Below are 43,921 nucleotides of genomic sequence, written 5' to 3'. Positions count from 1 at the left end.
CGGCGGAGCCGATCAGTTCCAGCGACACCTGCAGTCGCTCCAGGCTGACGTTCTTCTTGATGGTGTCCTCGGGTGTGTGGTAGATCGGCAGCTCGCTGGGCGCTCCCTCGCCCCGCCAGCTGAAGTTGCCCGACGCTATGCCGCGTTCGAAGAACGGCACGTGGTCACTCGACCCGCGCGCGGTCGGCGCGCTGATCTGGCCGGTGTAACCGAGGCGCCCGGCGGCGGCCGACACCGCGGCCGTGGTCGCGTTGTCGGCGCCGTCGACCGACAGCAGCCAATAACGGGTGGCGGGGGAGTGGCTGGTCGCGACCATGTCGTTCTGGAAGCAGCCGGCGATGTTGCCCGCCTCGGCGTCGGTCAACCCGGCGACATAGTGGGTGGAGCCGATCAGCCCGTACTCCTCCGACCCCGACAGCGCGAATCGCAGGGCCTTCTGGGTCGGCAGGCGGCGCAGCGCCCGCGCCAGTTCCAGGCACAGGACGGTGCCGCTGCCGTCGTCGTTGGCGCCGGGCGAGCCCGGGACGCTGTCGTAGTGGGCGCTCACCATCACGACGTCGCCGTCGGGATTGGGGAAGGTGGCCTTCCGCTCGGCGAGGACGTTGTAGGACGTGAGCGAGGCGTGGTGCGTCACGGTCAGGGACAGCTTCGAGACGCCCGCGCGGATGCGCTCACCGTGGTACTGGGCGATGCCGATCACAGGGACGGCCACCGGCTCGGCCAGCGCCGGGGCGAACGCGGCGGCCTTGCGCTCCGGGAAGGCGGCCGTGGGCACGTTCGCGATGAGGACCGCCGCCGCGCCCTTGGCGGCGGCCGCCTCGGCCTGGACGAGTTCGCTGCCGGCGACGCGGGTGAACAGGGCGATCCGGCCGCTCAGGTCACCGGTGACCTCGGTCGCCGTGCCCAGGTCGACGATGTTCCCCTTGGCAGAGGCGACGGCGCCCTGAGCGGCGGCGCTGGCCTGCCAGCGCTCGCCGTGCGACACCTTCATCTCGGCGAGGTACCTGTCCGGCACCGAGAAGGGCTGGAGCACGACCTTGTAGTCGAGGTCCTTGAGCACCTTGGCGATGTACTTGGCCGCACGGTGCTCCGACTCGGTCCGCCGTAGTGCTAGCGCTGAGTCAGGTCGCCAGGTCGACGATGTACTCGGCGATGGCCAGCGACGACGTCGCCGCCGGAGAGGGCGCGTTGCGCACCGTCACGACCCGGCCGACCCGGCCGAGCCGGAAGTCGTCCACCAGTGATCCGTCGGCATCGACGGTCTGGGCCCGCACCCCAGCGGGGGCGCGCACCACGTCGGCCGCGGTCAACTCCGGCACGAAGGTGCGGGCCCGCGCGATGAACGCGCGCCGCGAGACCGAGCCGTACATCTCCATCAGCCCGGTGCGCCAGTTCCGCCGGGCCATCCGCCGGGAGCCCGGCCACCGCAGCGTCTCCCAGAGGTCGGCCCCGCTCAGGTCCCGGCGCCGGTAACCCTCGCGGGCCAGCGCCGGCACCGCGTTCGGGCCCACGTCGACGCCGCCGTCCACCCGCCGGGTGAAGTGCACGCCGAGGAACGGGTAGCGCGGGTCGGGGACCGGGTAGATCAGCCCGCGCACCAGATCCGTACGGGACGGCACGAGGCGGTAGTACTCGCCGCGGAACGGCACGATCGCCGGGCCGGGGGAGTCACCGGCCAGCCGCGCGACCCGGTCGGCCTGAAGGCCTGCGCACACGATCAGCCGGTCGAAGACGAACTCCTCCCGCGCCGTGATCACCCGTACCCGCTCGCCGTCCCGCCGGATGCCGATGACCTCGCAGCCGAGGCGTACGGCCCCGCCGGCGCCGAGCACGTCGCCCGCGAACGCGCGGGCCACGGCGGGGAAGTCGACGATGGCGGTGTGCGGCGAGTGCAGCGCCGCGACACCGGCGGCGTGCGGCTCGACCTCCCGGAGCCCGGACCCGTCGAGCCACCGCAGCCCGGGAACACCGTTCTCGGCGGCGCGCCGCTCGATCTCACGCAGCGGTGCCACCTCGGCGTCGGTGCGCGCGACGATGACCTTGCCGCACTCGTCGTACGGCAGATCGCGCTCGGCGCAGAACTCCTGGAGCAGGCCGATGCCGCGGCGGCAGAGCCGGGCCTTCAGCGACCCGGGAGCGTAGTAGACGCCCGCATGGGCGACGCCGCTGTTGTGGCCGGTCTGGTGCGCGGCCACCCGGTCCTCCTTGTCGAGGACGGTGACCGACTCCTCCGGCCGCAGCTCGAGAATTCTCCTGGCCACGGCCAGCCCGAGGATGCCGGCCCCCACCACCCCGACCTTGGTCACAGGCCGACGCTAGCGCAGGGGCCGGTACGGCGCGCGACCGCACAGGTCGTGTGCGACCCCGAGTGGGAATGATGAGGATCAGGGCACGTGAACTGGGGGTGAGGTGACCCGGAGAATGACGACCGGCCGGGAGCGCGAGGCGGCCGGGGAGGGCTGCGACGGTGGCTCGTCGGGGACCTGCGCGATCTCGCGGGCTCGGGCGAGATCCGCCTTCCACTGGGCGGAGGGCAACCCGATCGTGGCCATGATCCGCTACCTGCTCTTCGGCGGTGGAGACGTGCCGCCGCTCACGCGTGAGGTGGTGCGGCAGGCCGAACCCGACGTCTCCCGGCGTCCCAGGTCCATGTCGGGTAGCGCGGCTCGCCGGCCCGTACCCGGGCCGCAGGCCGCGCCGTATGTCGCCGTGGAGAAGGCCCGCCTACGACCCGATGCGCTTACGGCCCTGAGAGCGCACCCGCCGCCGCTGCGAGGGGTCCAGCATCAGGTACGCCACGACGGGCGCGCCGATCACGCCGAGAATGATCAGGGCTGAGATCCACCAGGGCAGGATCCACAGGGTCAGCAGCCCGACGGCGACCCCTCCGATGACGAACTTGGTTCGTGTCGACATTCCCGAACACCTCCGGCCGCTAATGCACTACCAGGAAAACGGCCGCTCGGCCGGTGGGGTTCCGGTGGAGCGGAGTTTCCACGATATATCTCGTGACGCGCGACGGCACTAAACGCGATGCGTCAGCCTGCCGCCACCGAGAGTGCGGAGAACCTCGTTGTGCAGATGGCCGTTGCTGCACACCACACTTCCCCCGTCGGGACGGGGTGTGCCGGTGAGATCGGTGAAGACCCCGCCGGCCTCCTCGACGATGACCTGCAGCGCGGCGAGGTCCCAGAGGCTCACTTCGGGCTCGGTGGAGATGTCGACCGCTCCCTCGGCCACCATCATGTGCGACCAGAAATCGCCGTAGGCGCGGGTGCGCCAGACCGACCGGGTGAGATCCATGAAGCTGTCCAGCCGGTCGTGCTCCTCCCAGCCGCTCAGGCTGGAGAACGACAGTGAGGCGTCGGCCAGTCGCGTCACCGACGAGACCTGGAGTCGGCTCGCCTTCGCCAGGCTGCGCCCGGTCCAGGCGCCGCCGTCGCGGGCGGCCCACCACCGGCGGCTGAGGGACGGGGCGGAGACCAGCCCCACGACGACCTCGTCGCCCTCCATGAGCGCGATCAGAGTCGCCCACACCGGTACGCCCCGGACGAAGTTCTTGGTGGCGTCGATCGGGTCGATGACCCAGCATCGCGGCCCGTATCCGGTCTTGCCGTACTCCTCGCCGATCACGGCGTCGCGCGGGCGAGCCCGTTTGAGCGTGCCGCGGATCTGGTCCTCGACCGCGCGGTCGGCGTCACTCACCGGGGTGAGGTCCGGTTTGGTCTCGATGCGCAGGTCGAGCGCCCGGAATCGCCGCGTCGTGATGTCGTCGGCCGCGTCCGCCAGCACATGGGCCAGACGCAGGTCATCGGAATAGCCTGCCACGACGTGCAACGCTACCGCGATCACGGCATGTGCTGACAGACTTACTCGGGTGAAGGCGCTGTCGTATCCGGAGCCGGCCTGGTCGGCGGGGGCGGCGGAGCTCCCCTACTTGCCAGTAGCATGCGGTATGGCCACTGTTGATCTAGCAACGGTACGCAACGCGCTCACCGGGCTGGTGCCCTTCGTACGGTTGATCGGCCCGGAATTCCTCGAGCACGAAGAGGGGCGCGCCCTGCTGCGCCAGCCGGATCGCGAAGAACTGCACAACCACGTCGGCGGTCCGCACGCGGGGGTGCTGTTCTCGCTGGCCGAGACGGCCTCGGGCGCCGTGGTGATCGGCGCCTTCATGGACCAGCTCCCCATCGCGACCCCGCTGGCCGTCAGCGCGGACATCCGCTATCTGAAGCTCGCCCGTGGAGAGGTGACCGCCGAGGCGCTGCTGAGCCGTCCCGCGGCGGACGTGCGTGCCGAACTCGCCGACGGCGGGCGGCCGGAGTTCGACGTCGCGGTGACGATCCGGCGCGCCGATGGCGAGATGGTCGCCGAGATGACCGTCCGCTGGACACTGCGTCCCAATGACTGATGCCGACGGCTCCGGGTGTTACGGCGGCGACGCGCCGTCCCCGGATGGGAGCATTGAGCGCATGGCCCACGACCTTCCCGCCTGGGTGTCCGAGCTGACCGACCCCCGGCGGGCGACCACGCTCGACGAGCTCGCCGACCGCCTGGTGCCGCTCGCAGAGCACGCCATCGATGTGTCGCGGCGGCTGCAGGCCCTGCTCTCCGAGTTGAACGAGCCGTTCAAACGCGAGGCGCTGTACGGGCGGGTGGAGCGGCTCAAGACCCGGTCCACCGAAGCGCTGGGCGAGGTCTCCGGGGAGATCTCCGCTTCCGGCAGACAGCGCATCGAGCGGGTCTGGGCGGCCTGGCACGAGCGCCGCGCTGACGGCGAGCTCGGCGCGGAGCTGCGGCAGCGGCTCGACAGCGATGTGATCCCGGCTCTCACCACTCAGGAGCGCGCCGTCGCGGAACAGGTCGCCGAGCACGTCGCCGGAGCCCTGGAGACGGTGAACCGGACCCTGCTCGGCCAGGTGGAGGAACTCGCCACCGCGGTCACCGACATGATCCATGACGTGCTGCCGCTGGCCCACGAGGGGCTGAACCTGGCGAGCCGCATCTCCACGCTCTCGAGCCGGGCGCGGCAGGCCGGCCGGAGCGAGGTGCCCGCCGAGCTCAGGGCCGAGGCCATCGAGCTTGCGGCCGCCTCTGAGAGCACGATCGCCCGGCTGGAGCTGGAGTGGGCGGCGCTCGGCGCGCGCACGGCGACCGTGCGTGCGGCCCTGCGGGCCGCGGAGGAGACCGCCTTCAGCGAGGTCACGGCCCAGATGACCCGGTGCGTCGAAGAACTCGCACCCGCCCACATCAACGTGCTCAACGAGGCAGAGGCCCGTGCCATGGCCCTCGTCGACGAGCTCGGCCCGGGCGCCCCTTCCTGATGATCACGGGGCCTAATGATCACACCAGCCTAGCGATCACACCGGCCTGATCACCGATCACAGCCGTCAGTCCGGCTCGCCTTCGCGGCTCTCCAGGAGGCGGCGCAGCGAGTAGAGGCGGGCCGCGTCGGCATGCCCGCCGGCGACCCACGCGTCGAGGGCGCAGTCGGGCTGCAGGTGGGTGCAGGCCCGAGGGCACTCGGCGGCGCCCTCGGCGAGATCTGGAAAGGCGCCGAGCAGGCTCGACGGGGCCACATGGGCCAGCCCGAAGCTCCGGACACCGGGGGTGTCGATGATCCAGCCGCCGTCCGGGAGCGCCAGCGCGATCGCCGACGACGAGGTGTGACGGCCCCGGCCGGTGACCGGGTTGACGTGGCTGACGGCTCGGAAGGCGTCCGGCACCAGCGCGTTGACCAGCGTCGACTTGCCTACGCCGGAGTGGCCGACGAGCACGCTCATCCGTCCGGCCAGTCTCTCGTTCAGCTCGTCGACCCGGCCGCCGCGGGTGGTCACCACATAGGGCACGCCGAGCGGGTCGTAGGCCGCCACCAGCTCGTCCGGCGAGGCCAGATCGGCCTTGGTGAGGCACAGCAGCGGGTCCAGCCCCGCGTCATAGGCCGCCACCAGGCAACGGTCGATCATCCGCGGCCGTGGCTCCGGGTCGGCGAGCGCCGTGACGATGACCAGTTGCTCGGCATTGGCGACGATGATCCGCTCGAAGGGGTCGGTGTCGTCGGCCGTACGGCGCAACGCCGACGAGCGGGGCTGGACCCGGACGATGCGGGCCAGCGTGTCGGGCTCGCCGGAGACGTCGCCGACCACCGAGACCCGGTCGCCGACCACCACGCTCTTACGGCCCAGCTCCCGTGCGCGCATGGCGGTCACCATGTGGTCGTCGATCAGGCAGTGGTAGCGGCCACGGTCGACGCCGAGCACCAGGGCCGTGACGGCCTCCCCGTGCGCGGGCCTGCGGCGCGTGCGCGGGCGGGTACCACGGCGGCCGGGCCGGACCCGTACGTCGTCCTCGCTGAAGTCGTCCAGGCGGCGTGCCAGCGTCACCCCTCCAGCATTCGGGTCCACAGTGCGGTGAACTCGGGAAGGGTCTTGGCCACGGTGTCCACGTTCTCGATCTCGACGCCCGGAACGGCGAGGCCGAGCAGGGCCGCAGCCATCACCATCCGGTGGTCGTCATAGGTGTGGAACACGCCGCCGTGCAGCGGGCGCGGGCGGATCTCCAGTCCGTCGGCGAGTTCCCGGACGTCACCGCCCAGCCCGTTGATCTCGGCGACCAGCGCGGCCAGCCGGTCGGTCTCGTGCCCGCGCAGGTGCGCGATGCCCGTGAGCCGCGAGGGGGAGGCGGCCAGCGCGGCCAGAGCCGCCATGACCGGGGTGAGCTCGCCGACGTCGTGCAGGTCGGCCTCGATGCCCTCGACCGTGCCGCCGCCGCGCACGGTCAGCCCGTCGTCGTCATGTGACACGGTCGCGCCCATGCGCTCCAGCAGCCCGCGGAGCGCGTCGCCTGGCTGAGTGGTGTCGGCCGGCCAGTCCCGCACCGTCACCCGGCCCCCGGTCACCAGCGCGGCGCCGAGGAACTGCGCGGCGTTGGACAGGTCGGGCTCGATGTGGCATTCGCCGCCCCCGACGGCCCCGGGCGCGACCCGCCACACGCTCTCGTCGGCCTCGACGGCCACACCGGCGGCGCGGAGCATTCGTACGGTCATCTCCAGGTGCGGCGCGGACGGTACCGGTGGCCCCTCATGGCGCACCTCGGCGCCCTTGTCGAACCGGGGGGCGGCCAGCAGCAGCCCGGAGACCAGCTGGGAGGAGCTCGAGGCGTCGATCGTGACGGCGCCGCCGGGCACGCGGCCACGCCCGAGGACGGTGAAGGGCAGGGCGCCGCGGCCGGCATCGTCGATCTCGGCCCCCAACGCGCGCAGCGCCATGATCAGTGGGCCCATGGGCCGATCCCTCGCCCGCGGGTCGCCGTCGACGATCACCTCGCCGTCGGCCAGCGCGGCGACCGGCGGCACGAACCGCATGACCGTGCCCGCGAGTCCCGCGTCCACCCGGGCCGGGCCGCTCAGCTCGCTCGGTGTGACGGTCCAGTCCGCCTCACCGGTGACACCGGCGCCCAGGGCGCGCAACGCATCTGCCATGAGCAGCGTGTCGCGGCTGCGCAGGGGACGCCGGACGACCGTGGGCGCGGATGCCAGCGCCGCCAGGATGAGCGCACGGTTGGTCATCGACTTCGAGCCCGGCAGGGCGAGCGTCGCGTTCACCGGGCCGTCGGCCGAGGGAGCGGTCCAGTCAGGCATGTACGTGAGGTTACCGGTTCGCGGCGGGGCGGGATCTTTGTGCTCCGGCGGGCAACGGCTCGGCAACGGCATCGCCAGCCTTGCGGAATGTACCGGGAGATCGCGCGGTGCCGAAGGCGGGCGCGGGTCTAGGTTCGACGCGATCCACCTGATGTCTCCCCACCGCGGACGCGGGTTCCGGAGACGTCGTCAACTCGGGGGAGGCGACCGTGGACGAGGTGCCGACCGCGCGCCCGCGGTGCTCGATCAGCGGATGGATCAGGGGCCGGACCAGCGGATGGATCACCGGCGGGGTCAGAAGCCGGATCAGCGGCCGGGCCACGGGCGGGATCAGGGGCCGGATCAGCGGCCGGGTCGCCACCGTCTTCGACATCCGGCTGGCCCGGCATGCTCCGGCCACCACGCGCTGCCTCGTCGTCTGCATGGTGCTCGCGTCGGGCACCGCGGCATGTGTGATCGCGCAGGCGGCCCTGCTCGCCCACGCGCTCTCGGCCCTGGCCGTCCCACCTGCTCTCGCCGCGGTGGTGGCCGTACGGGCGGTGCTGGCATGGGCAGGGGAGTTCGCGGCGCACCGCACCGCCGCCGAGGTCGCGTCGCGGCTGCGAACCCGTCTGCTGGCGCGGGCCGTGCGGAACGGCCCGTGCCCGCGGCCGACCGAGCCCGCCGCCCTGGTGGCCCGGGTCGACGCGCTCGCACCGTACTTCTCTCGCTGCCTGCCGCGGCTCAGCGTGGCGGTGGTCGTTCCCGCGGCGATGCTGGCCGCCCTGGCCGTGGCCGACCTTCTCTCGGCCGGCATCGTGCTCGCGACGCTGGCGCTGTTCGCGCTCTGCGGCCGACTCGTCGGTGGCCCCGCGGCTGCCCGCGCCGTGCGGCAGCGGCGGACGGCGGACGCCCTCGCGGCCCATTTCACCGACCTGGTCGCGGGCCTGCCGACGTTGACGGTGTACGGCCGGGCTCGAGCGCAGGGGTGGCACATCGCGAGAGCCACCGAGCAGTACCGGATGGCGGCGCTCGTGACCTCGCGCCTCTCGTTCCGCTCCGCCCTGGTGCTGGAGGCGGCTGCCACGTTCTCCGTGGCACTCGTCGTGCTGTCGGCCGGCCTCCGCCTGGCCTCGGGGGCGCTGACCTTGCAGTCGGCGCTCTTCGCGGCGCTCCTGACGGTCGAGGCGGGCCTACCACTGCACCGGCTGACGGGGCATCTGCGCGCGGGCCGGGGGAGTCTGGCCGCCGTCGGCGGCATCCTCGACTTCCTCGAAACGCCGGCCCGCCCGGCCGAGCGCGGGTCCGCCAGGTCATGGGAAGGGAACGGCGGCTCTCGGGGAGGCGAGGACTGCTCACGCGGAGGCCAGGGCGGCCCAGGGGGAGGAGAGCGCGGCGACCTCGCGGACCCGCGCTCACTGACGATCCGGGTCGAGGACGTGGTGATCGCCCGCAGCCCCGGGCCCTCGCAGGGTGCGGTCTCGCTGACGCTGACGCCGGGGACCACGACGGCACTGGCCGGACCTCCCGGAGCGGGGAAGTCCGATCTGATCGCGGCACTGCTCGGCTTCGAGACCCCCATCGCGGGCCGCATCATGGTCGGTGACCGCCGGCTGGTGGCCGGCGAGAGCTGGCGAAACCGGATCGCATGGGTTCCGCAGCGGCCGGCGCTCTTCGCGGGAACGGTGGCCGACAACATCGCCGTCGCGGTGCCCGGGGCCCGCGCCGATGCCGTGGCCAAGGCCGCGGCGGCGGCCGGAGTGACCTCGTCCACCCACCTGGACGCCAGGCTCGGCCCGGGCGGGTCCGGCCTGTCCACGGCCGGGCGGCGGCAGGTCGCGCTGGCCCGCGCCGTGCTGCGCTGCGACCTCCTCGACCCGCCGCTGCTGCTGTTCGACGAGCCGACGGCCGACCTCGGCGTGCTCGCCGAGATCGAAATGGCCGAGGCCATCGGCGCCCTGCTTCCAGGTCGTACGGCGCTGATCGTGACCCGGCGGCGGACGCTGCTCGGCCGGGCCGACCATGTCGTCGCGCTCGGACGGCCGGGCGCGGCGCCCATGCCGGTGCCGGCATGAGCGGCCGGTCGGCCGGCCGGGGCGTCGAGGTGCGGAGCGCGGCGGCGGTCGCGGCCGGCACCGGAGCGTTCGCCTGTGCCGTCGCTCTGCTCGCCACGTCGGGATGGCTGCTGGCCTGGGCGCCGTCGCGGCCGCCCGCGGCGCATCTCGTGGGTGCGATCGTGGCCGTACAGGCCCTTGGTCTCGGCCGCTGCGCGATGCGGTACGCCGAGCGGGTGATGGCCTGCGACGCGGCGTTGCGGATGCTGGCGAGGTCGCGGGTGCGGCTCTACGAGCGCCTCGCGGCCCTCGCCCCCGCCGGACTGCACGGCCGGGTGTACGGGCGGCTGCTGGGGATGCTCGCCGCTGCGGCCGACGGCGTCGTGGGCCGGGGCAGGCACGGCCTGATGCCGGCGGCGGCCGCCATGGCGGGCGGGACCGCCGCCGTCATCGCGGAGTGGTGGTTGCTGCCGCCCGCGGGCGTGGCTCTGCTGGGGGCCCTGCTGCTCGGCGGGATCGGTGCGCCGTGGGCGGCACACCGGGCGGCCGTACGGGCGCGGCGTCGCTCGACCGCCGCGCGCACGGAACTGTCCAGGCTCACCAGGGAGACCCTGAGCGGCCTGCCCGAGCTGATCGCCTACGGCGCCGCGGCGCGGCGACTCCACGGGCTGCGCCGGATCGACACGACGGTCACGCGGGCCGAGCGCGGGTCGGCGTGGATCGAGGGAGCGGCCGCGGGCCTCACCACGCTGGTCGGCGGAGCGGCCATGTTCTGCGCCCTGCTGTTCGGCGTGGCCGCGGTGCGAGAGGGCCGTCTCGACCCGGCACTGCTCGTCGTCGCCGTACTGATCCCGCCGGCCGCCGCCGAGGCCGTCGCCGTGCTGTCGGCGGCGGTGCGGCACCACCTGCGCTCCCGCCGGGAGGTGGCCTTGATCAAGGCCGTGGCGGAGGCGCCCGACGGCGTCGCCGATCCGGCCCGACCGCTGCCGCTGCCCCTGCCCCGGCTCGGCGGATACGCGCTGCGCCTGCGGGGCGTGCGGGCCGGTGAGACGGGTGGTGACGCGGCACCCCTCACCGGGCTGGACCTGGACCTGCCGCCCGGCCGCAGAGTGGCGATGATCGGTCACGGCGACGCCGGCCGGTCCGGTTTGGCGGCGGTCCTGCTGCGGCTCGTGGACTACGAGGGCTCGGTGACGCTGAACGGCGTCGAACTGCGCGACCTCTCCAGTGCCGACGTCCGCAGGATCGTGGGCCTGTGCGCCCGGGACGCGCACGTCTTCACCGCGACGGTCGCCGAGAACATCCGGGTCGCCCGCCCCGGCGCGAGTGACGCCGAGGTGGCCCAGGCCGCCAGGCGTGCCGGGCTCGGGTCATGGTGCGCGGAGCTCCCCGACGGTCTCGCGACCCCGCTGGGCGAGCGCGGCGTGCTCGTCTCGGGCGCAGAGCGCCTGCGCATCGCCATGGCCAGGGCGCTGCTGGCCGATTTCCCGGTCCTCATCGTGGACGAGCCGAATCCGGCCGACGAGACCGACCACGCCGCCGTCCTCGCCGGGCTGCTCGTGGCGGCGGCGGGCCGGACGGTGCTGCTGATGACGCGCCGGCGGCCCATGCCGGGCGCCGACGCGGTGCTGCTGGAGATCGACGAGGTCGTCGCTCTGGACGACGCGCCACACCGTGAGCGCGTGGTGATCTGAGGGCGGCGCACCTAGCGTCTGGCGAGCTTCTTGGCCTCGCCGGCGGCGTGCTTGCGCAGATGCTTGGTCTCTACGCCGGCCTTGACCCGGGCGTCGCGGGCTCGGCGGGCGAGGCCGGAGCGGCGGCGCGGTTCAGTGGTGATCATCACCAGGGCGCCGAACAGGCTCAGGTTCTTCAGCAGGTGCGATCGTTCGCTCGCTCGGCGCTCCGGGTCGTCCTCGGTCCAGTAGCGGTGCTCGGTGAGCAGGGTCGGCACCATCTGGGCCGTGAGCAGCAGGCTGGTGAGGCGTTTGAACTTGCCGAGCGTGAGCAGGGCTCCGGTGCCCAGGCTGAGGGCGCCTTCGAGCCGTACGAGCGCCACCGGATCGTCGGTCGGCAGCCAGTCGACGCGATCGGCGATGGTCTTGACCTTGGGCGCGACGTATTCGGCGCGTTGCTGGGGGTCGCGAAGTGTCTCGAGGCCGGTGACCACGAACGGCAGCGCGACAAGGGGTCTGGCCAGGCTTCTGATGAGTCGCATGCACGCTTCATGCCCAACCGTTCGCGGGTCACGCTTACTCGCCGGATTCGGCAGGATGAGAGCATGTGCGGTCGCTATGCCACAGCGCGCAAGCGCCAAGAGTTGCTCGACGAGTTCCAAGTCCGGCTCGACGCCACCGACGACGATCTCGAGGCCGACTACAACGTCGCGCCCACCAAGCAGGTGCCCGCGATCATCGAGCGCCGTCCTCGCCCCGAGCCCGAGGCGGCCGCCGACGCCGACGGCGAGGCGGTGCGGCAGCTGCGCACGGTGCGATGGGGACTGGTGCCCTTCTGGGCCAAGGACCTCTCGATCGGCAGTCGTCTGATCAACGCGCGGGTGGAGACCGCGCACGAGAAACCGTCCTTTCGCAAGGCGTTCGCCCAGCGCCGCTGCCTGTTGCCCGCCGACGGCTACTTCGAGTGGTACACGTCGGAGACGACCGGAGCAAAGCCCAGTAAGCAACCTTTCTTCATCCGTCCGAAGGACGGGACGATCATGGCGATGGCGGGCTTGTACGAACGGTGGCGCTCGCCGGACGGAGAATGGGTCTGGAGTTGCACTGTGATCACTACGGAGGCCAGTGACGATCTCGGTCGCATTCACGATCGCATGCCCATGATCGTGCCGGCGGAACGGTGGGACGCCTGGCTGGATCCGGGCCTCACCCGGCCCGATGAGGTCAGGGGGCTGCTGGTGCCCGCGATGACCGGCACGATGGACGCCTATCCCGTCTCGAAGGCCGTCAACAACGTCAAGAACAACGGTTCCCATCTCATCCAACCATTGCCAGACGGAGACATTTCCGGGGAATATTCGGGCACGTTGTTTTAATCGCATGCTTGTTAGGTCGTGCCCCTGGCTCGGGGTGGACGGAGAGGAGTGCGCACCACCGTGGACACCTCGGCCGCACGCAACCGCCTCGAGGCGATGCTCACCGACCTCGACAGATCCATCGCGATCCTGAAGGGAGAGCATCCTGATCCGGGGGCGTCGAGTTACGACCAGCACCCGGCGGACGCGGGCACGAACCTCTCCGACGCCGACCGGGCCGAGGCGTCCCTCGAAGCGATGCAGCGGCAGCGCCACACCGTGGTGGAGGCGTTGACGCGGATCTCGGGCGGCACCTACGGAGAGTGCGTCGACTGCGCCAAGCCAGTGCCGGAAGGCCGGTTGGAGGCACGCCCCGACGCCGCCCGCTGCGTGGCATGCCAGGCCAAGCACGACCGAGCCCGCAGATAGCGCCGAGCCGCACGCGACCGTCAGGCGCTGATCCTCCTGGCGCTCGCCACGAGATGGATGCCGACGGATTCGTCACCGAGCGGCGCGGTGAGTTCGGTCTGGACGAGCTGTGCCAGGGCATCGGGGTTCACGGACACCACATGGTCGACGGCCGAGGGGGACAGCACAGTGCGGGGTCTTATCCACTCCACCTCGAGGCCCGCGTCGGTGAGGAGCTCGCGCAGCTGGTCCGCCCAGAAGCAGCGGGTGATGGTGCCGTCCGGCCACGGTACGAGCACGACCTCGGCGCTCGGCACGTCCGACAGCTGGGCCCAGTGGTTCTGCTCGGCCAGGATCGCCATCCCCAGCATCAGCGAGTCGACCGACAGCAGCAGCCGGCCGCCGGGCGCGAGCACCCTGGCGATCTCGCCCACCGTCGACTCGGTGACCAGATGCCGGGAGAGCATCCGGTTCTCCGCGATCACGGCGTCGACCGAGCCGTCGGCGAGGAAGCCGAGCGTGTGGGCCTCCGCGATGACCCGGTGGTGGTCGCCGGTGAGGTCGTCGTGGTCGGCGGGGCCATGGGCGTCGACCACCTCGACCACCCTGTGGCCGGCGGCGGCGGCCTGTTGCGCGCATCGGGCGCGCGGCCCCGAGACGTCGAGGATGAGGGCCGGGCGTCGTGGCAACCAGCGGGTCAGCTGGGCGGCCGCGACCGCTCGGTAGAAGGTCCAGTACTTCGCCAGGGAGTCGGCGTCATCAGGATCTTGGCGCGCTCCGACGACCGAGGGCATGGGGGGTCTTGCCGGCAGCGGCACCAACGGTGGCTCCTGTTTCTCGCCGTGTAAGGAACGTCTTTCCCCGTTAGGCCTCTCAGATCACACTCCGTACAGGTTGGGATGAACTGACCTGGACTCGCCCAGGCCCTTTCCTCTCCGGGTAGGGAATCGTACGGGGGGTGCCGGTGTTGCACTGCGCTGTAACCGTCTGCGACATGGAGTGAAGACAGGCCCAGCGCGGGGCGAGAGAGACAACGAGGTGTGACCGATGCCCGTAGTCGAGGACATCAGGGTGGCGGGGGGCGCTGTCGTGATCCGCCAGCGCGGACCGATATCGTCAAGGCCAAGAGGCGCACGCTCCGGCGGCGCCGAAGTCATCGAGGGGGTGGGTCAGGTCCCTGGCAGGGCGGAGACCGTAGAGCAGCGGGGCGAACGCTTCCAGCGCGACGTACTCCCGTTCCTGGACCAGTTGTACTCGGCCGCGCTGCGGATGACGCGCAATCCCGCCGATGCTGAGGATCTTGTCCAGGAGACCTTCGCGAAGGCGTTCGGGTCCTTCCATCAGTTCAAGGAGGGCACGAATCTCAAGGCGTGGCTGTATCGGATCCTGACCAACACCTTCATCAACTCCTATCGCAAGAAGCAGCGGGAGCCCAAGCGCTCGGCGGCCGAGGAGATCGAGGACTGGCAGCTCGCGCGGGCTGAGTCGCATACCTCCAGTGGGCTGAAGTCGGCTGAGGCCGAGGCACTGGAGCATCTGCCGGACTCGGATGTGAAGCGGGCGTTGCAGGATCTGCCGGAGGACTTCCGGATCGCGGTGTACCTGGCCGATGTCGAGGGGTTCGCCTATAAGGAGATCGCCGACATCATGGGGACTCCCATCGGTACGGTGATGTCCCGGCTGCATCGCGGTCGCCGCCAGCTCCGGATCATGCTGGAGGACTACGCCAGCGACCGAGGGCTGTCCCGCACCGGCGCGAACAGGGAGGACTCGGCATGAGCTGCGGAAACCCCCACGAGACGCCGTGTGACGAAGTGCTCGCCCAGGTCTACGAATATCTCGACGGGGAGCTCGGACAGGGTGGCTGCGCCGAAGTGCGGCAGCACCTCGACGAGTGTAGCCCTTGCCTACGCGAGTACGGCCTCGAAGAGGTGGTCAAGAAACTCGTCGGCAAGTCCTGCGGATGCGACCCGGTCCCGGCCGATCTGCGGGAAAAGGTGCTCGGCCGCATTCAGCAGGTGCGAGCCGAGATCGCCGAGGCGGATTGACGCCGGGCCGCCCCACGAAGGCCGCGCGGCGCGTCGGCGCCCATCTGAGCACGCCGGGCTGAGCACGGCGCGGACCAGGCCCGTGGACCGGCCCGGAAGTATCCGCAGGCGTACCCGCCCGGAAGTATCCTTCGCCGGGTGCGCGTACTCGTCACCGGCGCGGCCGGGTTCATCGGTTCCCATCTCGCAGATCGCCTGGCGGCGGACGGCCACGAGGTCATGGGCGTCGACGACTTCTCCTCCGGCGGCAACCGTCCGGAACACGCCCAGATGCACCGGCTCGACGTGGCGGACCCGGCGCTCGTCGCGTTCGCCGAGCACCGCCGTCCGGAGGTGATCTGCCATCTGGCGGCACAGGTCAGTGTGCGCAAGAGTGTCGCCGACCCGCTGCGCGACGCCCAGGTGAACGTCCTCGGCATGGTCAACGCGCTGGAGGCCGCGCGCGTCTCGTCGGCACGCAAGGTCGTGTTCGCCTCTTCGTGTGCCGTGTACGGGGTGCCCGCGGAGCTGCCGGTGCCGGCCGACGCGGCCCTGCGGCCGGCGTCGCCCTACGCGGCCTCCAAGGCGTGCGCCGAGACCTATCTGGGGATGTACCGCACCTTGTACGGCATCGACCACACCATCCTGACACTCGCCAACGTCTACGGGCCCCGGCAGAGTCCCGAGGGCGAGGCGGGCGTCATCTCGATCTTCTCCGACGCCCTGCTCACCGGGAAGCCGACCCGGCTCTACGGGGACGGCCGGAACACCCGCGACTACGTGTACGTCCACGACGTGGTGGACGCCTTCTCCCGGGCGTGCGGAGACCTGGGCGGGGGCCGGCGGTTCGACATCGGCACCGGGATGCAGACCACCGACCGGGACCTGCACACGCTGGTCGCCGAGGTCGCCGGAGCACCCGACGAGCCCGCGTTCGCGCCGCCCCGGCCCGGCGATCTGCCCGCCATGGCGGTCGATCCGGGGCCCGCCCGTACGGGCCTCGGATGGTCGCCGCGCACGAGCCTGCGCGAAGGTCTGAAGGCCACCGTGGAGTGGGCCAGGCGCGCTTGACCCCCGCACCGCCAGGCGGTGATCGCTCAGAGTGAAGATATATTCACACTTTGCTCACGATTCCCCGCTTACCCGTGTGGCGACAGGAGCGCGGGCTAGGCTTTGGTGCGGAAATGGAATCCGGCGGCGGGAAGTGGAAGGCCTGGGTGAGGACCTCGGAAGAGGGCCCGCTCACCGCCGTCGTCCCGGTTCGTCACGGCGGGCCCGGACGACCCGACCTCGGGCTGGAGGAGACAGGAAATGCTGGAACGCGTGGTGACGGCGCTCGCGTTAGCCGCCGTCATGACCGTAGTGTTGCTGACCGTGACCAAGGGCGTGTCCTGGGTCTAGGCGACTAGACCCCGGCGGCGGCCCGCTCATCGTCGACCTCCGGAGGGGGCGGCAATGCGTGGACTACCCCTCGCTGCCTGGGCGTACGTCTGCGGGGTCGCCGCGCTCGCGGCGGTCCTCGTGGGCACGGCGTCCTTCGAGGGCCGATGGCCGACACTGGCCGTGCTGGCGTTGCTCTTCATCCTGTGCGACTCGGTGCCCGCCGTGCTCAACATCGAGCGCGCCCGCGTCTCGCTCGGGTTCACGGTGGGTCTGGCGTCGGTCGTGCTGCTCGGACCCGTCGGGGCCGCGCTGGTATGCCTGTCCGCGATCGCCACCGGGCAGCTCCGGTTCGCGCCGGTCAAGCGGCTGTTCAACGGCGCGCAGTTCGCGTTGTGCGGCTACGCCGCCGGGCAGGTCTACCTGGCGTTCGGCGGGCGCGCCGGCATGCCCGAGGCGGAGTACTTCCCGAACATCATCGGTCCCTTCGTCGCCGCGGTCGTGACGTACGTCGCCGTGAACCTGGCGCTCATCGGCGGCATCCTCGTGCTCAGCAGGCAGGTGTCGGTCCGCGACTTCCGGTGGGAGCCGATCGCGCAGCTGTCCGCCGGCTACCTCGGCTACGGCATGCTCGGACTGCTCGTCGCGGGGCTCTGGCGGGTGCCCTATCTGGCGGTGCTGGCGTTCATCCCGCTGTTCATCGCGCGGTGGGCGTTCGCGCAGACCCGCGCCCAGCAGCAGGCCCACGAGGCCACCCTCGCCGCCCTCTGCCAGGCGGTCGAGACCAAGGACTACTACACGCGCGGGCACAGTGAGCGGGTCTCCCGCGGCTCGGTGATGATCGCTCAAGAGATCGGGATGCGGCCCGAGCGGGTCGAGGCGATCCGCTACGCGGGCATGCTGCACGACGTCGGCAAGCTCGGCGTCCCGACCAAGGTCCTGCAGAAGTCGGGAGATCTCAGCGAGGAGGAGTTCGCCGCCATCCAGCTCCACCCCATGCGCGGCCTCGAGATCGTCAAGGAGATCGGCTTTCTCGACGAGGCACTGGCGGGCATCATGCACCACCACGAGAAGATGAACGGCCGCGGCTACCCCATGGGGCTCGCCGGGGACGAGATCCCCGAGTTCGCGCGCGTGATCTCGGTGGCCGACGCCTTCGACTCCATGACGTCCACCCGCTCCTACCGCGACGCCCGATCAATCGACGAAGCGGTCGCCGAGCTGCGCAGGTGCGCCGGCAGCCACTTCGATCCGGCGATGGTCGACGCGTTCTTGAGGGCTCTCGGCGCCAAGGGCTGGGAGCCGCCCAAGCCCGTCACGCTGCCCGAGGACGACACCGTCGAGACCACTCTGCAGGACCACGACGACCCCAGCGTGCCGCTACGGGTCGCCGGCGAGGGAACCCGCTGGTGAGGGCCGGGGGCACGCGGGCCACGCGATCCGGGGCCGGTGCGGCGCCGGTCGCCGTGACCATGGCGTCTCGTCACCGGAGCGCCGGCACGGCGTCTCATCGCCGGAGTCTCGGCACGGCGCTCCATCGCCGGAGCCCCGCGTCATGAGCGCCACGGGAGGGCGGGCCGAGCGGGCCCCCTGGCAGACGATCGACTCGGGTCAGCTGCTGCTGATCGCGATCGCGGGCCTGATGGTGCTGATCGCGATCACTCAGGTGTCCGCCGTGGGGCTGGAGCGGCCCCAGACCGCGGTGATCTTCGGTGTGCTCATCGCGATCGGCGAACTGCTGCGCATGGTCATGCCGGGCAACCGTGAGGTCGCCCCGATCGCCACGGCCGGAGTGCTGGGCTACGGCATGCTGCTCAGCGTGGGTGCCGAACGCGCGACCCACTCGGCCCTGCAGGTGGTGGCGGTCGCCGCGGTCGGGATGCTCGTCGGCTCGCTTCCGCATGTCGCCGTGGGGCGGTCGCCGCGGCTGGACGCGATGGCCAGACGGCTGCTGTCCACGGGCCTCGTGGCGCTGCTGTTCCGGCCGGTCTCCGACGCGTCGCTGCGTGACGTGTGGTGGGCCGTCCTCGCGCTCATGGCCACGTTCGTGATGCTCTCGTGCCTCGTCGACATCTCGCTCGCCGCGATGATCCGGGCCGAGGCCGTCCGGGCCAGGTTCGGCATCGCGGTCCGTGACGAGATCGGGGCCAAGCTCGCGCTGTGCGCGGCGACGGGGGCCACCGGCATGCTGATCGCGGTGGCCACGTCGGTGATGGGGCTGGCCGCGCTCATCGTGTTCACCGCCCCCATCCTCGTGACGCAGTTCGCCTTCCGCCGCTACGCCGGCATCCGGGCGACCTACCTGCAGACCGTACGCGCCCTGTCCCGGGTCACCGAGGTCGGCGGCTACGTCGAGACCGGGCATTCGCGCCGGGTGTCGCAGCTGTCGGTGGCCACGGGCCGCGAACTGGGCATGGCCGAACCGGAACTGCTCGAACTCGAGTACGCGGCCCTCATGCACGACATCGGCCAGTTGTCGCTCGGCGACCCGATCCCGGGCGGCGCCACCGTACTGGCCTCACCGGCCGACCAGCGGCGCATCGCCGAGCTCGGCGCCGAGGTGATCAAGCAGACGGGGGTGCTCGACCGGGTCGCCGAGATCGTGCGCAGGCAATCCGACTCCTACCTTGCCGTCCGGGTGGAGCCGGTGCGGGATGAGCGCGCGGCGACAGGTGGGCCGGCCGGCCACGGGCCGGACGGTTCGGGACGAGACTCGGCCCAGCCGCTCGCGAGCCGCGTCATCAAGGTCGCCAACGCCTACGACGACCTGGTCGGAGACTCCTCCGACCGGGACCGTTCGGCGGCCGTGCTCGAGCGGCTGCGGCTGGACTCCATCTCGGAGTACGACCCCACCGTGGTCGAGGCGCTGGGCCGGGTGGTCGAGCGGCGCACGGCGATCCGCTACTAGCCGGTCACCGCACGTCTCCGCCAGCTGCCCGACCGTGTCGACAAAGTCCGGCCTGTAGTTTTGTCGAGCGGCGGAGTCGGTTTCCGGAGGGCTCTCGCACTAGTCTCAGCACGTTCGGTCCTCCGGCGAAGGCGAGCCCCTTGCGGGGGAACACAGATCGGCGCGTTCAGCGAAGGGGGTCCGTCAGGTGTTCGAGTCGGTGCTCGTGGCCAACCGTGGCGAGATCGCCAGCCGGGTGATACACACCGTACGGAAGATGGGTCTCAAGGCCATCGCCGTGTACTCCGAGGCCGACGCCGACCTTCCGTTCGTTGGCCAGGCCGACGAGGCGATCCTCATCGGCCCGCCGGATCCGCGCAGGAGCTACCTCGACATCGACGCGGTGCTCGAAGCGGCGAAGCGCACGAACGCCCGCGCGATCCACCCCGGCTACGGTTTCCTGGCCGAGAACGCCGACTTCGCCCAGCGGGTCGTGGACGAGAACCTGGCCTGGATCGGTCCGCCGCCGCTGGCCATCGCCCGGATGGGCGACAAGATCAATGCTCGCAACCTCATGATGGACGCGGGCGTCCCGGTCGCCTCCGGTACGTGGGAGCCGGTGCCCGATGTGGAGACCGCCGTCGAGGAGGCCCAGCGCATCGGTTACCCCGTCATGGTCAAGGCGGCCGGCGGTGGCGGCATCGGCATGGGCGCCGCGTTCGACGAGGCGGCCTTGCGCAAGGCCTACGACACCGCTCGCCGGGCCGCGGAGCGGTTCGCCGGCGGCGGTGGCGCCCCCGGCCGGTCCGGTAGGGACCCCGGCATCCTGCTGGAGCGTTACATCGAGCACGCCCGCCATGTCGAGGTCCAGATCCTCGGCCTGGCGGACGGCACCGTGGTGGCGCTCGGTGAACGCGACTGCTCGGTGCAGCGGCGGCACCAGAAGATCGTTGAGGAGACCCCGTCGCCGGGCGTGCGACCGGAGCTGCGGGCCCGCATGCTCGAAGCGGCCGTACGGGCCGGCGAGGCGGTCGGCTATCGCGGCGCCGGAACGGTCGAGTGCCTGGTGGACCCGGTCGCCCAGGACTTCGTGTTCCTGGAGATGAACACCCGTCTGCAGGTCGAGCACCCGATCACCGAGATGGTCACCGGCGTCGACCTGGTCGAACAGCAGTTGCTCATCGCCGCGGGCGAGGACGCGTCCTACGGCTCCGGGCCATCGGGGCACGCGATCGAGTTCCGCGTGTACGCCGAGGACCCCAAGTGCTTCCTGCCGAGCCCCGGCGAGATCAAGGTCTGGGAGGAACCGATCGGCGAGGGCATCCGCATCGACGCGGGCTACGCCGAGGGCAACCTCGTCACGCCGTTCTACGATCCGCTCCTGGCCAAACTGTGCGTGTTCGGCACCGACCGCGCCGCGGCGCTGGAACACGCCCGTGAGGCCGTCCAGGTCTTCCGGATCGACGGGCTGAAGACGAATCTTCCGTTCTTCACCGAGTTGCTGGACAACGCCGAGTTCGCACGGGGGACTTACGACACGGGGCTCGTCGCGCGGATGCGCGCATCCTGACCGAGAGATCTGCACTGGCGCCGGACGCGGGGTCGGACGGCCTTCAGAGAGAGGTACCGTGGTGGCCGAGGTCCGCGCAGAGATGGTCGCGAACGTGTGGAAGGTCGTCATCTCGGAAGGCGACGCGATCGAGGAGGGCGACACACTCGTCATCCTCGAGTCGATGAAGATGGAGATCCCCGTGCTCGCCGAGGACGAGGGCGTCATCGCCACGCTCAAGGTGGCCGAAGGCGACGTCGTTCAGGAAGGCGACCTCATCGCCGTCATCCAGTAGGCCCGAGGCCGCCGGTGCGACGACGATCGGCACCGGGCCGGCCGGTCATCCGCTGCCGTTACAGCAGACTGAAGCGGTCACGGAACGCGGCGGCGTCGAAGGTCCCGCCGAACGCCGGGGAGAGGCCACCCTGGGCCGCGCGCAGGAACCCGGTGGGGTCGAGGGCGCCCGCGCCGGCGGGCAGCGCTCCGCCGAGCGGCCGTGCCGAGATCGTCTCGAGGTCGCGGACATTGGCGCGCATGGCCAGGTCGGGCTCGTCCGGCCAGCTGCCGATCACTATGCCGCCGAGCTCGACGCCGCGGCCGGCCATCGCCTCGAGCGTCAGCGCCGTGTGATTGAGCGTGCCCAGGTCGGGCCGGACGACGACCACCATCGGCGCACCGAGCCGATGGGCGAGATCGGCGATCGTGCCGCCCTCCTCGTCGTAGCGGACCAGCAGCCCGCCGGCGCCCTCCACCAGCACGAGCCGGTGGGTCTTCGCGAGGTCGCCGATCCGCTCGGCCGCCTCCGCCAGATCCACCGGGGGAAGGCCGGAGCGCCGGGCCGCCGCGGCGGGCGAGAGCGGATCGGGATAGCGCCCGTACTCGTGGAGTTCCCCGATGCCCGCCAGCCGGCCCACGTCATCCAGGTCGCCTGGCTCGTGCGGACCTGCCCCGGTCTGGCCGGGTTTCACCACGGCGATCGACGCACCTCGGGCGCGAGCGAGCGCCGCGAGCGCCGCCGTGACGACCGTCTTGCCGACGCCTGTGCAGGTACCGGTCACCACGAGCACGCTCACGCACCGCAGACTAGCGCGCGCCGCCGAGTGGGCCCGCGCCGGAACACCATTCGCCGCCCGGACGGCATCTCCACCACGCGGAACCCGCCGGGTCGGCGGCGGGTCCATGAGAGGTGAACGTCCTGCGACTAATATCACTCAACGTGACCACATTCGCACTGATCGCAGCCGCACTGGTCATGGGCTGCGGTGCGGCTCCGCAGCCTGCGGGGCGCTCCGCCACGTCCGCGCCACCGGTGCCCTCGTCTCGTACCTCGTCGCCGGCCGGCGCGCCTGCGGCCGACGGCGCGGCACCGCGGTTCGCCGACCAGCTGGTCCTGAGGTGGCGGCTGACGGGTGGCCTGGCCGGCCGGGGCGCGCCATCGACGCCTCCGGACTTCTCTCTGTACGGTGACGGGCGCGCCATCGCGGCCGACCGTGAGACGGCCCCGGCGCTTCGGGAGTACCGGCTCACACCGGTCGCGCACGAGCGTCTGCTCCAAGACGCCCGGGCCATCGGCCTCGACCGCCCGCGCAGGCTCGACCAGCCCGGGGTCGCCGACGCCTTCACGCTCTCGATCTCATTCGGGCGAGCGGAGACCCACGTCGTCGTGGCGGGCTCCGGGGAGTCAGATCCGGCCGTACGGTTCGCGCGGGAGCGGCTCGACCCTCGGCGGTGGGCCGAGGGCGATCAGCGCGGCGCGGCGCGACCGTACGAACCCGAGCGGCTCGCACTCCTGGCGAGTGAGGTGCATCCGGCGGACGGGCAACGGTCGGCCGCACGCTGGCCGCTGGGTCCGATCGGTCGGGGCGTCCCGGCCGCCGGGGCCAGGTGTGCCGTCGTGAGCGGACCGGACGTGGCGGCGGCGACCCGGCTCTCCCGGACGGCTCGGCCGGGCACCCGGTGGCTCAGCGGCGGCAGGACGTACGTCATCCGGCTCCGCCCGCTGCTGCCGGACGAGAGGACCTGCGCCGACCTCGCACGTTCATGAACGTGGGCCGGCTCGGGACGGCCGCCTGCGGGCGCCGTCCCGGCCCGCCCAGGTCCGCCCAGGTCCGGTGGGCGCCGCCTGCGGCAGACATTTAGTCGGGGTGACGGCGCAGCCGGGTGATGAACTTGTACCGGTCGCCGCGGTAGAGCGACTGTGCCCACTCGACCGGCCCGCCCGTCGCGTCGAAGGCGTGCCGGGACAGCAGCAGCATCGGCAGGCCGACGTCGACGCAGAGCAACTGCGCGTCGTGTGGTGTGGCCAGCACCGTCTCGATCGTCTCCTCCGCCTCCGCGAGATGGACGTCGTAGGCGGTCGCGAGCGTCTCGTACAGAGACCGATGCCGGGAGAGCTCCTTGCGCAGCCCGGGGAAGCGCCGGGCGGGCAGATGTGAGGTGTCGATGGACATCGGCTCGCCATCGGCCAGCCTGAGCCGGTGGATCCGCAGCACCCGGCCGCCCGGCCGGATGCCCAGCAGGGCCGCCAGACGCTCGTCGGCGCTGACGTAGCCGATGTCGAGGATGCGGGTCTCGGGATGCAGGCCGTGATGCCGCATGTCCTCCGTATAGCTGACGAGCTGCAGTTCCTGCGAGACCTTCGGCTTGGAGACGAACGTGCCCTTGCCCTGAATGCGTTGCAGCCGGCCCTCGACGACCAGCTCGGCCAGCGCCTGACGCACTGTCGTACGGGACGTCCCGTAGCGCTCCGCCAGCGTCCGCTCGGGCGGCAACGGGCTGCCGGGCGCGAGCGACTGGGTCAGATCGATCAGGAGTTCCTTCAGCCTGTAGTACTTCGGGATCCTGGGGCCCTGCAAGGGGGCAGCCTGCCCGAAGTCCCCCATAGGTGCCCGCTCAGCCGTCACCAAGTCTCCTCATGTTCACCGCCGGTTGACCCCGATGTTAAGCAGAGTACGGGTCAAGCTCGTCTCTGACCTCCCCCAAAGCCCGCCTGATCACTGTGAGTTCCACCTCCAAGGAAAAGGCATGAGTGGTGAGGCACGGCGCTCGGGCGCGGAGAGGGGGTGAAACGCCCCACTCTGCGCCATTCGTACGCATACCTCCGTGGCCACGTGGCTCGGCCACCACCGTCCCAAGCGTCATTGCCGAATCATCGCAGGGAAGGCGTCCTGCGATGATGGACGTGTGCCCACGTTGACGGATCTGGTCCGGAACCAAACCGATCTCGACGACACCGACCTGGAATGGCTGCACGCCTTGGTGTCCGATTGGCAGCTACTCGCCGATCTGTCCTTCGCCGACCTCGTGCTCTGGGTACCGATGCAGGGGACGGCCGCCGACACGGTGCCGAGCTGGCTGTGCGTCGCGCAGATGCGGCCGACCACCGGCCCGACGGCCTATCCCCAGGACCTGGTGGGAAAGATCGTGCGCAACGGGCGGCGCGGGCTGATCGACGTCGCGTGGCGAGAGCGGCGCATCGTGCGCGAAGGCGATCCCGAGTGGGGCAGCGGAATCCCCGTGCGCGAGGAGTCCATCCCCGTCCGCCGCGGCGACAAGATCCTCGGCATCATCCAGCGCAGCACCAACCTCAGCTCGGCCCGCACGCCGTCCCGGCTGGAACTGACCTATCTGCAGAGCGCCAGTGACCTCGCCCAGATGATCAGTGACGGCCGGTTCCCGATACCCGACGCCGAGGCCAACCTCGTACGGTCGCCACGGGTCGGCGACGGCCTGCTGCGGCTCGACGAGTCCGGGGTCGTCGTCTACGCCAGCCCCAACGCGCAGTCGGCGTTCCGGCGGCTCGGGCTCGCGACCGATCTGGTCGGCACGTCCCTCGGCGACACGACCGCGGAGCTGTGCCACACCGGGGAGCCGCTCGAGGAGACCCTGGTGGTCTCACTCAGCGGTCGCGCGCCGCGCGAGGCCGAGGTCGAGTCCAACGGTTCGGTGGTGCAGCTGCGGATCATCCCGCTGCTGGTCAACGGCACGAGGATCGCGGCGATCGCGCTGCTCCGCGATGTCACCGAACTGCGCTGGCGGGACCGGGAGCTGATGTCCAAGGACGCCACGATCCGCGAGATCCACCACCGGGTGAAGAACAACCTGCAGACCGTGGCCGCGCTGCTGCGGTTGCAGGCCCGGCGGTTGCAGATCCCCGAGGCCCGGGCCGCGCTCGACGAGGCCGTACGGCGCGTGGGCTCGATCGCGATAGTGCACGAGACGCTGTCGCACACCCCCGAGGAGCTCGTCGACTTCGACGACATCGCCGACCGAGTGATCACCATGGCCGGGGAGGTGTCGTCCCCGGAGGCCCAGGTCACGCCCAAGCGGACCGGCAGTTTCGGGGTGCTGCCCTCGGTGATCGCGACTCCGCTGGCCATGGTGCTGACCGAGCTGCTGCAGAACGCCCTGGAGCACGGGCTTCCCGAGCGCGACGGCGTACTGGAGGTGGTGGCGAGCCGGGGCGAGGAACGGTTGTCGGTGGTCGTGGCCGACGACGGCCGGGGTTTTCCCGCCGACTTCGACGTGGAGTCAGCGACCAGCCTGGGCCTTCAGATCGTCCGGACCCTCATCGTTGGGGAACTGGGCGGCAGCCTGGAGTTCCAGCCCCGACCGGGCGGCGGCACCGAGGTCGTCCTGGACCTCCCCCTGGACCACGCCCTACGCAAATCCTGATCAACGATCCGATGGCGAGGTACGTGGGCGTACGAGAGGTGAGAACGCCTTAGGCCTGGATAGGGTCCCCGAGCGGGCCCGGTGGCGTCTGGACTGAGGAGCAGCCGGTCGCGAGGTACGAGCGACCGGCTGCGACGAGGGAAGACACCACCGTCAAAGGCCCGTGAGGCGCCGCGCCGGAGGCGCGGCCATGAACAGAGTGCGGCCGTACGTCACGCGTTGGCTCGTGCCCTGGCCCTGGCGTTGCGGCGCTTGAGCGCGCGTCGCTCGTCTTCGCTCAGGCCGCCCCAGACGCCGGCGTCCTGGCCGGACTCGAGAGCCCACTGAAGGCAGGACTCGGTGACGGTGCAGCGTCGGCATACCTGCTTGGCTTCTTCGATCTGCAGTAGCGCCGGACCGGTGTTGCCGATCGGAAAGAACAGCTCGGGGTCCACGTCACGGCAGGCTGCGCGGTGGCGCCAGTCCATGCGGCCACTCCTTCTTCAGCGTGGAGCGGTAACTCCACTTGTGAACGGTTTCACGATCTTATGAACACCCAGGATGTGCATATGTGATCCCAGGAAGGTTTTGGTGTCTGGCGCTATCGATCAAGAGGCGGCAGATCCTGTCCCCTGTTCGCTCAGCGCACTTTGAGCGTGTCAGGGCCGCCCATGACGACGCAAGACCTTTGAGAAAACTTTCTCAAAGTATGGGTGTCGCATGTGTCACACGGTCGGGTCGAACCTGTTGCGCTTCGGTAAAGCGGCCTCGCTCGCCCTGCCTCACACCACTACGCGTAGCGCATTGGGCACGGAGCGGAACACGACCTCCTCGCGTTCGCCAAGATAGTCGCCGTCGAGCTGGAAGGCGACGGGGCGCGACGAGTGCAGGGTGACTTCTGCCGCATCGTGCAGGCTGACGCCGCCTCCGCCCCGCCGGGGCGTCGTGGCGGGAAGCAGCATCTGGCCGATCACGTGCAGCACAGGCCGGACATCCAGGCTTCTCGCGCCGAAGACCGCCAGGCCGGAGTCGAAGTCCGACAGCGGGCTGGGATTGATCGGGAAGGGGCCGAGATAGGTCCACGGTGCCGTGTTGGACACGACCGCGAGGAACAGGCCGGTCACGGGCGGCCGGCCGGGACGTTCGACCGTCACCGCCGGACGGCGCCGGTCGGTGACCGCGAAGAACTGCCGCAACAAGGTCCGCAGGTAGAGCGTTGGGTACGCGCGTGCGCCCGAATCGCGCAGCGCCTCCACCGTACGTACGACCTCGGCGTCCAGCCCCACTCCGCCCGAGAAGGTGAAGTAGCGATCATCGGCCAGGCCCAGGCCGACATCGCGGTAGCGGCCGGCCCGCAGGGCGCCGAGGATGAGCTTCGCTGAGCGATGGGGATCGTTCGGCAGTCCGAGCGCGCGGGCGAAGACATTGGCGCTGCCGGACGGCAGCACCGCGAGTGCGGGCAGGTCGGGGGAGGGGCCGTGCGTCAGCAGGCCGTTGACGGCCTCGTTGACCGTGCCGTCGCCTCCCAGGGTGATGACGAGGTCGTACTGCTCGTCGAGTGCCTTCCGGGCGAGCTGGGTCGCGTGACCGCGGTGACCCGTGGTGGCGATCTCCAGATTGAGCTCACCGGAGAAGGCTCGGACGAAGAGGTCACGGGCCCGCCGGGAGGCGGAGGTCGCCTTGGGGTTGGCGATGAGCATGGCGCGCACGGCGCCAGCGTATCCGTGGTTCCGGGTCGGGGCGTCGGCGAGCGGGCAGTAGGGTTCCGGTGTGACCGGACGTCCCATCACCCTGACCGCCGCAGCCGCCATCGAGGCGGCCCAAGGGCTCATCGCGCTCGGCTTCGGGCTGTACGTGGGCTGGGAGGCGATCGTCGGCAAGCCGCTCGACCCGGCCAGTGCGATCGGGGTGACCCTGTTCGCCTTCCTGGCCGCCGGTGGGATGCTCGCCGTCGCCCGAGGGCTTCTGCGAGCGGACCGGTGGAGCCGTTCGCCGGCGGTGTTGACCCAGCTCTTCGCGCTGCCGGTATCGGTGTCGATGCTCCAGGGCGACCAGTACGCGCTCGGCGTTCCGCTGATCGTGCTCGCCGTCGCGGCCCTCGTTCTCGTGCTCTGCAAGCCGAGCAATGACGCCTTGGTGCACGAGGAAGAGCCGCACGGAGAGTGACGGAACTCACGGTCCGCGACGGGCGCGGACCGTGATCACTCGTCGGCGGTCAGACCCTCGCGGAGCTGGGCGAGCGTGCGGGCGAGCAGCCGAGACACGTGCATCTGGGAGATGCCCAGTTCGGAAGCGATCTGCGACTGCGTCATGTTCCCGAAGAAGCGCAGCAACAGGATCTTCTTCTCCCGGGCCGGAAGCTTCTCCAGCAGCGGCTTGAGCGACTCGCGGTACTCGACGCCCTCGAGCGAGTCGTCGATGATGCCGAGCGAGTCGGCGACCGCCGGGGCATCCTCGTCACCGGAGTCGGGCGCGTCGAGCGACACGGTGGAGTAGGCGTTGGCCGACTCCAGGCCCTCGAGCACCTCCTCCTCGCTCATCTGCAGGTGCTCGGCCAGCTCGCTGACGGTGGGTGCGCGTCCTTCGCGCTGGGCCAGCTCACTGATCGCCTTGGTCAGGGAGAGCTTGAGCTCCTGGAGCCGGCGGGGCACGCGTACGGCCCAGCCCTTGTCCCGGAAGTGCCGTTTGATCTCGCCGACGATGGTGGGAGTGGCATAGGTCGAGAACTCGACGCCGCGCTCCAGGTCGAAGCGATCGATCGACTTGATCAGCCCGATCGTGGCCACCTGGATGAGGTCGTCCAGCCACTCGCCGCGGTTGCGGAACCGGCGGGCGAGGTACTCGACCAGCGGTAGATGCAGCTCGACCAGCTGATCACGGATGCGCTGACGCTCCGGATCGCCCTCGGGAAGCTGGTTCAGGCGTTCGAACAGCGTGCGCGCACGGGTTCGGTCCGGAACCGCGGTCTCGGCCCGCTCGTTGCCGGAACTGTTGCCTGCCAGGGTGGTCTTCTCCGTCACGGGGCTCCCGCCGCACCGCGGCGCTTCTGCAGCATCACGGTCACTCGGTCGTCGGCGCCGACCCGGGCATCGACGTCCCCCGCGAGGGACGACAGCACGGTCCAGGCGAAGGTCTCTCGGCTGGGCACCTGCCCGTCGACGGTCAGGACGGAGACGGCGATCCGCATGGCGTCCCCCGTCAGCTCGAACTCGCACTCCAGATCGGTTCCCGGAACCGCCTGGGCGAGGAGCATCGCGCACGCCTCATCCACCGCGATGCGGAGGTCCTCGATCTCGTCGAGGGTGAAGTCGAGCCGTGCGGCGAGTCCCGCGGTGGCGGTCCGCAGGACGGATAGATAAGCACTCGCGGCCGGCAACCGGACGGTCACCAGGTCACGCAGCGTCAACTTCGTACTGGCTGGCATGGCAGCGGTTTCCTCTGTCACGTCACTCCCTATGGGGGCTGGTCCGCTGCTTCGAAACTACCGTCTTACCGGTCCGATGCGTATGTTCGGCACGCTCAGTCTTGCAGGTCCGGCACGTCGTGTCACACACGGCGGGCCGGTTCCGCCACCGCGGAACCGGCCCCGCAGAGGGTTTTCAGGCCTGCTTGGTCTCCCAGAAGATCTTATCGATCTCCGCGATCTTTCCGAGGAGTTTGTCGGCCACGTCGACGTCCACACTGCCCTTGGTGCCACTCGCGCCTGCGAGCTTGGTGGCCTCGTTGAACAGCTCGTGGAGTTGGGGGTACTTCTCGAAGTGCGGCGGCTTGAAATAGTCGGTCCACAGCACCCAGAGGTGCTCCTTCACGAGGTTGGAGCGCTCCTCTTTGATCTTGAGGGCCCTGGCCCGGAAGATCGGGTCCTCGTTCCCTGCGTACTTCTCACAGATCGCCTTGACCGACTCGGCCTCGATCCGGGCCTGCGCCGGGTCGTATACGCCACACGGCAGGTCACAGTGAGCGGAAACGGTGGTCTTCGGACGTAGAAGGTTTGCGAGCACCTGCACGGTCCCTTCGCTGGTGTCGGATCATGCTCTACGCACTGACACTACTCTGGTGCTCTTTCCCGCCGAGCACAGAGTCATGGCATGAGGTCCGCCGTTGAGGAGCTTCGAGGTCACAGGCGATTCGATGCTGCCGGCCCTGCGGCCGGGGGATCGGCTGCTGGTGCGCACCGGGGCGCGGGCGCGGCTGAGGGTGCGGGTCGGCGACGTCGTCGTGGCATGGCATCCGGGGCGGCCGGGCCAGTTGATCGTCAAACGGGCCGTACACCGGACAGAGCGTGGCTGGTGGCTCGAGAGCGACAACCAGCGGGCACCCGGGCGACAGGACAGCTGGGACTTCGACGCCGTGCCGGATCGCTTGATCGTCGGCCGCGCGGTGGTGCGTTACCGGCCGCGTTCCCGGCTGCCGATCTCGGCGTCGGCGTTCTCGCGGCGGCGCGCCCGGTAGGCCGCCACGTTGGCGCGGTCGGCGCAACGGTCGGAGCAGTGCCGCCGCGACCGGTTGGCGGTGGTGTCGAAGTAGATCTTGCCGCACAACGGGGCCTGGCAGACGCCCAGCCGCTCGATGCCGTGCGTGCTGACATAGACGGCCAGTCCCATCGACGCTCCGGCGGCGTAGCGATCCGGCACCGAACCGCTCTCGGTCAGGTGAAGGTGCCAGTCCTGGCCGTCGTGGCCAGAGACCTGTGGATGGATGGGGTGCTGGATCAGCAGCGAATTCAGCCGGTCGACGGCGTCCTCGTGGTGGCCCGCGACCGCCGAGGTGAAGATCGCTCGCAGCTCTGAGCGCAGGTCCCGCATCGCGTCGAGGTCACGCCGGGTCACCCGGCCACTGAGATGTGGACGGATCTTGAGCAGCTCCTGCAGCGAGTCCAGATCCCGCAGCGAGTCCTGGACCGGATCCTGAGTGTTCACAAGCTCGATCACAAGGTCTGCGTAAGAGGCGAGGTCCACGTGCGCTCCTTACGGAGTCGACCCGACCGCGAAAGTCCTGCCGTGCGTCGAGTATGGCACGTTCCGCCGCCGTGGACCCGGGTTCGTTTCGGCCTCTCGTCGAAGATTGTCCGCGTGGGCCATGAAATGGCGGACACATTCGTCGTCGAGGGGCGCATCCTGCGAATGATTCACGGTTCCGGCCTCGCGACCCGTGAATCGGCACCATGCGCCCCCCGCGTGGAGGCCGTCAGTTGAAGCCGCTGGGCTTCACCGGAGGCGGCGGCTTTTCGGCTGGGTGCTTCGCGGCGACCTGGCGCTCCTCCAGGTCGCTGACCTCGCCGACCTGTGCGTGGGTCGGGTCGAGCACGCGGCGCAGGAAGACGCGGGTGCGCTCCTCCTGCGGATCGCCGATGACCTGCTCGGCCGGGCCCTCCTCGACGATCACGCCCTGGTCCATGAAGACCACCCGGTCGGCCACGTCGCGGGCGAACGCCATCTCATGGGTCACCACCAGCATGGTCATGCCCTCGTCGGCGAGCTGGCGCATGACCGACAGGACGTCGCCGACGAGCTCGGGGTCGAGCGCCGAGGTCGGCTCGTCGAACAGCATCAGGGTCGGCTCCATGGCGAGCGCCCTGGCGATCGCGGCCCGCTGCTGCTGGCCGCCGGACAGCTGCGAGGGGTAGCTGCGCACCTTGTCCGACAGCCCGACCCGCTCCAGGTTCGCCTGAGCGACCTTCTCGGCCTCGGCCTTGCTCCGCTTGAGCACTCTCCGCTGGGCGATCGCGACGTTGTCCAGCACGCAGAGGTGCGGGAACAGGTTGAACTGCTGGAACACCATGCCGACGCGCTGTCGTGCCGCATTGATGTCCACGTCGGGGTCGGTGAGTTCGATGCCCTCGACCACGACCGTGCCACGGGTGGGCGCCTCCAGCGTGTTCACACAGCGCAGCAGGGTCGACTTGCCCGAGCCGGACGGGCCGATGACACAGATCACCTGGCCGCGGTCGACGGTGAAGTCGATGCCCTTCAGCACCTCGAGCTGACCGAACGACTTGTGCAGATCGCGGATCTCCACCATGGGGGTCATTGCGCTCACCGTGCCTTAACCTGGCGGGCTTCGAGACGTCGTACGAGGTAGCCCAGTGGGATCGTGATGACCAGGTAGGCGAGTCCCGCCGCCACGATCGGGGTGGAGTCGGCTTTCTGGGTGGCGAAGCTCTCGCCCATCTTGGTGAGCTCGATCTGGGTGGCGCTCACCCCGATGATGAAGACCAGCGAGGAGTCCTTGAACAGCAGGACCAGCTCGTTGGTGAGGGGCGGGACCACGACCCGCAGCGCCTGCGGGATGATGATCGAGATCATGGCCCGGGTGTGCGACATGCCGAGCGAGCGGGCCGCCTCCATCTGTCCCTTCGGCACCGCCTGGATGCCGGCCCGGATCGTCTCGGCCATGTAGGCGGCGGCGACCAGGCCGAGCCCGATGGCCACCTGGGTGTAGACCCCGCCGGGCGGGTTGCTGAAGGAGGGGAAGGCGATCGGCAGGCCGAAGGCGACCAGGATCAGGATGAGCAGCGCGGGAAGTCCGCGGAAGATCTCGATGAAGACCAGGCCGAACCACCGGTACGGCGCCACCGACGACAGCCGCATCAGGGCGATGATCAGCCCGATGACGAAGCCCACGACGTAGGCGGCCGCGGTGTAGAGGATCGTGTTCTTCAGCGCGACCGTGAACAGGTCGGGGAACATCCCATCGAGCGCTTTGGTGTCCAGAAGGTACTCGTGGATCTTGCCCCAGTCCGCCACCGCGATGGCCCCGGCCACGACCACCACGAACAGGACGTACTGGGCCGCGCGGCTGATCCGCTGCCGCTGCCTGGGGCTGAGCCCGTTCCCGCCGGGGGACTTCCCGGCGGGAACGGGCTCGTGCGTCGTCGTCGCCATCGCGTCAGATCAGCTGTCTGCCGGCATCGACTTGGGCTCTGAACCGATCCACTGCTTGTAGATCCTGGTCCAGGTCCCGTCCTTGATCGCCTCGGTGATGGTGTCGTCGATCAGCTTGAGGAGCGCCGGGTTGCCGCCCTTCTTCACCGCGATGCCGTACTGGGCACCGGTGCTGATCTCGGCCGCGACCTCGAACTTGGACGAGACATCGGGATTCTTCATCCAGTCGTTGACCACGGGCAGGTCCTGCAGCGCCACGTCGATCGCGCCGGACTGTATGGCGAGGAGCTCCTTCCCGGAGTCCTTGTACTCCGTGGGCGTCAAGCCCTTCGACTTGGCCAGGTCCAGGCTGGTGGTGTCTGCCTGCACTCCGACCTTGAGCCCCTTGGCCTTGGCGTCCTCGACCGTCTTGACCCCGGCGCCCTTCTTGGTCATCAGGGCGAGATACTCGGGGAAGTACGGGCGGGAGAAGTCGAGGTTCTGCTTGCGCTCGGGCAGGATCGTCATGCCGGCCGCCGCCACGTCACAGCGGTTGGCGTTGAGCGCCGCCCCGCTCTTGATGACGTTGAAGTCCATGCTGATGATCTCTTGCTGGGCGCCGATCTTCTTGGCGACGAGGTCGACGATGTCGACGTCGAACCCGACCGTCTTGTTGCCCTGCGGGAACTGGAACGGCGGGTACGGCACGTTGGTGCAGACCTTCAGCTTGCCCGGCGTGACGAGCTTGACGCCCGCCGCGGCGGGCGGCGCCGCGGATGGGGAACTCGAGTCACCGGAGTCGCTGCTGCCACAGGCGGAGGCGAGGACGACGGCGGTGATGGCCACTCCGAGCGCGAGAACTCGCGGACGGCGGCCATGCTCTGGCTTTACATCGCGCGATCCGGGCCAGATTCGCATGCGGGTCCTCCCAGTAGAGCTCGAACGTTGTTCGAAGATCGAGAAACGGATCCTATGTTTGATGGACATTTTGGCTGACACCGGCGTTGGAGCTGGTTAAGGATGCGACACAATCGGACAACAGGTCTCTCCCGGAAAAACCTACCTGCTCAGTAGACGTGCACGAGGCACTGCTCCCGGGCGGCCGTTCGCCGCTGGACGGGATGTCCATACGGATTCGCGGCCGCTGGTGCCTTCCGGCCGCCCGGTCTCGGAGGTCGGGTATGCCACAATCGGGAAACGGGCGACCCCCGTACTTCGAGAGACGACCGCCTGCCTCCGCCACCTCGACCGGTGCCACCGCGCAGTCGTCTGCCCGAGCCCGCAATCTAGCCGAGGGGTCGCTGTGACCGAAGAGTTTCCGAATACCGCTGATCGTGATGCCGATCCCGCCTTCGCGCTGCACCGAGGCGGCAAACTGGAGGTCCGTTCGACGGTCGCCGTGCGCGACAAGGACGATCTCGCCCTGGCGTACACCCCCGGCGTGGCCCGCGTCTGCAGCGCGATCGCCGAGGAGCCGGAGCTGGTCAACGACTACACCTGGGTCTCCAGGGTCGTGGCGGTGGTCACCGACGGCACGGCGGTGCTCGGCCTGGGCGACATAGGCCCGGCCGCCGCGATGCCGGTCATGGAGGGCAAGGCCCTGCTGTTCAAGGAGTTCGCCGGTGTCGACTCCGTGCCGATCTGCCTCGACTGCACTGACGTGGACGAACTGGTCGAGACCGTCATCCGGATGGCGCCGAGCTTCGGTGGCATCAATCTCGAGGACATCAGCGCACCGCGGTGTTTCGAGGTGGAGGACCGGCTCCGGGCGGCGCTGGACATCCCGGTCTTCCACGATGATCAGCATGGCACCGCGATCGTGGTGCTCGCGGCGCTGCGCAACGCCTCTCGCCTGGTGGGCAAGCCGCTGTCGGCCATGCGCGCGGTCGTGGCCGGGGCCGGCGCGTCCGGGGTCGCGGTCACGCGGATCCTCCTGAACGCCGGGATCGGCGACATCGCCGTTTCCGACAGCAAGGGGCTGATCTACGACGGCCGGGACGGCCTGAACGCGATCAAGCAGGCGTTGGCGGCCGACACCAACAAGGCCGGGCTCACGGGGTCGACCGAGGAGGCGCTGCAGGGCGCGGACGTGTTCATCGGCTTGTCCGGCGGCACGGTGCGGGAGGAGGCGATCGCCGCGATGTCCGGCGACGGCATCGTGTTCGCGCTGTCCAACCCGACGCCGGAGATCCATCCCGAGAACGCGCGGCGGCACGCCCTCGTGGTGGCCACCGGCCGCAGCGACTTCCCGAACCAGATCAACAACGTGCTCGCCTTCCCCGGGATCTTCCGGGGCGCGCTCGACGTCCGGGCGCACACGATCACCGAGGGCATGAAGCTCGCGGCCGCCGAGGCGCTCGCCGGGGTGGTCGGGGACGATCTCACCGCCGACTATGTGATCCCGAGCCCCTTCGACGATCGGGTCGCGCCGGCGGTCATCCAGGCCGTCTCGGCGCAGGCGCGCGCGGAAGGCGTCAACCGGATCTGAATCTGCCGTTCAGCGCCTGGGCGTTCGGCACCTGCCTTCGAATACCGGGAGTTCCGCCGTCGCCCGCGTCCCCGCTCAGGGGCGCGGGCCGGCGGCGGTCAGGCGACTCGTACGGCTCCGGCGAACGGCAGCTCGGCGATCGGGGCGATGCGCACCACGTCACCGGTCTCAGGTGCGTGGATCATCTCGCCCGCGCCGATGTAGATACCGACGTGACGCAGATCGGCGTAGAAGAAGACCAGGTCACCAGGGAGCATCTCGCTCTGGGTGACCTGTGTTCCCGCCGTCCACTGGCTGCCGGTGTGGTGCGGCAGGTTGACGCCGGCCTGCTTGTACGCCCATTTGGTCAGGCCCGAGGTGTCGAAGGACTTGGGCCCGCCGCCCCCGAAGAGGTACGGCGCCCCCAGCTTGGTCCTGGCCGCCTTGACGGCGGCGAGGGCCTTCGCCGAGGCCAGTCCGGACTCACCGGATTCCGGGGCCGAGGCGGTCGGCGTGGGGCTTGACCCCGTCCCGCCGTCCGGCTTGTCGCCCTTGGCGGCCTTCGCCGCCGCCTTGAGCCGCGCCTTGGACGTCTTGAGCAGTGACTCGATGCTCCGCTTCTTCGCGTCGATGTCCTCGGCGAGTTGTTCGACCGAGGCCGCCCGGGCCTTCTCGGTCCGCTCGGCGCGCGCCGCCGCCTGGGTGGCGATGCCGAGGTCGCGTACCCTGCCGGCGTCCTGGACCGCGAAGTACCGCAGTGCCGAGGCCCGGTCGAGCAGGTCCTGCGGATCGGCGGCGCCGACGAACGCGGCGGTGCTCTCGTCGGCGCTGCCGTTCATGTACGAGACCGCGGCGAGGCGGCGGATCCGCAGTTGCATCGCGCGCAGACCGCGCTGCTGGAGCTCGGCCTCGACCTTCGCGGTGCGGGCGGCGCGCTTCGACTGGTCGAGGCGCACCCGCATTCCGTTGTACTGCTCGGTGAGGACCTCGAGCTGCCCGTTGAGCGTGTCGGCCTCGGCCTGGAGCTTCTCGACGCCGGGGTCCGGGGCCGCCGCGAGCGCGGCGGCGGGAAGGACCGCCGTGAGGCAGAAGGCGGCGAAGACAGGAATGACGGGACTGACGGCCCGTCGTAGCGGACCCTTGCGGGGGTCGTATAGGTCCACCGGCGCTCCTGTTCTGGACGGAGACGTGATCCCCGATCTCGGAAGATCGTAGGAACTGACCGGCTCCGGCGCCACCGAGATGCCCGAACCGACCTGGGAGGGACCGTAACAGGGTCCGTGGGTAACCGGGCGACCTCGAAGCGACACCGAAACGGCGTTCCGACGAAGCACTCGCGTCGCCGGCGTCTCTGGCGAGACCGGTCCGAGTGTGGATACGTTCCGGAAATGCCGGAAGAACGCCGTGAGGTGCTGGGCGCGGACAGGGCTCGCGCGCCAAGGCCATGGGTCGCCTGGCTCGGGGTGGTCGTCGTGGCCGCCGCAGCGGTCGTCACGGTCGCACGAGGTGATGATGGGGCGGATCCGATGCCCGGCCGACCTACGCCGTCCCCGTCGGGCCCGCCGGCCGTGGCCGGGCCGCCGTGGGGTCTCGTGCCCCCCGGCCGCGGCGAGGGCGGACGAACGTCGCTGCACCTGATCTTCCCCGACGGGTCGACGGCGGACGTGAGCTATCCCGCCGAGCTGAAGCTGGCGGAGCTCGGTGTCCGCCCGCACGCCTCCGCATACCTCGCCGGTGCCGGAACCGGGAACGAGAACGGGGACGGGGACCTGAATGCCGACTGTTGCCTGCGGCCGGTCTTCGCACCGCCGCCGGGACCGGCCTGGTTCGCCGGCGGGGGTCCGTCGACGGGCGAACTGCCCGGTGGGGGCGACGCCCGGGTATCGGTCGTGCCGCCGCCCGCGGGAGGCCCGATGTCCCCTTACCTGGTGTTCACCTTCGGCCGCTGGACCGTCGGCGTGCAGACCAGGCGCGGCGATCGCATGGGTGCCGTCCGTGAGGAGGCGTGGGCCGCCAACCTGCGTGGGAGCGTCACGGCCGAGGGCTTTCTGGTCCTTCGCGGCACCGGCCCGCTGCGTTTCGTCCCGCCGCCGGACGAACGCCCGCGGTCACAGACCGCGACGCTCTGGCGGCCGCACAGCGGGCCGCAACTGCGGTTCGGGCGCGGGATGATGCCCGGCCACACCATCGGGTCCTACGCCGACCGCGTGGTCATCTTCGAGCCCGTGTCGCACTGCCGGGAGTCGTGGGCGCTCGCCGGATACCTCGAGGTCGCGGCCTCCGATACGTCGTGCAAGGGATCTTCGATGCGGGTGTGGGCGGCCGGTGACACCGGGTTCGTCCGGGCCGTACGGCGTGACGTGCAGGTGGAGAACGTCCGGCCCGCGGCACGCTGACCCGCGGCACGCTGACCCGCGGCGCGCGGTAACACGGTCGCGGTCTACCCTGACGGCATGTTCGCTGTCACGGCTGCCCGGATCGACGCAGACAATCCGCTCAACGGACTCGAACTCGGGGAAAGGCCCGAGCCGACGGTGCCCGAAGGATGGACCACCGTCGAGGTGCGCGCCACCGCACTGAACCATCATGACCTGTGGACGCTTCGGGGCGTGGGCGTGCGCCCGGAGCAACTGCCGCTCGTCATCGGCTGCGACGCGGCCGGGGTCGACGAGGACGGCAACGAGGTCATCGTGCATTCGGTGATCGGCGACCCCGACCGGGGCGGCGGGGACGAGACGCTCGACCCCAAACGATCGCTGCTGTCGGAGACCTACGACGGGACGTTCGCGGAGCGCGTCGCGGTGCCGCGCCGCAACCTGGTGCCCAAGCCCGAGGCGCTCTCCTTCGAGGAGGCGGCGTGCCTTCCGACGGCATGGCTCACCGCCTACCGCATGCTGTTCGACAAGTCGGGCCTGCAGCCCGGCTCGACCGTGCTCGTCCAGGGCGCGGGCGGCGGCGTGGCCACCGCGCTGATAGCACTCGGGTCGGCGGCCGGTTATCGGATCTGGGCGACGAGCCGCAGTGAGGCCAAGCGCGAGCGAGCCCTGCAACTGGGCGCCGAGGCCGTCTTCGAGTCCGGAGCCCGGCTTCCCGAGCGGGTCGACGGGGTCATGGAGACGGTCGGCCAGGCCACCTGGGCCCATTCGGTGAAGTCGCTGCGGCCCGGCGGGCGCATCGTCGTCTGCGGTGCCACGAGCGGGCCGATGCCGCCGGCCGAGCTGACCCGGGTGTTCTTCCTGCAGTTGTCCGTCGTGGGCTCCACGATGGGAACTCGCGACCAGCTCACGCGGCTGGCGCGCTTCTGCGTGACCACCGGGGTGCGGCCGCGCATCGACCGTACGCTGCCGCTCGGCAAGGCGCGGGAGGGCTTCGCGGCCATGGCGGACGGCGAGCTCTTCGGCAAGGTGGTCTTCACTCCCTGACGGTGTCGACCGCCTCGCTCTGTTCATGGCCGCGCCTGCGGCGCGGCGGCTCGGGGCGTCTGTACGGTGCCGTCTTCCCTCGTCGCTCTGGTCGCAAGCTCCCGCCGCTCCTCAGTCCAGACGACACCGCGCCCCTCGCTCCGCTCGCGGGCGGGCTCAGCCCTCGTCGATGCGACGGCGGAAGATCTCGGTGCGCAGGCGTTCGGTCGTCTCCTCGAGCAGCGCGCGGGCGGCGGCCAGCGTCTCCTCGTCGGCGTGTGCGCCCCACGCCTCCTGGCGGGCGTCCTCGACGAACCGGCGCAGGGCCTGCTCGAACTCAAGCTGAGGGTCGCCGGTCGCGGTGTCGGCCGTCCGCACCGAGCGCCACGCGTTCTCCCAGTTCTGGCGCCACTCGTCCTTCAGCGCCTGCCCCTGCTCGCGCCAGTGGCCCTTCTGCCGCCGCCACTCCTCCTTCTGCCGCTCGGTACTGTCCCGCCACGCCTGCCATGCCGTCGTCCGCCCCTGATCACGCATCTCGCGCGCCGCCTGGGTGAGTTCCTCGCGCAGCGACCGTACGGTCTGGCGGACGTCCTGCTGCACTCCTCGGGCGAACTCCTGGGCCGAGGCGGAGATCTCCTCCTCCAGGTCGGCCAGCTCGTCCATCCGCCGTTCCAGCTCGGCCCGCCCCTTGTCGGTGAGCTGGTAGACCTTCTTGCCCTTGACGACCTCGTGCGTGACGAGACCTTCGGACTCGAGCCGGGCGAGCCTGGGATAGATCGTCCCAGGGGAGGGGGAGTAGATCCCGAGGAAGCGGTCCTGCAGGAGGCGGATGACCTCATAGCCGTGGCGAGGGCTCTCCTCGAGGAGCTTCAGCAGGTAGAGCCGCAGGCGGCCGTGGCCGAAGACGGGGGACATCAAACCTCCACATCGGGCTCGCCGGCATGGCGAGCGTCATCATCCGGGCGGCTCAGCAGCGTGATGTCGCCGGACACCGTGTTGACCGTCACGTCTCCCGCCCCGTCCCCCAGGGTGCCGGTGACGTTCCTCGACATCGGTCTGCCGGCCTCGTCGAGCCCGGTGAACGAACTGTCGATCCGGCCGCCGACCGTGTTCATGCCGACCTGAGCCGACGCCGACGCGGGGAGCCGCAGGGTGACCTCGCCGGTCACCGTGCTGACCTGGACCTCGCCGGTGCCGGCCAAGTCGACGTCGGCCGCGATCCGCCCGCCCACCGAACGCGCGGTGAGCCGGTCGAGCGAGCCGCCGGCGAGGGCGAGGTCGCCCGACACGGAGGTGAAGTCGACCGTGCCGTCGAGGCGCTGTGCCTCGACCGCCCCTGAGACGGTGTTCGCCGCGATCCGCCCGGTCACGCCGTCGAGGGTGACGTCCCCCGTCCCGCTCCTGATGGACACCCCTGCCGTCAGGCCGGTGATGACGGCGTTGGCGCCGACGAGATCGATGTGGACGGGGCAGTCGGGTGGCACCGTCACGGTGACGTCCGCGCTGCACCGCTGAGCGCCGAGCCAGGAGCGGAGCCCCTCCCAGAGGGCGTTGTCGTGGGTGATGCCGAGCATGCCGGCGTTATGGTCGATCTTGAGGGGCTGCCCGCTGACCTCGGTGACCTGTACCGAGGGCCTCTGACCGGTGGCCAGCACGGAGAGTTTCCCGCTCACCATCACCACCTTGAGAGCGACGACCCCGTCGAAGTCGAGGCTTGTGGCCTTGTCGATCGTCCACCGCGACATCACGCCCGCCTTCCCGTTCGACGACCCCTCAGGAAAAACGATATATCGCGTCTGCGTCAAGTCAAGATCGATCTCTCGCTGCGTCCATGGCCTTGCTCCGCTCGGCGGCTCGGGGCGGGCCTCCTCCGGTCCAGAGCGCCTCGCTGGGATCAATCATCGTCCTCGTCGTCGAGGCGGGCCAGCCAGCTGGCGAGGCGTTCGACGGGCGTCTCGAACTCGGGATTCAGATCCACGAACTCCCGCAACCGCTCCGCGACCCAGGCAAGGGTCACCTCATCGGGGCCGCGCCGGTCGGCGAGCTCTTCGATGCCCCTGTCGGTGAAGTACATGACGCCTCCAGAAGACGACTCCGCCGTGATCTTGCAGTCATTCGCGCGAACAACTGCAAGATCACGGCGGAGAGACGAGGAAAGGGGGGCGGAGGCCCTACACCTCTCCGAAGAGCCGGGTGAGCAGGGCCTTCTGCTCGAGCTCATGCTGCTTGGCCGATCCGACCGCGGGGGAGGAGTTCGCCGGCCGGGACACGCGGGCGAGTTGACGTCCGTCGAGGTGCGGCGGCAGCGCGAGGGCCATGAACGGCCAGGCCCCCATGTTCTTCGGCTCGTCCTGCACCCAGACGATCTCGGCGTCGGAGGGGTACTTCGCCAGCTCCGCCTTGATCTCGTCGATCGGCAGCGGGTAGAGGCGCTCGACCCGCACGATCGCGGTGTCGGCCGACCCGGAGGCCATCACCTTCTCGCGCGCCGCGGCAACGTCGTAGTAGATCTTGCCGCAGGTGAGCAGGACCTTCTTGACCTTCGAGGCGTCGAGCGACGCGGCGTCCGGGATCACCGGCTGGAACGCGCCCGTGGTGAACGCCGACGTGGGCGAGGTGGCGCCCTTGTGCCGCAGCAGCGACTTCGGAGTGAAGACGATCAGCGGCTTGCGGCGCCCGGACCGCGCCTGCCAGCGGAGCAGGTGGAAGTAGTTGGCGGGGTTGGTCGGGTAGACCACCGTCATGTTGTCCAGGGCGCACAACTGCAGGAAGCGCTCGATGCGCGCCGACGAGTGGTCGGGCCCCTGCCCCTCGTAGCCGTGCGGCAGCAGCAGCACGACCGAGGACCGCTGCCCCCACTTCTGCTCGCCCGAGGAGACGAACTCGTCCATGATCGACTGGGCGCCGTTGACGAAGTCGCCGAACTGCGCCTCCCAGGCGACCAGGGCGTCGGGGCGCACCAGCGAGTAGCCGTACTCGAAGCCCACGGAGGCGAACTCCGACAGCAGCGAGTCGTGCACGTAGAACTTCGAGGTGCCCTGGCCGAACTGCTTCAGGGGCGTGTGCTCCTCGCCGGTCTTACGGTCGACGAGCACCGCGTGCCGCTGACCGAACGTTCCCCGGCGGCTGTCCTGGCCGACCAGCCGCACCGGGTGGCCGTCGATGAGCAGCGAGCCGAACGCGAGCAACTCGCCGGTGGCCCAGTCGATCGCGTCGTCCTCGATCATCTGCGCGCGGCGGCCCAGCACCGGCTGCAGCCGCGGGTGCGGCGTGAAGCCCTCGGGCAGGTTCAGCTGGCTCTCGACGACCCGCTTGACCGTCTCGTCCGAGATCGCGCTGTCCACCGACGTGTGGTCGACGGGGATTCGCTCCTCGGCCTCCGGCTTGACCACCGAGCCTGGCTCGGCGGGACGCTTGAGCGCCTCCCGCGTCTCGGTGAAGGCTCGCTCCAGCTGCTCCTGGTAGTCGCGCAGCGCCTGCTCGGCCTCTTCGACGGTGATGTCGCCGCGGCCGATCAGCGCCTCGGTGTAGAGCTTGCGCACCGAGCGCTTGGCGTCGATCAGGTCGTACATCAGCGGCTGGGTGAACGAGGGGTTGTCGGCCTCGTTGTGACCGCGCCGCCGGTAGCAGACCAGGTCGATGACGACGTCCTTCTTGAACGCCTGGCGGTACTCGAAGGCCAACTGGGCGACCCGGAAGCACTGCTCGGGGTCGTCGCCGTTGACGTGGAAGATCGGCGCCTGGATCATCCGGGCCACGTCGGTGCAGTAGACGCTGGAGCGGGAGTACTCCGGCGCGGTGGTGAAGCCGACCTGGTTGTTGACCACGATGTGCACGGTGCCGCCGGTGCGGTAGCCGCGCAGCTGCGACAGGTTGAGGGTCTCGGCCACCACGCCCTGGCCCGCGAAGGCCGCGTCGCCGTGGAGCAGGACCGGGAGGACAGTGAAACCGCCCTCGCCGACGTCCAGGATGTCCTGCTTGGCGCGGGCGACGCCCTCGGCGACCGGGTTGACGGCCTCGAGGTGCGAGGGGTTGGCGACCAGCGACGTGCGGATCTTGGCCCCGTCCGGGGCGATGAAGTCGCCGTCGGCGCCGAGGTGGTACTTCACGTCACCCGAGCCCTGGGCGCTGCGCGGGTCGAGGTTGCCCTCGAACTCGCCGAAGATCTGCCCGTAGGACTTGCCGACGATGTTGGCCAGCACATTGAGCCGGCCGCGGTGCGCCATGCCGATGACGACCTCGTCGAGGTGCCACTCGGCGGCGGCGGTGATGACCGAGTCGAGCAGCGGGATCAGCGACTCGCCGCCCTCGAGCGAGAAGCGCTTCTGCCCGACGAACTTGGTCTGCAGGAAGGTCTCGAACGCCTCGGCGCTGTTGAGCCGGCGCAGGATGTGCAGCTGCTCCTCGCGGGAGGGCTTGTCGTGCGGCACCTCGACGCGGTCCTGGATCCAGGCCCGCTCCTCGGGGTCCTGGATGTGCATGTACTCGATGCCCACGGTGCGGCAGTAGGAGTTCCGCAGCACCCCGAGGATGTCGCGCAGCTTCATCGTCGGCTTGCCGCCGAAGCCGCCCGTGGCGAACTCGCGCTCGAGGTCCCACAGCGTCAGCCCGTGCTGGAGGATGTCCAGGTCGGGGTGACGGCGCTGGTTGTACTCCAGCGGGTCGGTGTCGGCCATGAGGTGGCCGCGCACCCGGTAGGCGTGGATCAGCTCGTGGACGCGCGCGATCTTGGCGACGTCGTCCTCGTGGGTGGCGCTGATGTCCGGCACCCACCGCACGGGCTCGTACGGGATCCGCAGTGCCTCGAAGATCTCGTCGTAGAAGCCCTCGTCGCCGAGGAGCAACTGGTGGATCCGGCGCAGGAAGTCACCCGACTGCGCACCCTGGATGATCCGGTGGTCGTACGTCGACGTCAGCGTCATGATCTTGCTGATCGCCAGCCGGGAGAGGGTGTCCGGTGAGGCGCCCGCGTACTCGGCGGGGTACTCCATCGCGCCCACGCCGATGATGCAGCCCTGGCCCGGCATCAGGCGGGGCACCGAGTGCACCGTGCCGATCGTGCCCGGGTTGGTCAGGCTGATCGTGGTGCCCTGGTAGTCCTCCAGGGTCAGCTTGTTGTTGCGCGCCTTGCGCACGACCTCTTCGTAGGCCGCCCAGAACTGGCGGAAGTCGAGGGTCTCGGCGGCCTTGATGTTCGGCACCACGAGCTGCCGCTGGCCGTCGTCCTTCTTCAGGTCGATCGCCAGGCCGAGGTTGATGTGCTCGGGCTTGGCCAGCACCGGCTTGCCGTCGACCACGGCGTAGCTGTTGTTCATCTCCGGCATCGCCTTGAGCGCCTGCACGATGGCGTAGCCGATGAGATGGGTGAAGGAGATCTTGCCGCCGCGCCCGCGCTTGAGGTGGTTGTTCGCCACGATGCGGTTGTCGATCAGCAGTTTGGCGGGGACCGCGCGCACGCTCGTCGCGGTCGGCACCTCCAGGCTCGCCTCCATGTTGGCGACCGTCCGGGCGGCCACCCCCCTCAGACGCACCTCTTCGGCGCCCGCAGGCATCTGTGGCGCCGGGGCGGCCGGCTTCGCCGGGGCC

Annotated in this window: 44 protein-coding genes; 20 read left to right on the top strand and 24 right to left on the bottom strand. The window is 70.3% G+C overall.

Annotated features, from left to right (window positions below; all coding sequences use genetic code 11):
- The 4 genes from HKK72_RS15595 to hisN all read right to left on the bottom strand — a co-directional run.
- On the bottom strand, positions 1-1,060 hold a 1,060-nt coding region (locus HKK72_RS15595; RefSeq protein ID WP_222720750.1), incomplete at its 3' end, for a M28 family peptidase.
- 61 nt (positions 1,061-1,121) lie between these two features.
- Positions 1,122-2,306 (bottom strand): L-2-hydroxyglutarate oxidase, encoded by a 1,185-nt coding sequence (lhgO, locus tag HKK72_RS15590; RefSeq protein WP_315987276.1) that lies wholly within the window; start codon positions 2,304-2,306, stop codon positions 1,122-1,124.
- Between the two features lie 418 nt (positions 2,307-2,724).
- Positions 2,725-2,916 carry a hypothetical protein gene (locus HKK72_RS15585; RefSeq protein WP_187235083.1) on the bottom strand — a complete coding sequence of 64 codons (192 nt, stop codon included), beginning with the start codon at positions 2,914-2,916 and terminating at the stop codon, positions 2,725-2,727.
- Between the two features lie 108 nt (positions 2,917-3,024).
- Positions 3,025-3,828, bottom strand: coding sequence for a histidinol-phosphatase (gene hisN / locus HKK72_RS15580; RefSeq protein WP_187235082.1), 804 nt, complete (start codon positions 3,826-3,828; stop codon positions 3,025-3,027).
- Positions 3,829-3,955: 127 nt separating this feature from the next.
- On the opposite strand from hisN, the gene HKK72_RS15575 reads away from it, so the two are divergent.
- Both HKK72_RS15575 and HKK72_RS15570 read left to right on the top strand, forming a co-directional pair.
- Entirely contained in the window at positions 3,956-4,411 is a 456-nt protein-coding gene (locus tag HKK72_RS15575; RefSeq protein WP_187235081.1) for a DUF4442 domain-containing protein, read from the top strand.
- A gap of 61 nt (positions 4,412-4,472) precedes the next feature.
- Positions 4,473-5,324, top strand: coding sequence for a hypothetical protein (locus HKK72_RS15570; RefSeq protein WP_187235080.1), 852 nt, complete (start codon positions 4,473-4,475; stop codon positions 5,322-5,324).
- A 66-nt stretch (positions 5,325-5,390) separates the two neighbouring features.
- On the opposite strand, the gene rsgA is transcribed toward HKK72_RS15570, so the two are convergent.
- Positions 5,391-6,383, bottom strand: coding sequence for a ribosome small subunit-dependent GTPase A (gene rsgA / locus HKK72_RS15565; protein WP_187235079.1), 993 nt, complete (start codon positions 6,381-6,383; stop codon positions 5,391-5,393).
- Positions 6,380-7,639, bottom strand: coding sequence for a 3-phosphoshikimate 1-carboxyvinyltransferase (aroA, locus tag HKK72_RS15560; RefSeq protein ID WP_187235078.1), 1,260 nt, complete (start codon positions 7,637-7,639; stop codon positions 6,380-6,382). Before aroA ends, rsgA begins: the two co-directional genes overlap by 4 nt.
- 209 nt (positions 7,640-7,848) lie before the next feature.
- Between aroA and HKK72_RS42155 the strand changes: the two genes are divergently transcribed.
- Positions 7,849-9,693 (top strand): ATP-binding cassette domain-containing protein, encoded by a 1,845-nt coding sequence (locus HKK72_RS42155; RefSeq protein WP_187235077.1) that lies wholly within the window; start codon positions 7,849-7,851, stop codon positions 9,691-9,693.
- The gene (cydC, locus tag HKK72_RS15550) at positions 9,690-11,366 is read left to right on the top strand and encodes a thiol reductant ABC exporter subunit CydC (protein ID WP_187235076.1); all 1,677 of its coding nucleotides are present in this window, start codon (positions 9,690-9,692) and stop codon (positions 11,364-11,366) included. The genes HKK72_RS42155 and cydC overlap by 4 nt, the downstream gene beginning before the upstream one ends.
- Before the next feature lie 11 nt (positions 11,367-11,377).
- On the opposite strand, the gene HKK72_RS15545 is transcribed toward cydC, so the two are convergent.
- Entirely contained in the window at positions 11,378-11,887 is a 510-nt protein-coding gene (locus HKK72_RS15545) for a DoxX family protein (RefSeq protein WP_187235075.1), read from the bottom strand.
- A gap of 63 nt (positions 11,888-11,950) precedes the next feature.
- On the opposite strand from HKK72_RS15545, the gene HKK72_RS15540 reads away from it, so the two are divergent.
- Together HKK72_RS15540 and HKK72_RS15535 are read left to right on the top strand one after the other, a co-directional pair.
- Positions 11,951-12,721 (top strand): SOS response-associated peptidase, encoded by a 771-nt coding sequence (locus HKK72_RS15540; protein ID WP_187235074.1) that lies wholly within the window; start codon positions 11,951-11,953, stop codon positions 12,719-12,721.
- A 48-nt stretch (positions 12,722-12,769) separates the two neighbouring features.
- The gene (locus HKK72_RS15535) at positions 12,770-13,129 is read left to right on the top strand and encodes a TraR/DksA family transcriptional regulator (protein ID WP_315987275.1); all 360 of its coding nucleotides are present in this window, start codon (positions 12,770-12,772) and stop codon (positions 13,127-13,129) included.
- Positions 13,130-13,149: 20 nt separating this feature from the next.
- Here HKK72_RS15535 and HKK72_RS15530 read toward each other — a convergent pair whose 3' ends face one another.
- Positions 13,150-13,902 carry a methyltransferase domain-containing protein gene (locus tag HKK72_RS15530; protein ID WP_187235073.1) on the bottom strand — a complete coding sequence of 251 codons (753 nt, stop codon included), beginning with the start codon at positions 13,900-13,902 and terminating at the stop codon, positions 13,150-13,152.
- Between the two features lie 370 nt (positions 13,903-14,272).
- Between HKK72_RS15530 and HKK72_RS15525 the strand changes: the two genes are divergently transcribed.
- From HKK72_RS15525 to HKK72_RS15495, 7 genes are all read left to right on the top strand, one after another.
- Complete coding sequence (locus HKK72_RS15525; RefSeq protein ID WP_410050307.1) at positions 14,273-14,887, top strand: sigma-70 family RNA polymerase sigma factor; 615 nt, start codon at positions 14,273-14,275, stop codon at positions 14,885-14,887.
- Complete coding sequence (gene rsrA / locus HKK72_RS15520) at positions 14,884-15,156, top strand: mycothiol system anti-sigma-R factor (RefSeq protein ID WP_187235072.1); 273 nt, start codon at positions 14,884-14,886, stop codon at positions 15,154-15,156. Before HKK72_RS15525 ends, rsrA begins: the two co-directional genes overlap by 4 nt.
- A 138-nt stretch (positions 15,157-15,294) precedes the next feature.
- Positions 15,295-16,206, top strand: coding sequence for an NAD-dependent epimerase/dehydratase family protein (locus tag HKK72_RS15515; RefSeq protein WP_187235071.1), 912 nt, complete (start codon positions 15,295-15,297; stop codon positions 16,204-16,206).
- A gap of 384 nt (positions 16,207-16,590) precedes the next feature.
- Positions 16,591-17,928 carry an HD-GYP domain-containing protein gene (locus tag HKK72_RS15510; protein WP_187235070.1) on the top strand — a complete coding sequence of 446 codons (1,338 nt, stop codon included), beginning with the start codon at positions 16,591-16,593 and terminating at the stop codon, positions 17,926-17,928.
- A gap of 142 nt (positions 17,929-18,070) precedes the next feature.
- Positions 18,071-19,423 carry an HD-GYP domain-containing protein gene (locus tag HKK72_RS15505; protein ID WP_187235069.1) on the top strand — a complete coding sequence of 451 codons (1,353 nt, stop codon included), beginning with the start codon at positions 18,071-18,073 and terminating at the stop codon, positions 19,421-19,423.
- A 187-nt stretch (positions 19,424-19,610) separates the two neighbouring features.
- Complete coding sequence (locus HKK72_RS15500) at positions 19,611-20,972, top strand: acetyl/propionyl/methylcrotonyl-CoA carboxylase subunit alpha (RefSeq protein ID WP_187235068.1); 1,362 nt, start codon at positions 19,611-19,613, stop codon at positions 20,970-20,972.
- A 61-nt stretch (positions 20,973-21,033) separates the two neighbouring features.
- Positions 21,034-21,246, top strand: coding sequence for a biotin/lipoyl-binding carrier protein (locus HKK72_RS15495; RefSeq protein ID WP_315987274.1), 213 nt, complete (start codon positions 21,034-21,036; stop codon positions 21,244-21,246).
- 58 nt (positions 21,247-21,304) lie between these two features.
- On the opposite strand, the gene bioD is transcribed toward HKK72_RS15495, so the two are convergent.
- Positions 21,305-22,024, bottom strand: coding sequence for a dethiobiotin synthase (gene bioD, locus HKK72_RS15490; protein ID WP_187235066.1), 720 nt, complete (start codon positions 22,022-22,024; stop codon positions 21,305-21,307).
- Between the two features lie 143 nt (positions 22,025-22,167).
- On the opposite strand from bioD, the gene HKK72_RS15485 reads away from it, so the two are divergent.
- The gene (locus HKK72_RS15485; RefSeq protein ID WP_187235065.1) at positions 22,168-22,995 is read left to right on the top strand and encodes a hypothetical protein; all 828 of its coding nucleotides are present in this window, start codon (positions 22,168-22,170) and stop codon (positions 22,993-22,995) included.
- A gap of 91 nt (positions 22,996-23,086) precedes the next feature.
- Here the strand turns inward: HKK72_RS15485 and HKK72_RS15480 are convergent, their stop codons facing one another.
- The gene (locus HKK72_RS15480) at positions 23,087-23,833 is read right to left on the bottom strand and encodes a GntR family transcriptional regulator (protein ID WP_187235087.1); all 747 of its coding nucleotides are present in this window, start codon (positions 23,831-23,833) and stop codon (positions 23,087-23,089) included.
- Positions 23,834-24,134: 301 nt separating this feature from the next.
- Here HKK72_RS15480 and HKK72_RS15475 point away from each other — a divergent pair, with 301 nt between their 5' ends.
- Positions 24,135-25,625: a sensor histidine kinase gene (locus HKK72_RS15475; RefSeq protein ID WP_187235064.1), complete on the top strand. Its 1,491-nt coding sequence runs from the start codon at positions 24,135-24,137 to the stop codon at positions 25,623-25,625.
- 212 nt (positions 25,626-25,837) lie between these two features.
- On the opposite strand, the gene HKK72_RS15470 is transcribed toward HKK72_RS15475, so the two are convergent.
- Together HKK72_RS15470 and HKK72_RS15465 are read right to left on the bottom strand one after the other, a co-directional pair.
- Positions 25,838-26,092: a WhiB family transcriptional regulator gene (locus HKK72_RS15470; RefSeq protein ID WP_187235063.1), complete on the bottom strand. Its 255-nt coding sequence runs from the start codon at positions 26,090-26,092 to the stop codon at positions 25,838-25,840.
- Positions 26,093-26,386: 294 nt separating this feature from the next.
- A complete protein-coding gene (locus HKK72_RS15465) occupies positions 26,387-27,304 on the bottom strand; it encodes a diacylglycerol/lipid kinase family protein (RefSeq protein ID WP_261986852.1) in 918 nt (305 codons plus the stop codon).
- Positions 27,305-27,374: 70 nt separating this feature from the next.
- Between HKK72_RS15465 and HKK72_RS15460 the strand changes: the two genes are divergently transcribed.
- Positions 27,375-27,770, top strand: coding sequence for a hypothetical protein (locus HKK72_RS15460; protein ID WP_187235061.1), 396 nt, complete (start codon positions 27,375-27,377; stop codon positions 27,768-27,770).
- Positions 27,771-27,805: 35 nt separating this feature from the next.
- On the opposite strand, the gene HKK72_RS15455 is transcribed toward HKK72_RS15460, so the two are convergent.
- From HKK72_RS15455 to sodN, 3 genes are all read right to left on the bottom strand, one after another.
- Complete coding sequence (locus tag HKK72_RS15455) at positions 27,806-28,624, bottom strand: RNA polymerase sigma factor SigF (RefSeq protein WP_187235060.1); 819 nt, start codon at positions 28,622-28,624, stop codon at positions 27,806-27,808.
- On the bottom strand, positions 28,621-29,049 hold the full coding sequence (locus HKK72_RS15450) for an anti-sigma factor (protein WP_187235059.1): 429 nt from the start codon (positions 29,047-29,049) through the stop codon (positions 28,621-28,623). The genes HKK72_RS15455 and HKK72_RS15450 overlap by 4 nt, the downstream gene beginning before the upstream one ends.
- Before the next feature lie 154 nt (positions 29,050-29,203).
- Positions 29,204-29,605 (bottom strand): superoxide dismutase, Ni, encoded by a 402-nt coding sequence (gene sodN / locus HKK72_RS15445; protein WP_187235086.1) that lies wholly within the window; start codon positions 29,603-29,605, stop codon positions 29,204-29,206.
- A gap of 100 nt (positions 29,606-29,705) precedes the next feature.
- Between sodN and sodX the strand changes: the two genes are divergently transcribed.
- Positions 29,706-30,056: a nickel-type superoxide dismutase maturation protease gene (gene sodX / locus HKK72_RS15440; RefSeq protein ID WP_261986847.1), complete on the top strand. Its 351-nt coding sequence runs from the start codon at positions 29,706-29,708 to the stop codon at positions 30,054-30,056.
- Here the strand turns inward: sodX and HKK72_RS42150 are convergent.
- The 4 genes from HKK72_RS42150 to HKK72_RS15420 form a co-directional block, all read right to left on the bottom strand.
- Positions 29,993-30,562: a CGNR zinc finger domain-containing protein gene (locus HKK72_RS42150; protein WP_187235058.1), complete on the bottom strand. Its 570-nt coding sequence runs from the start codon at positions 30,560-30,562 to the stop codon at positions 29,993-29,995. The genes sodX and HKK72_RS42150 overlap by 64 nt on opposite strands.
- Positions 30,563-30,791: 229 nt before the next feature.
- Entirely contained in the window at positions 30,792-31,634 is an 843-nt protein-coding gene (locus HKK72_RS15430; RefSeq protein WP_315987273.1) for an amino acid ABC transporter ATP-binding protein, read from the bottom strand.
- Positions 31,635-31,639: 5 nt separating this feature from the next.
- Positions 31,640-32,488, bottom strand: coding sequence for an amino acid ABC transporter permease (locus HKK72_RS15425; RefSeq protein WP_187235057.1), 849 nt, complete (start codon positions 32,486-32,488; stop codon positions 31,640-31,642).
- A gap of 9 nt (positions 32,489-32,497) precedes the next feature.
- Positions 32,498-33,385: an ABC transporter substrate-binding protein gene (locus tag HKK72_RS15420; RefSeq protein ID WP_187235056.1), complete on the bottom strand. Its 888-nt coding sequence runs from the start codon at positions 33,383-33,385 to the stop codon at positions 32,498-32,500.
- 385 nt (positions 33,386-33,770) lie between these two features.
- Between HKK72_RS15420 and HKK72_RS15415 the strand changes: the two genes are divergently transcribed.
- A complete protein-coding gene (locus HKK72_RS15415) occupies positions 33,771-34,955 on the top strand; it encodes an NADP-dependent malic enzyme (RefSeq protein ID WP_187235055.1) in 1,185 nt (394 codons plus the stop codon).
- A gap of 98 nt (positions 34,956-35,053) precedes the next feature.
- On the opposite strand, the gene HKK72_RS15410 is transcribed toward HKK72_RS15415, so the two are convergent.
- The gene (locus HKK72_RS15410; protein WP_187235054.1) at positions 35,054-36,097 is read right to left on the bottom strand and encodes an NlpC/P60 family protein; all 1,044 of its coding nucleotides are present in this window, start codon (positions 36,095-36,097) and stop codon (positions 35,054-35,056) included.
- Positions 36,098-36,322: 225 nt separating this feature from the next.
- Between HKK72_RS15410 and HKK72_RS15405 the strand changes: the two genes are divergently transcribed.
- Both HKK72_RS15405 and HKK72_RS15400 read left to right on the top strand, forming a co-directional pair.
- Positions 36,323-37,330 carry a hypothetical protein gene (locus tag HKK72_RS15405; RefSeq protein ID WP_187235053.1) on the top strand — a complete coding sequence of 336 codons (1,008 nt, stop codon included), beginning with the start codon at positions 36,323-36,325 and terminating at the stop codon, positions 37,328-37,330.
- A gap of 57 nt (positions 37,331-37,387) precedes the next feature.
- The gene (locus tag HKK72_RS15400; RefSeq protein WP_187235052.1) at positions 37,388-38,356 is read left to right on the top strand and encodes a zinc-binding dehydrogenase; all 969 of its coding nucleotides are present in this window, start codon (positions 37,388-37,390) and stop codon (positions 38,354-38,356) included.
- A 156-nt stretch (positions 38,357-38,512) separates the two neighbouring features.
- On the opposite strand, the gene HKK72_RS15395 is transcribed toward HKK72_RS15400, so the two are convergent.
- From HKK72_RS15395 to HKK72_RS15380, 4 genes are all read right to left on the bottom strand, one after another.
- Positions 38,513-39,250, bottom strand: a complete 738-nt coding sequence (locus HKK72_RS15395; protein ID WP_187235051.1) for a PadR family transcriptional regulator — start codon at positions 39,248-39,250, stop codon at positions 38,513-38,515.
- A complete protein-coding gene (locus HKK72_RS15390; RefSeq protein ID WP_187235050.1) occupies positions 39,250-40,080 on the bottom strand; it encodes a DUF4097 family beta strand repeat-containing protein in 831 nt (276 codons plus the stop codon). The genes HKK72_RS15395 and HKK72_RS15390 overlap by 1 nt, the downstream gene beginning before the upstream one ends.
- Before the next feature lie 149 nt (positions 40,081-40,229).
- On the bottom strand, positions 40,230-40,409 hold the full coding sequence (locus tag HKK72_RS15385) for a DUF6104 family protein (protein WP_187235049.1): 180 nt from the start codon (positions 40,407-40,409) through the stop codon (positions 40,230-40,232).
- A gap of 97 nt (positions 40,410-40,506) precedes the next feature.
- A partial coding sequence (locus tag HKK72_RS15380) for a multifunctional oxoglutarate decarboxylase/oxoglutarate dehydrogenase thiamine pyrophosphate-binding subunit/dihydrolipoyllysine-residue succinyltransferase subunit (protein WP_187235048.1) occupies positions 40,507-43,921 on the bottom strand: 3,415 nt, incomplete at its 5' end.

It is taken from the genome of Actinomadura sp. HBU206391, assembly GCF_014323665.1.
Classification (GTDB): domain Bacteria; phylum Actinomycetota; class Actinomycetes; order Streptosporangiales; family Streptosporangiaceae; genus Actinomadura_C.
This window is presented reverse-complemented; position numbering and strand designations above follow the sequence as displayed.

Excerpts from the sequence above, each read along its gene's own strand:
- HKK72_RS15585 (WP_187235083.1), bottom strand. The coding sequence starts at position 2,916 with ATGTCGACACGAACCAAGTTCGTCATCGGAGGGGTCGCCGTCGGGCTG.
- HKK72_RS15575 (WP_187235081.1), top strand. The coding sequence starts at position 3,956 with ATGGCCACTGTTGATCTAGCAACGGTACGCAACGCGCTCACCGGGCTG.
- HKK72_RS15570 (WP_187235080.1), top strand. The coding sequence starts at position 4,473 with ATGGCCCACGACCTTCCCGCCTGGGTGTCCGAGCTGACCGACCCCCGG.
- aroA (WP_187235078.1), bottom strand. The coding sequence starts at position 7,639 with ATGCCTGACTGGACCGCTCCCTCGGCCGACGGCCCGGTGAACGCGACG.
- cydC (WP_187235076.1), top strand. The coding sequence starts at position 9,690 with ATGAGCGGCCGGTCGGCCGGCCGGGGCGTCGAGGTGCGGAGCGCGGCG.
- HKK72_RS15545 (WP_187235075.1), bottom strand. The coding sequence starts at position 11,887 with ATGCGACTCATCAGAAGCCTGGCCAGACCCCTTGTCGCGCTGCCGTTC.
- HKK72_RS15540 (WP_187235074.1), top strand. The coding sequence starts at position 11,951 with ATGTGCGGTCGCTATGCCACAGCGCGCAAGCGCCAAGAGTTGCTCGAC.
- HKK72_RS15530 (WP_187235073.1), bottom strand. The coding sequence starts at position 13,902 with ATGCCCTCGGTCGTCGGAGCGCGCCAAGATCCTGATGACGCCGACTCC.
- rsrA (WP_187235072.1), top strand. The coding sequence starts at position 14,884 with ATGAGCTGCGGAAACCCCCACGAGACGCCGTGTGACGAAGTGCTCGCC.
- HKK72_RS15510 (WP_187235070.1), top strand. The coding sequence starts at position 16,591 with ATGCGTGGACTACCCCTCGCTGCCTGGGCGTACGTCTGCGGGGTCGCC.
- HKK72_RS15505 (WP_187235069.1), top strand. The coding sequence starts at position 18,071 with ATGAGCGCCACGGGAGGGCGGGCCGAGCGGGCCCCCTGGCAGACGATC.
- HKK72_RS15480 (WP_187235087.1), bottom strand. The coding sequence starts at position 23,833 with ATGGGGGACTTCGGGCAGGCTGCCCCCTTGCAGGGCCCCAGGATCCCG.
- HKK72_RS15470 (WP_187235063.1), bottom strand. The coding sequence starts at position 26,092 with ATGGACTGGCGCCACCGCGCAGCCTGCCGTGACGTGGACCCCGAGCTG.
- HKK72_RS15465 (WP_261986852.1), bottom strand. The coding sequence starts at position 27,304 with ATGCTCATCGCCAACCCCAAGGCGACCTCCGCCTCCCGGCGGGCCCGT.
- HKK72_RS15430 (WP_315987273.1), bottom strand. The coding sequence starts at position 31,634 with ATGACCCCCATGGTGGAGATCCGCGATCTGCACAAGTCGTTCGGTCAG.
- HKK72_RS15425 (WP_187235057.1), bottom strand. The coding sequence starts at position 32,488 with ATGGCGACGACGACGCACGAGCCCGTTCCCGCCGGGAAGTCCCCCGGC.
- HKK72_RS15420 (WP_187235056.1), bottom strand. The coding sequence starts at position 33,385 with ATGCGAATCTGGCCCGGATCGCGCGATGTAAAGCCAGAGCATGGCCGC.
- HKK72_RS15405 (WP_187235053.1), top strand. The coding sequence starts at position 36,323 with ATGCCGGAAGAACGCCGTGAGGTGCTGGGCGCGGACAGGGCTCGCGCG.
- HKK72_RS15400 (WP_187235052.1), top strand. The coding sequence starts at position 37,388 with ATGTTCGCTGTCACGGCTGCCCGGATCGACGCAGACAATCCGCTCAAC.
- HKK72_RS15395 (WP_187235051.1), bottom strand. The coding sequence starts at position 39,250 with ATGTCCCCCGTCTTCGGCCACGGCCGCCTGCGGCTCTACCTGCTGAAG.
- HKK72_RS15390 (WP_187235050.1), bottom strand. The coding sequence starts at position 40,080 with ATGTCGCGGTGGACGATCGACAAGGCCACAAGCCTCGACTTCGACGGG.
- HKK72_RS15385 (WP_187235049.1), bottom strand. The coding sequence starts at position 40,409 with ATGTACTTCACCGACAGGGGCATCGAAGAGCTCGCCGACCGGCGCGGC.